This is a genomic window from Fischerella sp. JS2, from assembly GCF_032393985.1.
In the GTDB taxonomy this organism is placed as follows: domain Bacteria; phylum Cyanobacteriota; class Cyanobacteriia; order Cyanobacteriales; family Nostocaceae; genus Fischerella.
Genome location: NZ_CP135918.1, coordinates 5709486 through 5767156, shown reverse-complemented (window position 1 = coordinate 5767156; position 57671 = coordinate 5709486). Strand labels below are relative to the sequence as shown.

The following is a 57671-nucleotide window of genomic DNA, read 5'->3' as shown; positions in this document are numbered from 1 at the left end:
CCGGTTTCTGCTGAGATGATTGCACTTAAGCCAGGGCTTAGAAAAAGCTCATTAATGGAGACTTTACCATCTTGATCGGTATCTAAGGTATCAAAAAGAGATTGAAGTTCTTGTTCGGTTGCCATAATTTTTCTATCTGAATTAATTTTTTCAATTTAATATCTCAAAATCTTGACAAAGACGCAAGAACGGTTAAGAAAAACTTAATCACTTATTCCTACCGCGACTCAGTAGGAAGCGTGACTTCTATCAGGCTTTACACCGATATAACCCCCCTGTTTGCAGCCACTACCTAACGCGATCGCACCTTATCGAAGCCCCTACCACAAAGACAACTGCCCTGGCAAAACATTTGACTTTCCGCCTTGATGGTAACAAAGGTGACACGCACTGCAAAGCGCAATCAGGTTTTCCGCACAATTATTAGATGGATTTCTGTCCCAATGATGGGTTTGTAGTGTGCGTTTCATTCTTTCGGAGCGCGTCAGTTTAGAAGTATCTTCACCAGGGTCAATGCACTTTAACCCGCATTTTTGACAGTGCCAAAGAGCCTCTTTTTTAACTGCTAGAGCAAGGTCTGACCAATTTTTAGGATAAAGCCGACGGTTAAACTTCATCTTACTGTTAAAGTTTTATTGTTTGTGGGGAGATCGCAATTAAACTGGTGCGCTCTGTCTGTTGTATGGGCTTATACTACTTACTCGTAATCATTCTCTAGAGAATGGAGCATTAAGTTAATGATCAAGTTTATCAAAAAGGCTATTCGAGATATATCTTCGGGGCGTAACCTCGAATATTACGTCACGTTAGTTTTTATTCTCATCATTTTTGCTTTAGATATATTTAATCTTGCTTCACCCGACATTTTGACTAATATTACATTAGCTGTTTTAGCCTTAGTTGTTTCTACCAGCCTGAGCACACGAGAAAGTCTTGAAGAGTTATCGTCCAAGCTGATCAAGCCCCAAAGCGCAGATGATTTTTTCTGGAGAGTCGCGTTCAATCGAGCCTGATTTGTCACAAGCAAAATATATCGGCTTTGCAGGTGCTGTCCTAAGTCGAACCCTTCGTGATTATTCAGCGATTTTAGAGGAGCGATTGAGGGTTGGTGCAAAGGTACGAATAATTCTTATGGATCCTAATAGCACAGCACCAGATCAAGCCGTACTTCGCAGCAAGGGAATTAGTAGTCGTCAATTCTATATTGATTCATTACGTCCCACACTGGAAAGAGTTGGGATATTAGCAAATTCTTCTGTTCAAATCGAATTAGGATTACTTCCATATAAACCTGCATTCGGAATAGTAGTGATTGATCCTGATGAACCATATGGACGAATAATTGTAGAAATGTATCCACATCATTCAGATTCATTCGCTCTTACTTTTGAGTTACAACCGAATCGAGATTCTCACTGGTATAAGTATTTTCGAGAGCAATTTGATACCTTGTGGAATGGTTGTAATCAAAGGCACTTTTCAGGGAAAGAGATATATAAATTAGTGGAGGAGGTTCGAGGTATTTCTGGAAGTCCTTAACGCAGCCATTCCACCTTGCTGCCGTTGTACATGAATCAACCCAGAGGCGATCGCACCCCCATTACTCATCCTCATCTGGTAAATACAAAGAGCTACTATCAGTTGGTCGGGCGTGGAGATACATTTCAGTAATCGCCACCGAACTATGACCCAGTGTTTTCTGTAATAGGTGTATCGGCGTACCCCGGTCGAGACTATGCGATGCATGAGAGTGCCGCAGCCAATGGGGACTAACATTTCCTTCTAACCCTGCCCTTTTGGCTGCATTTTTTACTATATGAAAAACCATACTCCGGCACAGATGCCCACCTTTACCCGAAACAAACACCGGGTCATCTTTACGTGAGTTGCCTTTTAACTCTTGAATCTCTCGCCAAATACCCGCACCCACTAGCACAGTTCTAGTTTTATCACCCCTACCAAACACTGTGATTTTTCCGCCATCGCCACGCGCCTTGAGGTCACGCCACTTTAAGGCACACAATTCCGATACCCGCAACCCTGCAAAATAAAGTAAACGGATAATCGCGCGATCGCATTTGTTAGTGGTGTTATTAATTACTAGCTGTACTTCCGATTCAGTTAAAATTCGCTCTGCCAATCGATTTTTTGCTGTTGGGGACTTAACTAGTATTCCCAAAATGAGATGACACCTAACTCATTGGCAAATGAGAAAAGGCTTTTGATGGCTCCCACAGCTACTCGCTTGGAGTTATTACTTCCCCCAAGGGTAATTGACCACATTTGAATGTCCATGAGGGTGCATTCACTTAAAGCTTTGTTGCCAATGTGGCGAAAAAACCTCTCGGTATAGCGACGATACCCGTCAACGGTGTTGGCACTTTTGCCATGTAGCCACAAATCAACGAGTTCGGAGTTAGTGAGTGTCGTTGGAGTATTCAACATTGGAGGAATTTATGCGAATTTATTTTATCCTCACAAAGATGATTTACAGAAACTGAGTCTGCTATCAGAAATAGAGTCAGATATTCTTTGGTCGATGGCTTGGACTTCCAATAAACAGAGTCATAGTATAAATCTGAATACAGTAAAGATATTGGGAGAGTCAGTTCCAATCCAAACCATAAGTACACGAAGGGTGAAACTTTGTCCCATTTGTTTGCGCTCTGCATTTTATTGTCGGTCAATTTGGGATTTATCTTTGATCACAACTTGTCCATTACATTACTGTTTATTAATTGATTATTGTCCCCAATGTAGTAAAGATATTAAATGGTCGAGACCAAGAATCGCGATATGTAAGTGTGGATTTGACTCGGAATTAGCAATTAAATTAATAGATGTGACTTTAAGCCGTGGTTATCAACCAGGCATAGTCATTGTAGATGCTGGATATGGTAATAACACATCCTTGTTACTAAAATTAGAAAATCGCCAACTAAAGTATTTAGGAGGGTTAGCTAAAAATCGCAAAGTTATTCTCAATGTGCAAGATAATATTCAACAAGCAATTAGGCTAGATGAATTAGCACAATGCCTGCCCCAAGAGGCTTTTACAGAAACTAAACTCAAATTATATAAACCCAAAACATTATGGGTGGCAACTAAAGAAGTAGAGATAACAGGACTAAGTGGAAAGTGAAATATTGCTATCGTCATGAACGCTGCGACTTTCACAGATGCCACTGATATTGACTATTTCATCACCAATGTTTCAGCATCAATTGTCACACCACAATGGATAGTTGATACATATTCTCAAAGGAATTGGGTAGAAGTTTTTTACCGGGAAGCTAAAGGATGGTTAGGGCTTAAAGAATATCAAGCTCGGGATAAAAGGAGTTTGCTACGCCATTTTATTTTGGTTTTCTGTGCCTATACTTTTATTCTTTGGCATCAGTTAACTGGAGGATTAAGACGACGGTGGGCTAACAAACCTTTAAACACTTTTACTGTAGACGCGCCTTCTTCGGCTTCTCGAAGAGTAGCTTTAGAAGCGTTCAGAACAGCCATGTCTTTTCGATTTATTGATTGGTTGAACTTAAATCGTGACGTGTTTGCTGCTTACAAAGCTAGTTTGGGTTACGTTTGGGCTTGATTTTTGTCTAAGTCCCGTTAGAAAAGTATGCAACGGCTGCGGGACTAAACAGAGCCATCTCTCCTTATAGACTGCGACATTTCCTGCTAACGTGGCTAAAAAAGCAAGGAATTGATGATGCACTGATTCAACCTTACTCTGGACATTCGTCCCGGCAATCACTGGAAGTTTACTCACGATTGTCCATAGGAGAAGCCCAAAAAGAATACGACTCTGTGATCGGAAAGTTCCCTGTGTAATATTTATGTACTATTTTGATGCTCTGCTTCTAAACTAAACTGTTTAGTTTGCCCCTGGCCGCAGCTTCCGTAACACTACCCCTAATATTAGATGTTTGATGGGCGAATAAACCTTGTTCGCCTAATACTCTTGCTAGTTTTACCTCAAATTCTCAAACCTTTTAGTACCATCTTCTTCTATATATAGGACACGGTTTAACATATCGCGTCCATTTTCTAATTCAGTAAAAATTGCATTTACAGCTTCTTTGACAATAGTTATTTGCTCATTTCTAGATAAATCTCCCTGGCAAATGAATACAATACCAGCATAGATTTCTGTAGCACGATCAAACTTTTCAAAATCCCGAACATTTGCTGTTACAAGAATACGCTCCTCATTAAAAGCATATTCTAAAACTTGATAATCTTTTGCACCAAGTAAAGAAAGATCTCTAACAGCAATTGCATCAATAAAAAGCTCGTTACACAAGTAACGTGCAAGGCTGGTGAAAGATCCTCATCAAGCGCGGAATTTAATTCTTTTTAGGTCGTCCAACACTTGGGTAAGCTTTTACGTAAACTTGAGCAAATTTTATATCTTCTTCAGTCAAATAAGGGTAGTCTTCACGAATAATGTCTAGGGACTCTCCTCTATCAAGCATTGAACCAATATGACGAACCGTAAGCCGAGAATTAGGAAACACCGTTTCTCCGCCCATTATGTTCGGATCAGAAACTAAATTTTCTTTCCACGCTTGAAAACGTTTGATAAATTCTAAAACCTCCTGGACTATAGGCTCAACTTCTATTTTGACAAATTTTGCTATTTCAATTATTGGTAATTTTTGCTCAAAAGCTTTAACTAAGCTTTGATAAAGAAACGAACGATAATCAACAGGAATAAAGTTTATCTCTTTAATTAAACGTAAATAAACCAATGCTGCAAAATTCAGTCTGGGAGGATTATATTCAGGAAGAATTCTATATTATACTTCTTTATAAATCTTCTTGGCTGGTAATTCTACAAATGCCGCAGCTTCAGTAGGGATAAAAGTTTCTATATACATATGCATTACCTCCAAGTTTTAAACATTACAATAACCAAGAATAAACTATAGACACTTTGTTAATTGGGAAACTATTTTTGACATAGATGTTGATAAAATTAATAAACTATTTAAAACTATTCTCTCTATAGGGAATGTTTTAGCATTGATTCAAAAATGTTGACAACAGTTTATTGTATTATCTTTGGTAAAAGGTAAAACTTTCTCGGTTCTTTATGTCTAGACAGGTATATAAGGGAGAGCCTTTAAAAAAAATCCCAGCCTTGCTGCCAAGGCTGGGATTTTTTCTTGGCAAGTGCCTAAGCAAGTACAGACACATTTGATAGCAATACTGATATCACTAATTTGAATCCTTACCTCTCATAAATAAAACTAGAACACCCTAACTCCGAAACATAGATAATGGTGTTCTTTATTAGAAACTCTCTGTTCATTTACCGTTAGATCACGTACATAGATCGTCAGCCTTAACACTTTCAAATCATTGAATCTCTGTGCATTGCCCTATTAAAGTGTCAAATTTTTGACAATAACTCCCCAACTCCCATTGACTTTTCCATATCCCGTGAAAGGTCAGAGTTGATACAGGCGAATTTCTACACTCACTTCTGTACCTGGTACATCCCCTAAAATGTGATGCAGTCTTTGAATAATCTTACGTTCACGGGCAGCTTTGCGTAGTGCTACGGCTAAGGGTTTGGGGAGTTTGAAGTTGATTGATTCGCGCTCAGTTCGAGTCATCTCTACACTTATGTATATACTATGTGAAGTTATAAACGCTACCCCATTGCCACTGGGTCGAAATTAATTATTGAGAATCTATCCCTGGGTTATTGACAAGAAATAGTTGTCGCGCACCAAAATGGTAAGGACGCGATGGTTATCGGTAGCTTAATTCCAGGCAAAAAATATGTAGAAATTAGTAGATACTGATGTATACATAGAGTGAGAATGCTGTTTTTTCCGCTCTATTTACTATTGCAATGTCCCTATGGCTACTAGTACCTCTTTCTTAGAACAAACCTACAAACTAACCATAGGGGACAGTTTCACCACACTCTCATTAGATCCAGATGTTATCGACCAGTTATTAAAAGATACCCGTAGCGCTGGAACGCGCCGTGCCTACGAGAAAGATTTGAAAGATTTTTTTGTCTACTCAACCGGACAGCAACTCAATAGAGATTTAGTGTTAGAGTTTTTGCACCTGGAACAGCGTCATGCAGTCGCGGTTGTTCTCAAGTTTAAATCTTACCTGATGAACGAACGCAAGCTAGCCGAGAATACTATCAACCGGAAGTTAGCAGCTATAAAATCAATGGTAGCTATGTGTTGTAGCTTGCAAACATAATCACTTCGGCTCACAAACAAGCCGATTTTCTGCTCAAATTAAATGCAACGTCGAATACAGTTCGGCTCAGATTAACTGCAACTATGCTCAAATTAATCTGCAACCAGCTTGCAATCAAGAGTTTTAGCTCACATTAATTGCAACAAAGCCGATAGTAATTAGTGCTGATACTTCAAATCGGTAGTCCTGCTGCTAGCATTTGGTCTTGCAACTCACGAGGGCGTAGTGGGTCAAGCTGCCACGAAACATCTGCTGAATCTCGGCAAGTTTAGCATTGAATTGTTCAGCCAAGCTTTTGACGTTATAACCGTGTCGGGTTAGGGAAAGAAGATGAAAAACCGTTTGGTAAAAATGATTGAGAAAATTCTTTTACGCAAACGCGCAGTAATTGAGTCTGTTAACGACCATCTCAAAAATATGTGTCAAATTGAACACCCTCGACCTCGCAGTGTGTTTAACTTTTTGGTCAATCTGATGGCTGGTTTGGCTGCTTACACCTATTTGCCCAATTAACCGTCGATTGACATTTATCCAAAAGATTTGCCTGCCCTGCCTCCTGCCATTTTTTAGTTCGTCGAACTCACGTTCTGTTTACTTGTCTCCATTACCAACCTCATGAGGCTTTACCACACGATAAAACTTTTTTGAGGCACTAGCTTCTGCCTGGAGATAAGTAGTACTGAAAAATGGGGGAAGGGTTAAAGGGGAAGAGGAAAAGGACTTTTCTAATTTCCTCATAAAGGATAATTTAGCAATTTGCCTCTTGACTACAATGTAATATGCTTGTAGTATAAAACTTCCAGAGCTAAAGGCTCATGCTCTTGGACAGTGTGCATCATGGCTAACTTTAGAGATATTCTCAATTACTTTCGTCCTTACTGGGGGCTGAGTATTTTCAGTATTGCAGCTACCAGTGTTTACGAAATTATCGATTTGGTCGTACCGTATGCGATCGGGCAGATTTTGAATGTGTTGTCTCATCAACCGTTAGATCAGCCACTGGTAGTAGCGATCGCCACAGTTGCAAACAGTATCAATTACCCAGTCAATCAACTTCTATCTTTAGGTGTATTGCTGGGTTTAATTTTTCTTGTCACCGTGGTGAGAGCGCCGATCCAACCTTGGTTAACTAATTGGTTTCATTGGGGTATTGCCTTAAAAGCGCGTCGAGATCAACATCAAAAAGCAATTGAAAAGATTCTCACCTTACCCCTAGAATTTTATGACGAAAATAACCCCGGACGCATTGCCGGACGAGTAGCTAGAGGTGTCGCCAACCACACTTGGACTTATCCCGAAATCGCTGGACAGATGATTCCCAAGCTATTTCGGGTGTTGGGAATATTTGTATTTATCTGGTTTGTGGAGTGGCGAATAGCAATTTTGTATTTAATTTCCTTTGTGGTTATTCTTGGTTTTACTTTGAGAAAGTTAAAGCGCCTAGTTTGGCATGATAACCGCTTGGATAAATACTCTGAGGGAACAGAAAGTCGAACTTCTGAAATTATCAGTAATATTAAAACAGTAAAAGCATTTGCGGCAGAAGCAAAAGAACTAGAACGACAAAAAGTCCGTTTAGAACGTGAACTAACTGTAGTGGATTATCGTATCCACAAAGGTTACGTGAAGCTGAATACCTGGCAAAGAACTGTGATTCAGTTTTGCGTATTCACAATCTTAGGTTGGACGCTAGTAGAAACTGTAGCTGGTAAAATTTCTCTTGGTCACTTTATCATGACACTAACTCTTTCCAGCATGGCCTATGCAGAGTTGGAACCAATTAGCGTATTGGCAGAGATTTTCGCCCGTCGCTACAGTTCTATGGTGCGGTTTCACGAGTTTCTACAAGAACCATCAGGAGTTGATGCGGTTGGTCTTTTGGAGAAACGGCAACCAGATTCTACTTATCAATTTACAGGAAAAGTTGAGTTTTCCCACGTTAGTTTTGGTTACGAACCTCAGCGTCCTGTTTTGCAGGACATCAATCTCTTGATTGAACCATATCAAACATTAGCATTGGTGGGCAGATCAGGTTCGGGTAAATCTACTTTGGTTAAATTACTATTGCGCTATTTTGAACCGAATGAAGGTCAAATTCTGATTGATGGTCAAAATATTCGCACTCTGGATGTGGGAAATTATCGCCGGAGACTGGCAATAGTTCACCAAGAAGTAGATGTATTTAACGGAACTGTCTTGGATAATCTCAAGTATGGTAGACCAGATGTCACCCTTGAGCAAGTCGAGGAAGCTTGTAGAATCGCCAGACTTGATGAAGTCATCCAGCATCTGCCCCAAGGTTATTACACTGTGGTAGGAGAAAGAGGTGTAAGGTTATCTGGTGGACAAAGACAGCGCCTGGGAATTGCCAGGGCGTTACTAGTAGAACCAGATGTACTGATTTTTGACGAAGCGACTTCTAGCTTAGATTATGAGTCGGAACGTTCGATTCAATTGGCAATGCGATCGCTCCAAGGAACTCGTACTACAATTGTGATTGCTCACCGCCTGAGTACAGTCCGAGAAGCAGATCAGATTGTGGTTTTAGATCAAGGCAAAATCATAGAAGTAGGTAATCATGAAGAACTTCTGCGTCACGGTGGTATTTACCATCGCTTACACGCACTCCAAGAGACTGGTGAATTACTGAGTTAATAATGGGTGGTTAGTGGGTACAGACGCGAGGAACATCGCGTCTGTACATTAGTGGTTAGTGGTTTTAATACTCCCCACACTCCTCATACTCCTCATACTCCACCCTTACCTTAAGCCGCTACGCGTCTACACACTCCCCACCCCATCTTTCTCTTGACAAATGACCAATGACAAATGACCAAATTAATTATTTTTGAAAAAAAGCTTGGAAATTCTAAAAGCTTGTGCTAATATTTTTAATCGTGGGTCTCACGGGTCGGTGTCCGAGTGGTTAATGGAGACGGACTGTAAATCCGTTGGCTAGCGCCTACGCTGGTTCAAATCCAGCCCGGCCCACCTTTAAAAAAATTAAAAGTGTAAAATTAAATATTTGGTTTTACGTTTTTAAATTACATAAATTTTGCCCGTGTAGCTCAGTGGTAGAGCACACCCTTGGTAAGGGTGAGGTCACGAGTTCAATCCTCGTCACGGGCTTTTTAAATTAATAAAAAATTAGAGTGCCTGCATTACTTATGAAATAAGGTTTTTGGTACTTTTTTGTATCTGCATAAGCCCTAAATTGTGTTAAAAAATAATGCTTACTCTGGCAATTTTGGATTCAATTTAGGTGAATACATTATTTTCGTATCCAAATATCACGAATAAAATACAAAAATGTCCGAAAGGTTCTGTAGCCATTAGTGTGAATCGGGGAAGATTAAGATTAGGACTTCCTAGACAACTTTATGAAGGAAATCAGAAATACTTAGTACTTGGGCTTGCTGACACTCCCGAAAATCGACAGATTGCAGAACAAAAAGCACATGAGATAGAACAAGATATTAGAACTGGATGCTTTGATGAGATACTGGCCAAATACAAACCTCAAAGACATTCATCTATAGTTAAACCAGAGGAACCATACACAGTACTGACAATATCCCAATTGTGGGATAGGTATATTGACTGCAAACGTCAAACGTTAAAACCTAGAAGCTTAGATAAACTATCTGTCCTGGAAAAACATATTAAACGCTGTCCTTATCAATCATTAGACGAAAGTATCAAAATTCGTATTTCGCTGTTACAACAAACTACCAATTCGCAAGCTAAAGATGTATTGATGTATCTTTCAGCTGCTTGTAAATGGGGTATGAAATATGGTTTAGTTGCTTTTAATCCTTTTGAAGGCATGTATAAAGAACTTCCCAAGCATAAATGGCAAGAGAATTCATAACCGAATGCGTTCAGCGAAGCAGAAAAAGAAAAGATTATTCAAGCTTTTAAAAATCACAAACCAGCAAAAGGTATTGGCTATAGCCATTATGCACCATTTATAGAGTTTTTATTTTTAACAGGATGCAGACCATCAGAAGCAATTGGTTTGCAATGGAAGCATATTACATCAGATTGTTCTAGGATTTCTTTTGAAAGTGCATTAGTTCAGGTAGGAAATGGTGAAAGAGTGAGAGTTAATGGTTCTAAAATTGAAGAAGGCAGCTATGCAGGATGCAGAGGGCACAAGGAGCGATGTTCCTGGGGATTCATACCCACCAGCAATTCGTATCCGCTAAACTTCGTTTTAGCGGGGATCTTAAACCCAAAAGCTCGGACGGCAATAGGGCTCTCAACCGACAACTCAACATAGATGCCTCCTGCCCTGGTGCCCTCTGCCTTCCTCGCGCAGCGAGATAATAAAAAGCGAGTTTTTAACTGTAACCAACGACTACAGCAATTACTATTAGAAATTAAGCCTGAAAATCCTGAACCAGAGTCATTAGTTTTTCTCTCTCCAGAAGCACTGTCAATTCATTACAGAAATTTTTCTCGTCGCGCTTGGGATAGAATTGTCGATCCGATAGCAGGACGTAAAACAACTCCTTACTCTTGCCGTGATACTTTTATATCTGAGCAAATCGCTAAGGGTGTTCCTACTGCTGTAGTTGCCAAGTGGTGTGATAATTCTGTGGAGATGATTGAAAAAAAGTATCTGGATTCTGATTTTTTAGAGCAAATTAAACCATTATAGCTAATCATTGAGTGGAACTATAGGCAATACCAGTAGCACTATATCCATCTTCTCGCTTCATTACAGTATCTTGAGTGCGAAGTTCGATTTCTGTAGCACCATTAGAATTAAATCGGGCGTAATAATCGAAATTTCCTTTACCTAGATAGCTTGTCCAATTATCACCAGCGCCTCTCTTGGGAGCCATCTGTGTGGGAATATTATAAACACTCAAACTAGGGTTCTGTTTATTGTAGAGATCCATCAATAGTTGTCCATTGCGACGGAAGACTCTGACGGTTTGAGTATCGGTTTGAAATGCTAGCAAGGTTTCTTCGTTTGCTTCAGAATGATTTGGCTGAGTCTTGGCAAGAATTTGTCCTGTCTCTTGAATCCCACTACCACGAGAATTCACCAGCTTGAGAGTGCATCTACCATCAGAAAAAAATCTCACAGTAGTTATAGTTTCACCCTTTGATTGATATGAGACACTACCATCAATATTGCTTACCCGCGTAGCTGGGGAATTATGCAAGTTTCCTGTGCTTGGAGGTCGACTCTCAAAAGTCATGTAGGGCTGCCCTTTCTGCCACTGTATGTATGCAGTATGGCGCTGTCCATCACAGGTAATATCACTTTGTCCAGTGGTGACTTTCTGTCCTTTTTCCTCCACTGTCACGCTTCCACTTGTGCTTTTGACAAGTAGAGAACATTTGCCATTAGAGAAAAATGTTACTGTCGTTGTCGTTTTTCCTCCTGAGATGTAAGAAATACTGCCATCTTTATTACTTACCCGTGTAGCTGGTGCATTATTTAAGTGTTTTTTGCCTGGAGGTTTACTCTCAAAATTTATCAGGGGTTGTCCTTGTTGCCAGCTAATATCTGCAATATTTAATTGTCCTTCGCAGGTGATATTTTGTCCCACAGCCTGAGACAACTTTTCATCTATGTGAGTGACAGAATTGAGGGCAATGGTTGCATTAGATTTTATTTTTGACCAAGCAAGCGATACGTCAGTACCTAATAGCACTAAAGTGACTAATGTTGTTGTGAATATGCGTATCATAATTCAGTGGATTCAAGCACAGAGAGTCAATCACTGCCTCATAGATTTGTCAAGCTATTTTGGCAGATTCCGAAATTCAAGAATTCGGAATTAGAAATTGAAATTACTGCTTTTTCTAGAAATTTTTGACCTCGGGATGCTAATTTAATTAATTAGCGATCGCAGCTTGCACCTTGGATAACAAAACTGTTATTGGAAATGAAATAATTTTCCAATAGGTATATATTAGTGTGAAAAAACTCACTAGTTTTGTAAATTCAGCTTGGCAAAACTCATGTTATAATTTAATGACATAGAAGCTAATAACTGACTATTTTAGTATCTTTGAAAAGGCAAAAAACTTCTTGATTTGACTTATCATTGGCTTCTCTGTTAAGAAGATTCAGTTCTTATTAGAAGAACATTATCATATGTTATTAAGTTTTTATTAAAACGTTTTAATTTAATTAGCTTATATTTATAGCAAATCAAGAAATTATTTCTTATACTATAGCAGTCTTAGTTATATTAATTCTCCAAAACAAAGCTATACATGGACAGCAGAAGAGCAGGGGAAGAATAAGCTGTAGTCAGGATTTAGAGAAATGGTATTAATTAAGCAGCATGAACATATAATAATCTGAACACAAATGAACATCGATACACACCGATAAACTATCTGGTGCATCTGTGTGCATCGGTGTTCGTCATTTCCATATAAACTGATAGCGCGATCGCACTACATGTCCTCTAACTTTTCACCCCGAATTGAATAATCTAACAACTCCATCGGATGTATAATCGCAACATCCTTTGCTTGCAACTTCAAATGTTTCTGAATCTGCAAACTACAACCCGGATTTGGTGAAGCAATCAAATCAGCACCAGTATTTAACAAATTCCGTACTTTTTGCTTACCCAACTCTTCAGCCACTTCCGGTTGCAGCATATTGTAAACCCCCGCACTACCACAACATATCGCTGCATCCACAGGTTCTTTCAACTTCACCCCTGGAATTTGCTGCAATAACTGACGTGGTTGCACACTAATCTTTTGTCCATGCAACAAGTGACAGGCATCCTGATAAACCAAACTCAATGGTTTACTAGCTAACGGTGACAACTTTGCACTCAACCCAACTGTTGCTAAAAACTCTTGTGCATCCCTTACCTTCGCTGCAAACTGCTTCGCCTTCTCTCGATATTCTGGATCATCCTGCAAAATATGCCCATATTCTTTCAAAGTATGACCACAACCAGCAGCATTGATAATCACATAATCTACAGCGCTACCTTCAAAACTATCAATCATCTGCCTAGCCAAAGCCCTAGCTTGTTCAGTTTGTCCTTGGTGTTCCGGAAGCGCCGCACAACAACCTTGAGACTTGGGAATTACCACCTCACAACCATTCGCTGTCAACACCCGCACCGTTGCTTCATTCACAGGCGAGAAAAATAACCGTTGTACACACCCCAAAATCACCCCGACTCGATAGCGCTTCTCACCCCGTGCCGGAATCACATCTGGTAAATTATCCTGAAAAGACTTCAGCGTCACCTCCGGTAAAAGCGACTCCATTGCCGCCAGCCGAGGTGATATATTCTTCAATAACCCAGTCGCCCGAAAAAACTTAGAAAAACCCAACCTCTGATAAACTAACAACGGTACTAACAAAATCCGTAAAATATCAGGATTAGGAAACAAAGAAAATATTAACTGCCTAACCAACCGATCCGCCAAACTACGCGAATAATTCCTCTCAACCTGGTGACGAGTCGCCGAAATCAACTTGTCATACTGCACCCCCGAAGGACAAGTTGTCACACACGCCAAACAACCCAAACAAGAATCAAAATGTTCAACACTCGCCGTATTCAAAGCAATCTCACCCTCATTAATCGCATCCATTAAATAGATGCGTCCCCTCGGAGAATCCATCTCCTTACCAATCACCCGATAACTCGGACAAGTCGAAAGACAAAACCCACAATGCACACAAGAATCAATTAACTTCGGATCAGGCGGATTCTTCTCATCAAAACCCTGCAAATTCTTCAAACTCGCCGTCTTCCCCTCAAAACCTTCCGAAACCTGCATACTTCTCCCCTCTCTTTATACCCGATAAGGCAAACAGTCTTATATTGGGGTAGTTCCAAACTGATAACTGATAACTGTTAACTGATAACTGTTAAATCCCACCCACAAAGCGACCAGGACTTAAAATACCCTTCTCATCAAACTGCAACTTAATCCGTCGCATTATCTCCCCAGCATTGCCAGTGTAACCCCACACATCCAGCCTTTGCTTCAGCGCTACTGGCGCAGTCAAAATTGTCAGAAACCCTCTATGATTTTCACAGAGCGATCGCATCTCTACCAATCCCTTCTCACTCTCAAACCGCAACACCCCCAAACCACTACCAACGTGAATCAAACCCTTTTGCGATCGTGTTAAAACTTCAACCGCCGCAGTAGGTAACACTCCTATTTTGCAAATAATTGTCGACTCCCCGCCAGCAAAATGGATAGATTCTCGCAATCTTTCCCATAAATCAGCTTCATCAGCCCCTGCATAAATCGCCTGTTGTAAACCCAAATTTTGCCCTACTTCCACCAATCGGTTTGACTGTTCCTTCACACTCTCAGCAATACTTTGGAACCTCACACTCAACCCTATCCCCTTCCCCAAACCCAACTCAGACACCAGTTGCGTTGAAATCAAATCAGCCTGAGTAGGCGTCAACGCCGAATTACGCAAAATCGCAGTCGCTTGACGCACATCCTCCGCCTTACCCGTCAGTACCACTGTTGCAGAAATTTCCGGGATTGGGTATACACGAAACGTAACTTGACTAATCACGCTTAATGTGCCGTAGGAACCTGTAAACAACTTCATCAAGTCGTATCCAGCAACATTTTTGACGACTCGTCCCCCAGCTTTGGCGACTTGACCATCAGCACGAACAAAAGTAATCCCTAGTAATTGATCACGCACACTCCCATAACGCTGTCTCAAGGAACCCGTATCAGCAGTTGCAACAATTCCACCCAAAGTCGCTGATGGTGTGACGGGATCAAGGGCAAGAAATTGGTTTGCTTTAGCTAAAATTGCTTGCAGATCACAGAACCTCATTCCTGCTGCTGCTGTCACCGTTAAATCACCAATAGCATGGTCGATAAGTTTGTTGAGGTGTTCTGTGCTAACTACAACATCAACCTCCTTAACTAACCCACCCCAACTAAGCTTGCTACCGCTACCACAAGTAAGAACACGCCATTTGTTGGAGTTGGCCTCCCTAATCACCTGTGCTAGTTGTTCGGTAGTCTCCGGATAGACGATACAACTAGGAGGAGTTGGAGAAGCGATCGCCTGCAATATAAATTGTTGTTGAGGTGGTGCTAAATTTTCCCAAGGATAGAAAGCATTTTCACCAACGATAGATGCAAGACTAGAAGTACGGATACGCAAGGGGACTTGTTCGCTAGGCATTAGCTTTTATCAATGTTTGTCTCCATGATTTACTGTACCTTATGAAGATAGCGATCGGGGATCAGGGATCGGGAAGCAAACCCATAATTCATCTGTGGTCATCTGTGTTCATCTGTGTTCATCTGTGTACTATTTTTCTATACCCTCTTACAAGCGAAAAGCCCATAAAATTCTAGTACAACATAGCATTTTTCCGAACTAAATACACAGTATATTGAATGGTGTAAAGGGATGCAGGGTCAAAGTCATGAGAAGAATGAATGTTGAACAATTGCTGAGAAGATATGATACAGGAGAGAGAGATTTTACCGGAGTTGAAATTGTTGAATTTAGACTAAGACATTTGACTGAAATCAATTTAAGTGGTTCTGATTTTAGATATGCCAATTTGCAAAAATTAGTTCGTTATACCGAAGGTATTAAGTTGAATCTGAGTTGTGCAAATTTACGTGGCTTGAATTTGGAATATGCTCATTTTGAACATGCTAACTTGCAAAAAGCTGATTTGAGTTATACGGATATGTGGTGTGCTGCTCTTCATTCTGCTGATTTAACTGGGGCTGATTTGAGTGGTGCAAAGTTGCATGAAGCTGTTTTTTATAATGTTAATTTGAGTCGAGCAAATTTAAGTGGCGCTCATTTGCTGGATACTCATTTTGATTATGCAAATCTGACTGAAGCTAATTTTAAATATGCCCGCAAAGTAAATTTTGGTAATGCTTATTTACAAGATACTATTATGCCGGATGGTAATATTATCAATGTTTCCAGGCAAGTTTGAGGAAGTTGGATTGTAGCAAATTTTGGGTTTAGGTTATCGAACACAGATGAACACGGATGAACACGGATGGGTGATTGGTGGGTTGATGGGTTTGTGTGTTGGTGTTGGTTTGTGGATATGCCAAATTTTGGGTTTAGGTTATCGAACACAGATGCACACGGATGAACACGGATTGTTTATTCGTGGGTATTGATGGGTTTTTATGTTGGTATTGGTTAGTAGTTAATGAGTTAATTTTTGATTATTTTCCACTAACCACTAACTACTAACTACTAACCATTAACTGTTACACATTTACCATCTCTCTTGTTTTTTCTGATGTGTAATTACCTAGAGGTTCTTTTCCTGTAATTAATCTTGCTCTACGATTACGAGTGAAGTAGTTCCAACCCCACTGAATCATTACTATTAGTTTGTTGTCAAATTCAATTAAGAAGTAAATATGAACTAATAACCAAAATAGCCAAGCTACAAATCCTGTAAATTTGATAAATCCTAAATCTACAACAGCTGAGTTTTGCCCAATTACTGCTAAGCTGCCTCTGTCAAGATAATAAAATCGTGGCAATGATGTTTGTCCTTGAAGTTTTTGTTTGATGAGTGAAGCGACGTATTCTCCTTGTTGCATTGCTACGGGTGCAACGCCAGGTAAGGGTTTACCGTTTTGATGAGCAAAATGAGCTAAGTCACCAATGACAAAAATATTCGCATAGCCTTTAATACTCAAATCTGGTTCAACTATAACTCGCCCGGCGCGATCGCATTCTATTCCTGTTCTTTGCGCTATGACTTGACCTAGTGGTGAAGCTTTGACACCTGCTGCCCATAATACTGTTTTGGCAGCAATTTGCGATATTTCTTCACCTTGTTTAATGGTGACAAAATCATTTTCGATGTTTGTCACTAATGTTTTTGTCTGTACTGTTACACCCAATTTCTGAAGGGATGTTTCTGCTTGTGCTGATAATTCTGGGGCAAATGGTGGCAATATCCGATCTAAACCTTCAAGTAAAATAACTTGGGCTTCGGTTGTGTCGATGTTGCGGAAGTCTTCTTTCATTGTGTGATACGCTAATTCTGCGATCGCACCTGCTAATTCCACACCTGTAGGGCCGCCACCAACAATGACAAATGTTAACCAAGCACGGCGTAGTTGCGGATCGGTTTCTTTTTCCGCAGCTTCAAATGCCATAAATATACGATGACGCATTTCTATTGCATCTTCTACTGTTTTTAAACCAGGGGCAAATAATTCCCATTCATCCTTACCAAAATAAGAATGTTTCGCACCTGTAGCCACAATTAATGTATCGTAAGGTATGGCTTCATCACCCATCAAAACTTTTTGTGCTTGGGGATCGATATCACTCACTTCTCCCAATAGCACTTTGGTATTTTTACTCTTGCTTAGTACTGAACGCAGAGGCGAGGAAATATCAGCAGGTGATATCGCACCTGTCGCAACCTGATACAAAAGCGGTTGAAACAGGTGAAAATTGCGTCTATCGATGAGAGTAATATTTATATTGGCATTATTCAGTGATTTCGCGGCGTAAAGTCCGCCAAAACCGCCGCCGATAATCACTACCTGATGGGGTGGTTGAGTCTCTGTCGTGTTCGCCATAAGATTTACTTCCTTTTGTTGATAGTACTGCCACTATTCTTAACAAATTTTTACAAATTTGTTCACTTGATTCTGTTTTTTAATTACATATTAAGATTTGTAAAAGTAATTAATCATACAAACACAAAGTAGTCAAAACAATATTGTAATTTTTTCTTTAGATCGAGATCAGTGCAAAATTACTCAGAAAAAATGGCTTTAGTGATGACTAAACTCTATTTTTACAGGTATTTCATAAAGTTATGAAACACCTGTAAAAACTCAGTAACTAAGTGATTATCTGCAAAATTTTTAGAATTTACATTTCCGTCAAAAGTGCATAACCTGGTTTTATGCAACCCAAATAAACAAACAGAAGAGAAGCTAAGTTGTAATAACTTAGCTTTGACTTTATTTATGAGATAGAATTTCACCCATTAGAGTCAATGGATAATTTCTAAATCATAGAGATATATCATTTACCATGAGTTTTTTTATGCAGATTCATCGTGATAAATTTCAAGGCTTTCATCAAAGTCCAGATTGTCAACTTTATGGTAAAAAACTTCATACAAGCAATCAGGGACAAGAATATTTATTGATTGCTCCTCTTGAGCTTGTGAAGGTACAACAAACATTTATTAGAACTTTCCAAATTCCTAACAATCAAGTCCCCGTTCTAACTACTGGTGGTGGGAATGTCGGTGTTATTCGTGAATTCGACTGGTCATTCATTAATTCTAATGGCAAACCTGTTGTATATATTCAACCTCATAAGGATGTTGATCTCAATCAAATATCTGATGTTACACAAGATAAAGATTCTCAGCCAAATGTTCGTGTAGGCGAATCTGTCATATTAGAATTTGATAATTCACAGATTAAAGGAACTGTTAAAACAGCCAAGCCAGAGAAACAAGCTTTTATAGATTTTTCTTCTAGTGTTGAAGTTTTTCAAGTAAACTTTGACCAGAATTTATATCCTTCTCATCACGGTTCACGAGTAATTATTAGTAGTAGTAATAAATCACTTGGGATGGTGATTGCTACTCAAAATCAAGGTGATGGAACATCTCTTGCTTATGTATTTCCTGCTCATCTGATTTAAAAATTTCAAAATATAAGCTTTTGATCTAAGTTTCCACGCAGCAAAACGTTATATGAGTGATCTGCTGGTGCGTTAGGCTGAAGCCATAACGCACCCTACTTAAAATTAAAGTCCCAAAATATCAAAGGTGTGAGTTGAGCTTTTATGTTACGTCGTTTTGTTTTTGTAATTCTCTCTTTGTTCCTAAACATTGTAGTAACTCAATTTGTACAAGCACAGGAACAAAATTCACAAACTCAAACTAATCAACAAACTCAAGAACAAAATTTACAAACTCCAACTAATAATCAAACTAATAATCAAAAACCAGGACTTGAACCTGAACCAGACTTACTTCCAAGAGCTATCAGACTGTCAATTGTGAACGGCGTAATTGAGTATTTACAAAATAGTAAACAAGTTACTATCGGATTGGAATGGTTTTTACTACCTGCTGATGAATTTTTGCTGGAATCAGCAAGAGAATACTATGAAAAAGACGAACCAGTAACCTGTTCAATTCGTAATGAGGATCTTGGTAAATCAAATAAGTGGGTTGAGAATCTGTCTGCAAAATGTCAGCAACGTTTGCGTGAAGCATTAATGGTGTCAGATCTAAAAACTTTAAATTCTGATCCAAATTCTCAGACAACATTCCAAAAATATTGGAATCCAGAAGAAAATGGAGATGGTGTCCAGCTAGTTAGACAAGGAGCAGTCACAGCATCGGAGTATTTTGGTCTGCTGCGAGATAATGTCCAAATTACAAATTTCTTGAAGAGTAACGGTATTTCTTATTCTTTTGATGTGAGTGGAGCAACACCCCAAGGACAATTTCCTCGCATTAGCGATCAAAATATTACTTGGGATATGAAAATTTATAGGTTTGCTGTTGCACGTCTCCAGAATCAACCTATATATATTTATCGTTTTGTTGCCAAAGCTGTTATAGAACCATTTAAACTCACCTTTGCAAAAGCGGAAAAGACAACGGCTGATTTGAATGTTGCTATTAGTTTTAAGAAAGGGGAAGAAACAGTAGGATTAAGTAATCGAAAGCTGGTTGCTTCACCCATTCCCATAGAAATACAAATAGAAAAAGGTCAGCAAGCGAATTTAAAAAAATTAGAAGATGCTAAAGCTTTTACACAATTAAATACTGCTTTGAGTTTTTTCGGAAGTCCTGATTTAAGTCAAGTAGTGAGTAATAATTTTTTGGGAGGGACTAATAATACTAGCATTATTACGGGTGGCTTGATTAACGATAAAGTAGCGCAACCAATTATTGGAGTTAATCTAGATCTAATAGATTTAGGTAGTTCTAAAGCAGGTGGTTTATTCGGAATCGGATTAACTGATAATAATTCTCTTTATGTTGGGCCTAGTTTTCAGTATTCTATTATTACCTTGTCGGCTGGGGCGAGAATTTTTGACAAAAAAGACTCTACGAGAGTAGAGCCAGCTGGGGTCATCTCGTTTGATTTATCTCAAGTAATAGGTGGTAAACAACAAGTTAAAAGGATTGAGCTTGATAGAAGTAAAGTTGGTGGAGACTGGGGAAAAGCCAGTGAAGAAATTGTTAAGGATTTAGTACTTGTTGACTGAAGAGTCAAGCAAAATCCCAAAATTCAGCAATCTTTAGCACTAGTTAAAGAAAAAGATTGTGCAGGTAATGAGATTCAACCCAATGAATATGCTGAACTTTTACTTAACATTACTACAGGGGAAAAATCAAGCTTGAAGTTCATACCTCAAGGTATATACAAATATCAAGGATTAGATCAATTACCTACTATATATACATTAAAAGATGATAGTGTTCCCGTAAACAAAAATGCTGAGATTAATTTTTGTCCTATTGGAGAAACCCAAACAGTAAAAAGGATTCGCTTGAGTGTAGAAATGGTTAATCAATAAACTTTCAATTAAATCACTAGTATTTTGAATTTCACTTGCTTTGCTGTAAGCTGAAGTTGATTTTTGTCATTTTCCTGCCGCATTAAATCTCATGACCGCAGTGGAGAAATAACCATGTTAACGCGTCAGCCGGAAAAAAACGGACCGACCATATCAGCAATCGGTCTTGGATGTATGGGTATGTCAGATTTTTATGGACCCGCCGACCGAGAGGAAAGCATCGCTACAATTCATACTGCTCTTGATGCAGGTATAACATTACTGGATACTGGGGATTTTTATGGAATGGGTCATAACGAACTGTTACTGCATGAAGCGCTGACAGGACGAAGACGGGAAAATGTCTTTATTGCAGTCAAATTTGGAGCGCTGCGATCGCCTGATGGCAATTTTATCGGTTTTGATGGTCGTCCTCAAGCAGTAAAGACCGCACTTGCTTATACATTGCAACGTCTGGGAACAGATTATATAGACCTTTATCAACCAGCCCGCGTTGATCCAGCAGTACCAATTGAAGATACAATTGGAGCGATCGCTGACATGGTGCAAGCTGGTTATGTTCGGTATATCGGCTTGTCTGAAGCAGGTGTAGACACACTGCGACGCGCCCATGCGACTCATCCGCTTACCTGGCTGCAAATCGAATACTCACTTCTCAGTCGTGGGATTGAAAATGAAATTCTCCCAACTGTACGTGAATTGGGAATTGGTGTCACAGCTTACGGTGTACTATCGCGGGGATTGTTGAGTGGTCATTGGTCGAAAGACCGTTCCCAAACAGCGCAGGACTTCCGCAGTCATTTACCGCGTTTTTCGGGAGAGAATTTAGATCGGAATTTATCACTAGTTGAAGCACTCCGTAGTATTGCCCAAGAACAGAATGCTACTGTTGCACAAGTGGCGATCGCTTGGGTTTTGTCAAGAGGTAATGATATCATTCCTCTGATCGGAGCGCGGCGTCGCAATCGGTTAGAAGAAGCGCTTGGTGCTATAAATCTACACCTTACAAATGATGAACTTGCCAGTATTGAAGCAGCAATCCCACCTGATGCTGTAGCAGGCGATCGCTATGATCCAGGTCAGATGTTAATGTTAGATAGCGAAAAGAGTTGAAAAGGGATCGGGGATTGGGAAGAGATTTTTTGATTCGTAAATTAGGTTCATAACTCTTAAATCAGGTTTTTGATTTATAAATATGCTTTATGACCCGTAAATCTGCTTTTTGCCTTACCAAATTTTGGGCTTTTCACCTTAGTATCTTAGTGGTTCAAAAGTCGATTTTTTAAGCACTAAGACACCAAGACACCAAGACACCAAATTAACTCCCTATTCCTACTCTGCTACGCTGAGGTTAGAAACTTCTGCATGACGTTAATTATGACTGCTTTAACTTTACAATTACCTCCTAATCTCAAATTTACAGATGAGGAATTTGAGCAGATTGTTGCTATCAATAAAGAGTTGCGTTTAGAATTAACAGCTGAAGGAGAATTGGTAATTATGCCACCCACTGGGGGAGAAACAGGGAACCGTAATTTTGATTTGTTAGGTCAACTATGGTTTTGGAACAGTCAAAAAAATTTAGGAAAAGCCTTTGATTCTTCCACTGGTTTTAAACTTCCCAATGGTGCAACTCGTTCTCCTGATGCTTCTTGGGTGAAAATGGAAAGGTGGGATGCTCTGACACCAGAGCAAAGAAAAAAATTTCTCCCCTTGTGTCCTGACTTTGCGGTGGAATTGGTTACAGAAACCGATGATGTGGAAGACACTCAAGCCAAAATGCAGGAATATTTAGCTTCGGGATTATTACTTGGTTGGTTAATTAATCCCAAAGAGAAACAAGTAATAATTTATCGTCCTAATCAAGCACCGGAAGTTTTACAATCTCCTACAAGTTTATCTGGTGAAGATGTTCTCTCTGGTTTTATTTTAGATTTACAGCTGATTTTTGCATAATTTAATTTACTTAATTCTTTCCCCCCGATTTCTACAACAAGTCTATTTAATTACTCTACAAACTGCACTACACCCCACTGTCCATTTGTCAACCAATCAGAATCAAATTTTGATACTTTTTCAATTACTTCTGGTTGTAAACCTACTGCTACTTCTGATTTGAGGGTGCGTAATGCCACAACTGGCACTGGTAAATAACATATAATACTTGCAATATTAGTAGTAAAATCCCAGTGTCTATCTCCTAATAATCTACGATAATTGGCATCACCTTTAATCAGCAATAAATCTGCATCAGCTAACTCTTGTTTGAGTGATTCGGGTATTTCCCAAAAAGCTAGAGGCGATGTCCAAAAATAATCATCACCCAGAATTAACTTTCCTGACGCAATATAAGCTTGTAATCTTTCTGCGACATTTACCACTTGTTGATGGTGAGATACTGCTAAAAAGTCGACCGTATCATACACATCTTTAATCATGGCATCAGATACAAAAGTAGGGTGAGGTTTTAAGTGCAACCTAATTTGCTTAATGACACCACTACCTAATAAAAAATCTACCAAACACAAATCACAAATTAACTCAAAACCAGCATTATCAACTACAAAATCAACTTGTTGGCATCTACTGCTAATTAATAATTCTGTAACTAAAATAGCATCATCTACTAAGATATGATCTTTTTGATTTTCAACATCAAAATTACTGCGATCGCTTTCAAATGCTGACCATAAACTTAAATCTACACGATTGCCCCAAAGTGCAAAATGTAAAAGTGTAATCAAAATATTTTGATTTATTTTCCCATCTTTTTGGCTGTCCTTCAACCATTGGTTTACTTGATAGCACAAAGCAATAATCGCATCTAAGGATGTATTTAATCCTTGAGATTTTTGTAAATGGAACGGATCTACACCTTGCCATTCACTAGATTGAAAATAATTAGTAATATTGAGAATTAATCTGTAAAAATAAGTTTCAGCAAAAAACCAAGGGATATCTATCCAACGCTGACCTTTGTAGGGTTCTAAATATTTTTTCCAATCTCCTACATCAGTTCCAGTATCATCTCTGAAAGCTAATAAATATCCTGATGGCAACTGATTAGCTAAGTTTTCTAAACTTTCATTAATATTGAGTGAGAAATTGTTTTCCGCGATGACTCGACGAGCAATAGCAGGCATCCTTTGAGTTACAGTAAACTCAGTAAAGGTGCCAATTTCTGAGCCTACAAGTGATGCTGGCAGTGGTAACTTGGGAATTTGCGATTTCATCACTAAAAATTTCTCTTTCCCTCACGTTTTTAGTATTTTATCTTTTTGTTGGTAGCCGTCATAAACTGGGTACATCAAAATGAATAAAACAAAGACCTCACGGCTTCCCCTCTTTGCGAGTTCACCAGAGGGGTGTCCTCTCTTGACGGGGTGAGGTTACTTTCAAGCTAGATCCCCATGAGCAATGATAACCACAATGAGGGCATGAAAATTTGACTCCTCCTACACCCCTACACCCTTGTACCCTTACACCCATTTATTAAGACAGATGGCTGAAAACATTTTATTCAAAAAAGTTAGAAAAACCCTAAAAGAGGCTGATGCTAGCTTTGTCCGTATCCTTTGGTGTGATAACGCCAATATAATTCGTGCTAAAGCTGTGCATGTGGAGATGCTACCCCATTACTTTGAGCATGGTGTGGGTATATCCGTAGGACAACAGGGTGTTCCAGTCATGTATGATGCTGTTGTTCGCAAAACTGGTTTGGGGCCAGTAGGTGAAGTTTCCTTAGTTCCCGATTGGTCTAGCTTAACTGCTTTATCCTATTCTCCGGCTCATTTTCGTGTCATGGGAAACATGAAATTAAACAATGAAGCCTGGAATTTGTGTCCGCGCCATTTTTTAGTGCGGATGGTAGAAGCCGCAAAAAGTCAAGGATTAGAAGTACAGGCTGCCTTTGAAAATGAGTTTTACCTGCTGCAACAATTAGGCGATCGCATTGTACCCGCAGACTCTACACTTTTTGCCTCTACCCAGGCAATGGATATTAATTACGAAGTTATTGATGATATTGCTGAAGCTTTGATTTGCCAAGGCATTCCTGTAGAACAATATTATCCAGAGTCTGGCCCTGGTCAACAGGAAATATCCATACGATATACTGAAGCATTGCGTGCTGCTGATTGGCAAATTGCCTATAGAGAGACGGTAAGAGCCATAGCTAGGCGTCACAATCTGAAAGCTTCTTTTTTACCAAAAATCTTTCCTGAGTCAGCGGGTAGTGGTTGTCATATTCATCTGAGTCTATGGCGAAATGAGCAAAATTTGTTACCTGATGCCCAAGGTGTTTGTGGTTTATCTGAAGTGGCAAGAGCTTTCATTGCTGGCATTCTGAAGCATTTATCAGCACTGATGGCATTGACGACACCTTGTGTTAATTCTTACCGCCGAATTCGTCCTCATGCTTGGAGTGGTGCTTTTCGTTGTTGGGGATTAGACAACCGTGAGGCAGCAGTGAGAGTACCCAGTACAACTGGATTCGGCATTCCCACACATTTTGAAGTCAAAACAGTAGATGCATCAGCAAATCCTTACTTGGCTTTAGGTGCGGTGATTGCAGCCGGATTAGACGGGGTGCAACATAATTTGGAACTAGGACAACCAGTAGCTATAGATCCTGGATACCTGACACCAGATGATCGCAAACTCCAAAAAATCGACCCTTTACCCACAAATTTAGGCGAAGCGATCGCTCACCTCAACCAAGATAACGTGCTTTTAAATGCTTTAAATCCCCAGTTGTCAACAGCTTTTATTGCTGTGCGTCAAGCCGAATGGGAAGCAATGAAAGATTGGGATTTAGAACAAGAAGTAAAAGTTCTATTAGAAAGATATTAACAAAAGTGGTTGATTGTTGGTTGTTGGTGGTTAGTGGGTAGAGACGCGAGGAACATCGCGTCTGTACATTAGTAGTTAATGGCTTACTACTCCCCACACCCCACACTCCCCATCTCCCCATCTCCCCATCTCCCCATCTCCCCATCTCCCCATCTCCCCATCTCCCCATCTCCCCATCTCCCCATCTCCCCATCTCCCCATCTCCCCATCTCCCCATCTCCCCATCTCCCCATCTCCCCATCTCCCCATCTCCCTAACACTAAGCTGAAGCTTTAACTTGACCAAAACGACGATCGCGTTTTTGATAACTTAATAAAGCTTGGTGAAAGGCTGTACGGTCAAAATCAGGCCAGAAACTATCAGTAAAATACATCTCTGTATACGCAAGTTGCCACAACAAAAAGTTACTTAACCGCATCTCTCCACTAGTGCGAATCAATAAATCTGGTTCAGGAGTATCTTTTGTGTAGAGGTGTTGTGCTACTAAACTTTCATTTATTTGTTGGGGGTTGAGTTCTCCTTGCTGCACAAGTACCGCCAGTTCACGACATGCTTTGATAATTTCGTTACGACTTCCGTAATTGACTGCAACGGTAAAGTGGATGGCTTGGTTGTGTAGTGTCTGTGCCACTGAACGCTGCATTTCTGTTTGTAGGGACTTCGGTAAAACTGATAAATCTCCAATAAACGAGATTCGCACTCCTTCGCGATGCATTTGTGTTAACTCGCGGCGCAGTAAACGTTCAAACAAATGCAGCAAAAAATCCACTTCTTCAGTGGGACGTCGCCAATTTTCTGTAGAGAAAGCATAAGCTGTCAATGCTTTGATTCCCCAATCCTTACAGCATCGTAATAGTTCTTTGAGTGTTTTTGCTCCTTGGCGATGTCCAGCAATACGTGGTAAACCACGACGGGTTGCCCATCGCCCGTTTCCATCCATAATGACGGCTACATGTTGGGGTAAGTTTTGGGGGTCTAAATCTGGGGGTAATTTGGCAGAAAGTTGAAATGTCATGGGTTTGAGAATTAATTTGAGTTGAAGCGAGGGTAAAAATTATTTTTTATAAATCGAACACTGATACACACAGATGGACACCGATGGATCATGGGTAGGCGTTTTTGTCATCCACCCACCAACAACCAACTATTAACTACTAACCACTAACTACTAACTCTCCAAACAAACTTTGCAAATACTCTGGTGTCAGGCTACTATGCCAAACCCACAGACGCTGCATTGTATAGGTGAAGGTAAATATGAGAGTTGCTTTATTATTTAAAGACCAAGCGTCCCATTTCAGTGTCGCCATCATCCGCTTTAAGGTACGCAAAAGGTTATTACGCATGTAATTCTGATGGCGCGTCTTCATCAATGTCCGTCCTATCCGCAGCAACCCAGTATCAGGATATGCCCAAACGCCAAATCCCCAGAATTTTGTCATGTGGTTAATTTCGTCTAGTACCAATTCTTCTAAAACATCTTGGAGTGTACCTGTGGTGTGCGCCATCAACCAGAGATAAAGACAAGTCGCGCCGTATTCTGTAGCTACGCGGTGTAATCCATGACGATACAAGTCTTCATGGGGGTCATTAGTGGGAAGATAACCTCTGACGGTGCGGAGGGTAGGCGTGATTTTTTCGCCTGTTAATTGCTGGTAGATTTTGAGTAAGGCAGGGGTATGTTGACGTTCTTCTTTTTCCCACAAACCCAATTCTGTTAACTCTCCGATTTCATCCACTGTTCCACCTACAAACCGCGCCATTTGTGGGTGTAAATTTTGCAAATACTGGCGGCTTGTTTGTGTATAGCCCCGGATGGGTGCTTCTGTATCTAACGCACCTACAAGCACAGACAAAAATACCTCTGGGTTTATACTGATGATTTGGTTATAATTAATTGCTTGCCAGTCAATAGGTTCCCAAGGACGCGGCTGGGGATTTTGAAATTGCAACGGTAAATCTTGCAGGCGATCGCATAACTTCTCGCCCGTCAAATAGCGATCTACAAGAGATTTAATCCGGCGTTGAGTCTGAAAGTAATGAGGCTGAGTATATAACTGACCTGCTAAATCTTCCATAAGTGGGCTGGTGGTAATAAGCATATTTTTTTACTTACGATTTTTACTTGTTGCCCAATTTAAGCGACCTAACAGGGGTTTGTCTGTAGGGGAAAGTAGGGAATTTTACAAATTACCTCAATTAACAGAGTCGGGTAAAAAGTAGGACGAGGAATATGTATTAAATTAATTCTGCTTCTTCAAATATTTGTCTGACAGTTAATTCTAAACCAGGAAACAAGTCATCTACAATCAACATAGAAGTTGTATAAACTTGGCTTGATTCAGAAGTTAGCAAAAGTAGGGAAAAAAGTCGGATTTACAGAAACTTATCAGAAAATTCCAGGTCTGGAACTGTAGACTAAAATTTCAGTGAACAGTAAACAGTTATCAGAAAACAGACTCATACCCAAATTTAGAAAGCTGATAACTAACAACTGATAACTGATAACTGATAAACAATGGACGCTGAAGCAGTATTAGCATGGTTAGATACCACAATTCCTGCTCAGACCGGAGAACGGTTGAGCGAACTCCAAAAAGTTATTCTTCAGCAAGTTTGGCAGGGTCGAAAATACCTAGAAATCGCTAATTACTACGGTTGTACAGAAGGACACGCCAAGGATGTAGGTTCCCAGTTATGGAAGTTGCTGTCTTTCGCATTGCAGCAGAAGATTACCAAAAGTAATTGTCGCTCTACTTTAGAACGGATTGTTAGAAAAACAAGTGCGATCGCTAATTTACTTGACTATCCACGAGTTACTCATCACTCTAGCATCAATCCAGAAAATGCCAATTTTCTCGGCCGCACAGCAGCCATTGCTGACCTGAATAGTTTAGTAGATCAAGGTATGAAAGTTATTGTGATCCAGGGTGAAGGAGGAGTAGGTAAGACAACTCTGGCTCAGCAATATCTGCAAACTCAAGGTTTTGAGTTGGTATTAGAATTGTTGATGGCGAAAGAGACTCAAAATATCACGGCAGTAGAACACGTAGTTGAAGAGTGGTTAAAACAGGATTTTCAGGAAGAACCGGGGGTGGAATTTGGGGTGACGCTAGGACGATTAAAGCGACAACTCCATAACAGTAGAATCGGGGTTTTGATTGATAATCTTGAACCTGCGCTTGATGGACAAGGACAATTGATTGCTTCCCACCGCAACTATGTAGAGTTATTGCGGATTTTAACAGATGCCAGGGTACAATCTGTCACCTTGATAACTAGTCGCGATCGCCTTTGCGAACCAGGAATAAATGTAGAACATTATCGTTTACCTGGTTTAGATCAAACAGCATGGCAGCAATTTTTTAGTAACCGGGGATTAGCAATCGACTTACCCACCCTAGAAACTATGCATCGTGCCTATGGGGGGAATGCCAAAGCAATGGGTATTCTCTGCGGTTCGATTCAAGAAGATTTTGACGGTGACATGGCTGTTTATTGGCAAGAGAATCACGCTGATCCTCTGTCTACAACAGACTTAAAAAATTTGGTGGTGAGTCAAATAAATCGTTTGCAAGTCCTCGATCCCCAAGCTTACCAGTTACTTTGTCGTCTAGGATGTTATCGTTACCAAGATATACCCCAAATCCCTACGCAGGGATTATTGAGTTTATTGTGGGACGTTCCGTCTTCACAACATCGGCAAGTGATCGCTTCGTTGCGGAATCGCTGTTTGGTAGAGTGTCATCAAGGGCAATATTGGTTGCATCCAGTGATTCGTGCAGATGCGATCGCACGTTTACGCCAGAGTGAAGAATGGGAAATTACCAACCACAAAGCCGCTGAATTTTGGACAGCGAGTGTCAAACAAATTGCCACATTTAAAGATGCGTTGCAAGCCCTAGAAGCTTATTATCATAATCTGGAAATTAACAAGTTTGAATTAGCAGGCAAAGTTATTCTTAATAGCAGAAATAATCAATGGGGACAGTTTTTACCCCTTGGTAGTACCCTATATCGTATGGGTTGGGTGCAACCTTTAATTGCTGCTATTAATCAGGTAATTTACAATGTTAATTCTGACCAAAATTTCAGCGAATTATACAATATTTTAGGTGATTTATACTGGATTACAGGAAAAATATATCTAGCTATTACATGTCAAGAAAAAACGATTCATTTAGCAAGTCGATTACTTCAATTTCTAGCTGATAGCTTAGAAAATAAACATCAAATTTACTATTTGAAGATGCTAGAGGTAGATTCCCTTTTAAGCATAGGTCTTTATCAAATTGATTTGTGGGAATTAGAAGCATCTGCCCAGTTATTTCGACAAGTTATCGATTTAGCTCACAACACTACTCATCATCGCTGGGCAGAAAAAGCAACCGTGTGTTTATCTCTAGTCTATTCCTATTTAGGTCGATATGAAGCATCTTATAGATTAGCAGATGCAATTTATCACTCTATCACTACAGAAAGTCTTCTAAAACAAACAGGTAGATTTGCCTATTTTATTCAAATCCTCGGTCAAACCTACGTGAATTTAGGAGATTTTACCAAAGCCAAAGAATTATTCACTATCGCCTTGAATTGTGCAGAAGAAAGCCATTACATGCAAGTAAAAGCCAAAACTCTCAATGGTTTAGCAGAAATCCATCGACAGCAAACAAAATATGAATTAGCTCTTACTCAACATTTAGCAGCTATTGACCTTTTAGAGAAAATTGGTGCGAAGTGTGATTTAGCGATCGCTTATTTGCAATTGGCTTTAACTACTCAAAGTATCGGCAATCTACATGAAAGTAAAGTGAATTTTGACAAAGCTATTCAGCTTTTTACTGAAATGAATGCACCAAAACAAATCGAGAAAATCACAGTTTATAGTAAGCACTTTAGCGCTTGAAGATTTCATGACTTGAGTCCTGATTCGCTGATTGGGTAAACTGCTTTACCAAGAACCACGCCTTCAACCAGGCATCACACACCGTTGACACAATGGTTTTAGCTGTCAGAACTAATATATTGATACCACCATTAAACTGCTACTAATCTTTATACACGATCAAATTTATTCTATCTATAATGGGTTGCGATCACTGCCGATGTGTCGCTCTCAAGAAACACATTTGCTAAAATAATTCAAGATAAGTTCAGTAATCATGTAGTAAATTTACACGATATTTTTCAATTAGATATCAGTGTTTTTAACGAGTATGATTATTTAACTATTAGTTGTCTAACTTGGCATCTTTATGAACCTCACAGAGAACTAGTGAGGTTACTGGACTAGCAATAGATGAAGATAGTGAAACCTAATTAACGGCAGAACGAGTAAAAGTGTGAGTAAATAAATTAAATAAATATTTTTGCTTATAAAGGTGTTTTGTAGCTAAATCCCTCTTAGAATACAAAATGTTTATCTGTACAAAAGTTTAAATTTTGAGTAAGAAAAACCAGAATTTAGAATTTCAGACTTAGAATAATATTAAATACTAAATTTATGAGTTGATTTATTGAGATATATAAATTAACTCAAAATTAATCATTCCGAAGATAGAATTATTAGCTTATACCAATTCAAAAATGTTTAAGGACAGATAACCTCACCCGCCTAACGGCGTCCTAAGCGACCTCGTTTAGGGTTGGGAAGGGGTCTGATACGATTGGTGTGTTGCATTCTTTTTCCAAATTGGTATTATCTAATTCAATCGAAGAGTTGAGGAGAAAAATATATTTTCTTTATACTCTTACTTCAAATTAGAGGAAAGAATACACAAAAATCTTGAGCATGGATTCATAACTCTCAATTAAATTATTCAGCCAAATTTTTTAAATACGCATTTGTATTACTAAAAAATAAAGATTCAAAACTCTGAATATGAAATCTAAATAGGTATTTATGTCTAAGTTCTGTAATGTTCTTTGGTTAAATGCTAGTCCAAGTTTGAAGGGTTTAGACAAACCATTACTTCAATACCTATCTAAATATGTTGTAGTGGCACGATGGGAATACATTCAAACCAAAGATGAAGCTTGTTCTCTAGATGCAGCAGTAGCACTGCTATACGATTTTTTAAAATCGCATGATCGCCCGGTGCATTTAGCTGGTCATGGTATGAATGGGGCGATCGCTTTATTATTTGCCCGTCGCTATCCGCAAAAAGTGCGATCACTATCGTTGTTGGCTGTTGCATCTCAAAGCGCCAACACTTGGCAAGCACACTATTATCAGCAACGTCTGTTGTTTCCTCTTAGTCGTGAGCAAGTTTTAGTAAACAGTGTGCGGACTTTGTTTGGTCATCAATCTCCCGCAAATACCAAAAAGCTACTAACTGCCCTGATTAGAGATTTAGACGAATCTCCTACACCCCATTCTCTGTTTCGATTAATTCACTTACCTGAAGGTGGGGTTTCTATACCAATGCTCGTATGTGGTAGTAAGAACGATCCAGTTGTCAGCCTACCAGAGTTGCAAGACTGGCAGAACTGGTTGAAGCCAGAAGATATACTCTGGGAATGTCCTCAAGGATATCATTTCTTTCACTACTTCTATCCGCAACAGGTAGGCGAGCAAATGTTGAGTTTTTGGCAACGCTTCACCCAGAATCCAGAGACTACTCAAAATTCCGAACTCAGCCTGTCTGTGGAATAGAGACAAGGGAAGGAGGACAAGGAGGAAAAACCAGACAAGGGAGACAAAGGGAATTAGTTACTATATTATTCTCCCCACACTCCCCACACTCCACCCTTACCTTAAGCCGCTACGCGTCTACACACTCCTCACACTCCCCACACTCCCCAATCCCCCCAGCCTAAACATTAAAAGATGCCAAGCAAATACGCGATCGCCAAATCAGACTGTCAGGATCGAAAAAGCAAGCAGTAATATGTAATTTGCTTTAGTTTCTCCTTTGTTCAACTTCCCAGAATAGGAGGTAAATCTTGGCTAAGTTAAAAGTTGGTATCAACGGGTTTGGTAGAATTGGGCGTCTAGTATTTCGTGCTGGCATTACTAACCCCAACATAGAGTTTGTAGGCATTAACGACCTTGTACCACCAGATAATCTTGCTTACCTGTTGAAGTATGACTCTACCCACGGGATGTATAGGGGTAACGTTGAGGCAAAGGATAATGGCATCGTTGTTGATGGGCATTTTGTTCCTTGCGTATCGATTCGGAATCCAGCAGAATTGCCCTGGGGTAAATTAGGTGCAGATTATGTAGTTGAATCTACAGGATTGTTTACCAATTATGAAGGGGCAGCAAACCACCTGCAAGCCGGAGCCAAGCGGGTGATCATTTCTGCCCCTACTAAAGATCCAGACCGAGTCAAAACCCTATTAATGGGTGTCAACCATCATTTGTTTGATCCAGCGAAAGATACTGTTGTATCCAATGCCAGTTGTACTACTAACTGTCTGGCTCCCATCGCTAAGGTGATCAATGATAATTTTGGTCTGACAGAAGGATTAATGACTACAGTCCACGCCATGACTGCTACTCAACCCACAGTCGATGGCCCTTCCAAAAAAGACTGGCGTGGTGGTCGTGGTGCTGCACAAAATATTATTCCCTCTTCTACCGGAGCAGCAAAAGCTGTGGCGTTAGTTTTGCCTGAGTTAAAAGGCAAATTGACTGGTATGGCATTCCGGGTTCCCACTCCTGATGTTTCTGTGGTTGATTTAACCTTCAAAACAGCTAAAGCTACTAGTTATCAGGAAATCTGTGCGGCAATGAAAGCAGCAGCGACAGGCGAACTCAAGGGTGTATTAGGCTACACAGACGAGGAAGTAGTTTCCACAGATTTCCAGGGAGATAGCCACTCAAGTATCTTTGATGCTGGTGCTGGTATTGAACTGAATCCCAACTTTTTCAAGGTTGTGGCATGGTACGACAACGAATGGGGCTACTCCAATCGAGTCATTGACCTGATGTTAGCTATGGCACAAAAAGAAGGCATTTTGCAAGGTCTTGCAGTAGCGGTTTAACAGTTATCAGTTATCAGTTATCAAAGCAATTTGTTAACTATTTACTGTTAACTGTAGCCTGCGGCAAGCCGCTACGCGTCTACACTGATTTCTCATCACTATCAAAAATTGCCAAGGATTAAAATCCTTGGCTGATAGCACAAGTTATCTAAAAAATGAGTCTACTAAAGTAGACTTAAAGAATCCTCCCTCCCGGTTTTACCTATGGTGTACACCAAGTCTTACCACACAGAATTTATCCTGCCTCGGAATAAATTCTGGAATGGGATATTAGGCAGATGGAGGATTATATACTTACACAAAATTACATATATTTAAATAATTATTAAATTATATAAAAACTCTTTTTTAAATTTAAAAACTTATTTAATCTTCAGTGCCAATACTGAAAAAAAGCTGAAGAATTTGTGATTTAAATATTCAGTTATTTAAGCACAACAAGGGTCAAAAATTGTCCAAATAATTATGGTTACTAGGGTTGTCAATATTCCATTATTAGGAAAAATGCAAAATGATTTAAAAAAACTGCATACAATCGCACAATCAACCTTGGCAGAACTTGCCTAGAATAGGTCTGGAGGGAATTCAATCAGGGCTTTTGCGAAATTCTTTCGGTGTAATTGGTAATAAGTAATGAAATATATTAATTTTCAATTACCGATTACTCATCACCAATAATTCAGCTATCAAGACCACTACAACCTAGTTATATAAGTCCTGAAAAACAAAATTCAAGAGGTAAACCATGTCAAAGAATTTACTAGAACAATTGCGAGCAATGACCGTTGTGGTCGCAGATACTGGAGACATTCAAGCAATTGAAAAATTCAAGCCCCAAGATGCGACTACTAACCCTTCCTTGATTACAGCGGCAGCACAAATGCCAGAATATCAAGAAATTGTTGATCAAACTTTACTGCAAGCAAAAAAAGACCTTGGTTCTGGTGCATCTCAAGCTCAAGTAGTTTCTTTGGCATTTGACCGTTTAGCGGTGTCCTTTGGATTGAAGATTTTGCAAATCATCCCTGGACGAGTATCCACAGAAGTGGATGCACGCTTATCTTACGACACAGAAGCTACTGTTACTAAAGCACGAGAGTTGATTGCTCAATACGAAGCAGCCGGAGTTTCTCGCCAACGCATTCTGATTAAAATTGCTTCCACTTGGGAAGGTATTCGTGCTGCTGAAATTTTGGAAAAGGAAGGAATTCACTGCAATCTCACCTTATTGTTTGGGGTTCACCAAGCGATCGCCTGTGCAGAAGCTGGTGTAACTCTCATTTCTCCCTTCGTGGGACGAATTCTCGACTGGTACAAAAAAGAAACCGGACGGGATAGTTACCCCTCAGCAGAAGATCCAGGGGTATTATCTGTGACAAAAATCTACAACTACTACAAGAAATTTGGTTACAAAACCGAAGTTATGGGAGCTAGTTTCCGTAATCTCGGCGAAATTACTGAATTGGCAGGTTGTGATTTGCTGACCATTTCTCCCGCGCTACTGGGTGAGTTACAGGCAACAATTGGAGAACTGCCTCGTAAACTCGATGCTAGCAAAGCATCAGGGATGGCAATTGAAAAAATTTCTATGGACAAAGCCACCTTTGACAAGATGCACACTGCTGATCGTATGGCATCAGAAAAATTAGATGAAGGTATCAAAGGTTTCACCAAAGCATTAGAAACCTTAGAGCAACTTCTTGCACAAAGACTGGCTAAGCTAGAAGCTGAGACACAAATTCCTGTATAACAGGCTCCTTTAAAGAAAGGTTACAGTGTTTGTAGTGAATGCTTTAGCACTCAATTAAGCGCTAATCTGCTTACTATTAAATATAGACTCAGTATTATTTGTACCCGATTTCTACAAAGAAATCGGGTTTCTCATTTCCATAAACTTCTGTGGGAATTTTGAACTTATAGAAAAATCCAGTTTGATTTATGAACTTATTCATGAAAAGCGGGAACTATTAACATAAAGTATACCTAGCTTCACAAAAATCAAATATGAGGGTGATCTATTAATCAGCAGATTATTAAAGAAAAACAAGCTAGTAGTGAGAGAAAGAACTGAACATAATCATCCCTGACCATCATCGTTTCATTGTGTTAGTTTTTCTTTGCCTACGGGAACTATAACAAATGTAGCCAGATACGCAAGCGATCGCACTTACTTATAATTTTTTCCACAATAGCTACATGCAACTACATGCAACCACCATAAACGCATGACTTATCCAGCTTCTAAGCAGAAAATTTCTCAGTCTGATACCAACAGAGATGAACAAAACTCTCTGCATTTATCTAGCTGGTCATTTCACCCTCAAAATCAAGTTAATCAGATAATCAATCGTTTTAGCATCAGTACCAAAATATATTTTAGTTACGCGATCGCACTTGGTATTATGGTTTTGGGAACTACTGTAGGGGTTGTTTCAGGTGATTATTACCTGCATCGTGCCGATCAGCAAAGAAAAATCATTCGTCAAGAGCGTCAGCAATTAAGTAAACTCCAAAATACTCTTTTTAACTTACAGTTATTCCCAAAAATTTCTGCCAATTTCCAAACTCCACAAAGTTTTCAGAAAGCGGAATTAGCAGCAACTAAACAAATTACTGTAGCAAGACAATTACTCAAACAAATTAATTCATCTGCTGCAAATTCAGCCATCAAAGAACTAAAACCGCTACTAACCAAGCATCACAGCACCTGGAAAAATTTCCCCTCTAGCTTGGAATTAACCTTACATCAGATTGAATCACTGACTTTCAATTCTAATAAGCTTAAAAAAGCCAATCAATTGCTAGCAGAGTTTGCAGCGAGTGAGAATAGCAATCAAATGTTACAATTCCAAGATGAATTAGCAACTGTGATTGTAGTAGCTGAAACACAAGAAGAACAAGCAGAGATTGCTTTACTGCAAGCTCAAAGGCTACAAATACCAATTATTATTGCCAGTATAGGATTGAGTCTTAGCATGACTCTGCTTTTAATAGTTTACACCCGTCAGGCGATCGCTCGTTCAGTTCAAACAATTACGGATATTGTCGAAAAAGCGATCGCAGAATCTAACTTTGACTTACAAGCACCTGTAACTACAACTGATGAGTTAGGAAAATTAGCAATTAGTTTGAATCAACTGATTGGCTATATCAAAACCCTTTTAGAAGAACAAAAAGAAACCAAACTTGCTGCTGATGCTGCTAATCATGCCAAGAGTCAATTTTTGACCCACATGAGTCACGAGCTTCGTACACCATTAAATGGTATTTTAGGTTACGCAGAAATCCTTCAACGTTCTCAGAATATAACTAAAAGAGAACAACGTGGCATTGAAATTATTCATAAGTGTGGTTCTCATTTATTAACATTAATTAATGACATTCTTGATATTTCCCAAATAGAAACAAATAGAATGCAGCTTTATCCATCCGATTTTCATCTGCCTTCTTTTCTACAAGGGATAGTAGAAATCTGCCGCATACAAGCAGAACAAAAAGATATTCAATTTATTTACCAACCTCCAGAAAATTTACCAGCAGGCATTACTACTGATAAAAAACGATTACGGCAAGTCTTAATTAACTTAGTTAGTAATGCGATTAAATTTACAGAAGCAGGCAGTGTAAAATTACAGGTAAAAGTTAGAAAAAGCCAGGAAAAAACATCTTACATATACATATATTTTGCTGTAGAAGATACAGGCATAGGTATCAGTAAACAACAGTTAAACAAAATATTTTTGCCCTTTGAGCAACTAGGAGATTACAAAATTCCAAATGAAGGTAGAGGATTAGGATTAACTATTAGCCAGAAAATCGTAGAAATCATGGGTAGTAGCATATCCGTCAAAAGTGAGTTAGGCAAAGGTAGTATCTTTGAATTTGAAATAGAATGTCCAACTGCTGACGATTGGACAGAAAGTAGTATTATTACTAGCACTGGGAAAATTATTGGCTATTCTGGTAGTAGAAAAACAATTTTAATTGTCGATGATCGTTGGGAAAATCGCTCATTAATTGTTAATCTTTTACAAACTCTTGGGTTCACTGTTATAGAAGCGAGTAATGGACAAGAAGGGTTAGAAAAAGCTAATCAATATCAGCCAGACTTAATTATTTCCGATACAACAATGCCTATCATGGATGGCAGAGAAATGCTATCACAACTACGACAGTCAGAAACAATGCAAAATACTATAGTCATTATTTCTTCTGCCAGTATATTTGATAGTGAACGCCACAAAAGTTTAGCAGCAGGCGCAAATGACTTTTTAGTTAAACCAGTAAAAGTAAAAGAGCTTTACCGTATGCTTTCAAAATATCTTCAATTAAATTGGATTTATGAACAAGTAGAAAATAAGCAGCAAGACTATTCCGAAAAATCTTCTAGATTACAAACAATGGCGATACCACCAAAGACAGAATTAATTAAGTTATTGGAGTATGTGAAGAAAGGACAAATTAAAGGAATTAAACAAGAATTAGATAAGTTAGCAGCAATGGATGAGCGATATCAGGAATTTGTCAAAAAGTTAGACTCATTAGTTCAGTGTTTTAATATCCAACAAATTCGTCATTTTTTGAAAAAGAATATCACATAATTTTGTACATCTATTTTTTATTAAAAATGATAAAATATACTAACACTAAAAAACAATTATTTTTTGATCAAGAAACAGAAAAAAACACTAATACTACGGCAACTATTTTAGTAATAGATGATAGTCCTACAAATCTGGAAGTTCTATATACAACTTTAAGTGGTGCTGGCTACGAAGTATTAGTGGAAATGGATGGTATCAGTGGGATTGAACAGACAAAAAACAATCCACCTGATTTAATATTATTAGATATTATGATGCCAAAATTAGATGGGTTTGAAACTTGTCGTAGATTGCAAGCAGATCTATCTACAAAAGATATTCCTATTATTTTTATTACCGCTCTTTCAGATATAGAAGAAAAAGTTAAAGGCTTAAGTTTAGGAGCAGTTGATTATATAACTAAGCCATTTCAGCAAAATGAAGTGTTGGCAAGAGTTCAATTACATTTAAAATTGCGACGATTAAATATAGAATTAGACCAGCAAAAGCAACAATTAGAAAAACGTGTAGAAGAACGAACATACGAACTTTTTCAGGCTTTAGAACAACTTAAAAAAACTCAGTTACAATTAATTCAAGCAGAAAAAATCTCCTCTTTAGGACAGGTAGTTGCTGGTATTTCCCATGAAGTTAATAATCCTATAGGTTTGATTTCTACCAATTTATATTACGCTAAATCTTATGTAGAAGAATTGATTAATTTAGTGAAACTTTACCAAATTAATTTTCCCTACCCAGGCAGTGATATTGAAGATAAAATAGAGCGAATGGATCTAGACCATGTTCTCGAAGACTTACCAAAACTGATATCTTCAATGAAGTTAGGAACTGATAACATACGTGGCATTATGCAGTCCCTAAGAAATTTTTCACGCGCTGATGGAGAGCGAAAAAAGCTTGTTGATATTCACCAAGGGCTTGAGACAACTTTACTCATTCTACAGTACCGCTTGAAAGCTAAGTCAAAACGTCCTGCCATTCAAGTAGTCAAAGAATATGGTAATTTACCCAAAATTGAATGTTATTCAGGACAAATTAATCAAGTATTTATGAATATATTGGTAAATTCTATTGATTCTCTAGATAATTCATTTGTTATAAGTCATTGGACATTAAAGGATAAAAAAACAAGGGTAAATCCTCAAATTCGGATTTCCACTAACATTGACAAAGAGGCAGTAAAAATTACTATCACTAATAATGGTAAGGGTATGTCAGATATATTACAAAGCCAAATATTTCAACCTTTTTTTTCAACCCAACCTAAAATTCACGAAAATAAATTAGGACTAGCAATTAGTAACCAAATTATTACTGAAAATCATTGTGGTAAATTACAATGTGTTTCATCACCAGAACAAGGAACTGAATTTATAATTCAAATTCCTGTTTAATTAAGTTAAAATCCGATGAGGCGATCGCACGAGTTCAAAAACAGGCTATGAGCGCAGCCTCCTAAGAATCTGTACTAGCTACTGTATATCTTACGAACGAACAAGTTGCTACCCTACACCCGTAATTCTAGGTGAACAACGTGTAGAAGCATCAGTGACTTTGCAAATTCCTTATTAAGTAGCTATGAACACCAACATTGAAGTTGTTTTCAGCTTTGACACCACTGGAAGTATGTATCCTTGCCTCACACAGGTAAGACGAAAAATCAAAGAAACAGTCACACGCCTAATGGGCGAAATTCCTCAGATGAAAATTGGTATTATCGCTCATGGAGATTATTGTGATCAAGGTTCGACCTATGTCATCAAAAAATTTGATATTTCCAGTGATATAGATGCAATTTGTGAATTTGTCCAAAACGTCGAACCAACAGGTGGCGGTGATGCACCAGAATGTTATGAACTAGTATTACATGAAGCACAATTTTTATCTTGGTCTGATACGGCTTCCAAATCCCTAGTGTTAATCGGTGATGATGTCCCCCATCCACCAGCACACAATCCTCAAAAATTAAATTGGCGTCAAGAAGTTGATACCTTAGCCGACAAGGGAATCATGGTATATGGAGTGCAAGCCCTTAATCGTTCTCACGCCACTCTTTTTTATCAAGAACTTGCAGAAAAATCTGGTGGTTTTCATGTCAACCTAGACCAGTTTTCCTATATTACTGATTTATTCTTGGCGGTTTGCTATCAGCAATCTTCTAATGAAAAATTGCAAGCTTACGAACAAGAAGTAATCGATCAAGGACGTATGAGTCGGGGATTAAATCAAATATTTAATTCCATGATGAAGCGGGAGGGAAAATCCTATTATGAAGCTGCTGATTTAAGGGCGGTTCCGCCAGGACGTTTCCAGGTATTAGAAGTTGATAAAGATATCTCAATCAAAGTGTTTGTGGGAGAAAATAACCTTAACTTTAAAGTCGGACGGGGTTTTTATGAATTTACTAAAACCGAAACTATCCAAGGTCATAAAGAAATTATCTTGATGGATAGAACAACAGGTGATTTATTTGAAGGGGAAGCAGCCCGAGAAATGTTAGGGCTACCTGTGGGTGCAACGGTTCGCATCAAACCCAGTAACCTGGAAAAATACGTTGTTTTTGTCCAAAGCACTTCTGCAAATCGCAAGTTGATTAGGGGAACCCGTTTCCTCTATGAAGTAGAGGACTGGGTTCGTTAAATTTGATTAATCTATATAGCTAGTTGAGAGAAGGGTGAAGGGGGAAGGGAGAAGTATGAAGGATGAAGGATGAAGGGGGAAGTATGAAGGGTGAAGTGTTAGTATTTATCCTTCTGCCCTGGTGCCTTCTGCCCTGGTGCCTTCTGCCCTGGTGCCTTTTGCCCTCTGCCTTGCCCTTTTACCATTTCTCGACTTTTGCAACAAGTCTATCGTTTGGGCAAAAAAGGAGATATCTTTGGTGGAACCGATAAAAGCAGAAGTAAAACAACGAGTTCAGGAATTGCGACAGCTACTACAACAGGCTAGTTATGCCTACTACGTCCTTGATTCTCCGATCATGGAGGATGCAGTTTATGACCAGTTGTATCGAGAATTGCAAAGCCTGGAAACCCAGTATCCAGAATTGGTAACACCAGATAGCCCAACTCAGCGTGTGGGTGAAAAACCTGCTACCCAGTTTACTTCGGTTCGCCACAACATCCCACTGTATAGTTTAGAAAATGCGTTTAATATTGATGAGTTACAGGCTTGGGATCAACGCTGGCGGCGACAAGTACCTCCACAAACAGCAGCAGACTATGTCTGTGAATTAAAGATAGATGGTAATGCTTTGGCTTTGACTTATGAAAATGGTGTTCTTGTCAGGGGTGCAACTAGGGGTGATGGAGTGGTGGGTGAAGATATCACTCAAAATGTGCGAACAATTCGTGCAATTCCCTTGCGGTTAAATTTAGCAGGATTGAAAAATTTTGAACGGGTAGAAGTGCGGGGTGAGGCCTTCTTACCCTTAGATGTATTTAAACAAATCAATGAAGAAAGGCAAAAAGCAGGCGAGTCATTATTTGCCAATCCTCGTAACGCCGCCGCCGGTACACTCAGACAGCTAGACTCTCGCATTGTGGCGCAAAGAAGATTAGATTTTTTTGCCTACACGCTACAAATTCCTGGTAGGGACGATGCGAGTATTGCTAGTAGTCAATGGGAAGCTTTGGCATTATTGCAAAAAATGGGTTTTCGCGTTAATTCCAATCAACGGCTGTGTACTTCATTAGCAGAAGTTGCAGAATATTATCAACACTGGGATACAGAACGGCTGAATTTACCCTATATGACTGATGGGGTGGTGGTAAAAATCAATTCCTTTAAGCTGCAAGAACAGCTAGGGTTTACACAAAAGTTTCCCCGTTGGGCGATCGCACTCAAGTACGCCGCCGAAGAAGCACCCACCCGTGTAGAAAATATTGCCGTGAATGTAGGCAGAACAGGCGCGCTCACTCCCTTGGCAGAGATGCGTCCCGTACAATTAGCAGGTACAACTGTATCTCGTGCTACACTACATAACGCTGATCGCATTGCCCAATTAGACATCCGCATTGGTGACACTGTAATAGTCCGCAAAGCTGGGGAAATCATTCCCGAAGTCGTGCGCGTCCTCAAAGAACTCCGTCCCCCAGACACAGAACCCTTTGTTATGCCCAGCCATTGCCCAGTATGCAGTCAAAGCGTAGTGCGGGAAATGGGAGAAGCCGTGACTCGCTGCGTCAATACTTCTTGTCCTGCTATTCTCAAAGGAGCAATTGAACACTGGGTAAGCCGTGATGCCCTAGATATTCGCGGTATCGGCGAAAAGCTGGTACATCAACTTGTCGATAAAGGATTAGTACATTCTGTTGCCGATTTATACGAGTTGAAAAGCGACAAATTATTTGAATTAGAAAGAATGGGGAAAAAATCGGCAGAGAAAATAGTAGATGCGATCGCTAACTCCAAAAACCAACCTTGGTCAAGAGTATTATATGGTTTAGGTATCCGTCATGTTGGTAATGTCACAGCCCAATTGTTAACAGAAAAATTCCAGAGTGTTGAACAGTTAGCAGAAGCATCACGTGCCAAAATCGAAGGAGTTTATGGTATTGGTGCAGAAATTGCCGATAGCATCTATCAATGGTTTCGCATCAGCGCCAATCAAACATTAATTCAACGCTTGCAAGCAGCAGGTTTACAATTTGCCACCACAGCAGACACCGCAGTTACAGGTGATAGTGACAATCAAAAACTTGCAGGTAAAACTTTTGTAATTACTGGCACTTTACCCACTTTGAAACGCGATGAAGCCAAGGTATTAATTCAAAAAGCAGGTGGTAAAGTTACTGATTCAATTAGTAAAAAAACAGACTATTTAATTGTGGGAGAAGACGCAGGCTCAAAATTGGCAAAAGCCGAAGCACTAGGGATTACTCAATTGAGTGAAGCACAATTATTGGAAATTTTGTAACCCACCTTCCACATCCAGAACTTTTTGGATATTAAAGGGAAGGTTTAGCCGATCAATTTTGACTTTCATAGTGATACATATGAATATTGTACAGATGCGTCATGGCGCGTCTCTACACGCTAATTTTGATAGGTTTGTAGTGAGGACTTTAGTCCTCATTTAAGCTTTTCACCACCAAGACACTAAGAAAAATACATCACTTTAACTTACACTATCAAAGGGCTAGGATTTTAAACGCAGAGGGCGCGGAGGTAAGCGCAGAAGAACGCAAAGTTGTGTTACTTGTGTGGTCGCAGCAAACGTTAAAGCGATCACGTCTACGAGCTTTTTTCTAAGAATCCATTTTTTTATCTGTAGCGATGATATGCAAATCAGTGTTTTTTAGCAATCGCAGTAATTTATGGGTGAGAGAACCTTTGAGGAGAATTTGCCAACGTGATCGCTGACTTGCACCAATGACGATTTGGGTAATACGATATTGCTCAGCTACTTTTGCGATCGCTGCTGCGACATCACTATTAGGAACACGAATAAAATTGCCTGCAAATTCTTTACATAGCTTCTCACACATATCTATGTGCAAGCTTTCTTCTTTAGTAAGGAAGTGGTCAGGATCAGCAACAAATACAGCAAACAGAGGAGCGTGCATGTAATTAGCTATCCTCGCGCCCCGACGTAATAGTTGCAACGAATTAGTATAAGTGGAAATACATACTAATACCCGCTCTTGAATATTACAGAATTGACCTTGCGGATTCACACCGTTTGCCAAGCCTGCACTCATTTCTCTGGCTTCTTCAACGTTGTCAGCTATTTCTCGCAGTGCTAGTTCTCGTAAAGCAATTAAGTTGCGACGTTGAAAAAAGTTATCAAGTGCTTGTTGGATTTTTTGCGGGGCGTAGATTTTCCCCTCTATCAACCTTTCTTGTAGTGTTTCTGGGGTAATATCTACTACTATAACTTCATCAGCTTCATCCAAAACTCTGTCAGGTACACGCTCGCGTACCACTACGCCAGTAATTCTTGCTACCAAGTCATTGAGGCTCTCCAGATGTTGAATATTCATCGTGGAGTAAACATCAATGCCATTTTGCAAAATAATTTCTACGTCTTGGTAGCGCTTTTCGCGGGGTGAACCAGGGACATTAGTATGAGCGAGTTCATCGATTAATACTAGTTGAGGCGATCGCGTCAAGATAGCGTCAGTGTCCATTTCCGTCAACGTTAAACTACCCCGTGGAATTTGTTTGCGGGGTAGTATTTCCAATCCCTCAGCCATCTGGGCTGTTTCTTTGCGTCCATGGGTTTCCAACAACCCAATCACAACATCAATCCCTTCTTCTTTGAGTGCGTGACCTTCTTCTAGCATCCGGTAAGTTTTGCCAACACCAGGAGCCATACCGATAAAAATTTTGTGTTTACCACGACGGGCTGGGTACATGGGAGGTGGGGAGATGGGGAGATGGGGAGTGTGTAGACGCGTAGCGGCTTAAGGTAAGGGTAGAGTGTGTAGACACGCAAGTGGCTTCCCGTAGGGTGGAGTGGAGGAATTACTACTAACCACTAACCACTAACCACTAACCACCAACAATATTATTGATTTTGCCTACGGTTAATTTCTTGTAGGTCGAGGGCATAATTTAATTTCAAAATATTAACTCCAGGCTCGCCAAAGATACCTAAAAATCTACCCTCTGTATACTGTTTGATAAATGGCACTATCTCTTCTCGAGTAATATTACGCGCACGAGCCACCCTTTCTAGCTGTTCTTGTGCTGTTCTCACAGAAATATGTGGATCTAAACCAGAACCGGAAGTGTAGATGATGTCAGCGAAGGGTTGAATGCTTTCATCACTAAGTTCACTAGACTTCTCAACTACACGGTTAAGCAAGTCTGGACTACTAGGAGCAAGATTGCTTCCACCTGATACACCAGTCGGTCTACCTAATTTTCCTTGGCTATACCTAACAGCGCTAGGGCGACCTTGAAAATACCTTTCAGAACGGAACTGTTGACCAATTAAAGCTGAGCCAATTGCTCTGCCTTGGATATTTTGCATAATACTACCGTCTGCTTTTTCTTTAAAAAAAGCTTGACCGACTCCCAAAACAGCAACCGGGTAAATAATTGCTGTCACCAACCACAGTAATATAGTTATGCGAATGGCTCTGGTAAATTCTCGAATAATAAACATAATTGGTAATTGGTAATTGGTGAGACTACTTGCCGTCTTGGCTTATGCCGAGATGGCAAAGTAGCGAACCCGAAGGGTAATTAATTGGTCTGAGAACTGATAATTGATAACAGTTAAAAACGTTCTGGTTGAAAAATAACAAAGAATAAGTAAACTACTAGTGCCAATGTTATAAAACCTAAAATACCAATTGCCCAAGCTGAACGACGTTCCAAAACACCGTCAGCAGCTGCATAAACAACGGGAGCAATCACCAAATTTATACATAAACCAATAAAAATCACCAGTGGTAACTTTTGCCTACGCCATTGTGACCACATAAAATAAATTGGCTCTACTAAATTTGCTGACAAAAACTTCTTAAATACATTAACTTCTCTATTTATATTCATTTTATTTTGTCACCTCTAATTAAACTATATTGTTTCCCCCTACCTTGGAATAACTCAACATATGAGTCCAAAAACTCTGTGTTACTCTGCGCTTACCTTTGCTACCTGGTGCGTTAAATAAAATATATTCTTTCCCCTTCCTACGCCAATCCTATAGCCGTAATCATCAAATCAATTAACTTAATCGCAATAAAAGGTGCAATCACACCGCCCAACCCATAAATCCAAATATTGCGTTGTAATAACTGATTAGCAGTCAAAGGTCGAAACTTTACACCCTTGAGTGCTAAAGGAATTAAAACAGGAATAATCAATGCATTGTAAATTAGCGCTGACAGCACAGCAGAATTAGTGCTGGTTAGCTTCATGATGTTCAAGCCTTGTAAGTTGGCAGCAGCAAATAATACTGGAATAATTGCAAAATACTTAGCAATATCATTGGCGATCGAAAATGTTGTTAATGCTCCTCTGGTAATCAACAATTGCTTACCAATGCTAACTATATCAATGAGTTTGGTCGGGTCAGAGTCTAAATCCACCATGTTTGCTGCTTCTTTGGCGGCTTGAGTACCCGTATTCATTGCTACACCAACATTCGCCTGTGCCAAGGCTGGTGCATCATTTGTACCGTCTCCGGTCATTGCTACTAGTTTGCCTTTTTCCTGTTCTCGTTGAATTACAGAGATTTTGTCTTCTGGGGTAGCTTCGGCAATAAAATCATCAACTCCAGCTTCTTTAGCAATCACAGAAGCGGTAATGTGGTTGTCTCCTGTCAACATGACGGTGCGTACTCCCATACGCCGCAACTGATCAAAGCGATCGCGTATTCCTGGTTTAACTATATCTTTGAGATAAATCACACCATAAATTTCCCCATCTAGGCACACTGCTAGTGGTGTCCCTCCTTGCTGGGAAACCATTTCGTAGGCAGCATCTAAATCTGGTGTCTGTTGTCCATTACGTGTACGTACAAATCCTTTGATTGCATTTACCGCACCTTTACGCGCCTCTTGGCCGTTGGGTAAATTTGTACCACTCATGCGAGTTCTAGCGGAAAATTCTACCGCTTCGGCTTTTTCCGGATCAAAATCAATTCTGGTTCCCAATCTTTCTGCCAGTCTAAATATAGATTTCCCCTCTGGAGTTTCATCAAATATACTTGCTACCAAAGCCACATAAGCAATTTCTTCCATTGAGTGACTGTTGATAGGAATAAATCCTTCTGCCAGACGGTTGCCTAAGGTGATTGTGCCTGTTTTGTCAAGAACCAAGGTGTTAACATCACCACAAGCTTCCACCGCTCTACCAGAGGTGGCGATCACGTTAAACTGGGCTACCCTATCCATACCCGCAATCCCGATCGCACTCAGTAATCCGCCGATGGTGGTGGGGATCAATGCTACCAACAGCGCTACTAAAACTGCCACACTGACTTGAATTTGCACATATTGAGCGATGAACGGCAAAGTTGCCACTACAAACAAAAACACTAAGCTGAGAACTGCCAATAATACTGTTAATGCAATTTCATTAGGTGTTTTGCTGCGTTCTGCCCCTTCTACCAAAGCAATCATCCGGTCTATAAAACCCTTGCCTGGATCAGCAGTAATGCGGATAATCAGTTCATCGGAGATAATGCGCGTCCCACCAGTGACCGAACTAGCAACATCAGAACCTGGTTCTTTTAATACCGGGGCAGATTCGCCAGTAATTGCTGATTCATCGACACTGGCAGTACCCATAACTACTTCACCGTCGGCGGGAATAGTATCACCAGCAACAACATAGACAGTATCGCCCTTTTGCAAGCTGGTGGAAGGAACTTCTGTAATTGCGCCATCGGGAAATAGTTTTTTGGCAATAGTTTCTGACTTGGTTGAGCGCAAAGCATCCGCTTGGGCTTTACCTCTACCTTCAGCAACTGACTCGGCAAAATTAGCAAACCAAACGGTGAAGAATAAAATCACCGTGATCATGCCGTTGAATAAGCGTGGGTTTTCCTCGGTGACTGGCCCAAACAAATTAGGTTCAATTGTCACCGCTAGGGTAATTAGTGTCCCAACCCAGACTAAAAACATGACTGGGTTTTTAACTGCTTGTTTAGGATTGAGCTTCACAAAAGCATCTTTGATGGCTCGCAGATAAATACCTCTAGTATTAATCCGCGACTTTTTACGAGCATGACGGCGGTCATTGGGACGAGAACGTGAGGGTTTGGGAGATTTGGGGGTAGTAGCAGCTGGATTCATGGATATGGGGAGGTGGGGAGTGTGAGGAGTGTGTAGACGCGTAGCGGCTTAAGGTAAGGGTGGAGTGTGGGGAGTGTGGGGAGTGTGGGGAGTGTGGGAGTGTGGGGAGTGTGGGGAGTGTGGGGAGTGTGGGGAGTGTGGGGAGTGTAGGGAGTGTGGGGAGAATAATATAGTACTAATTCCCCTTGTCCTCCAAGTCGTCCCCCTTGTCTCCCTAGTCCTCCTTGTCTTCTACCTGCCAGAGGCAATTTTAAATCCTTCGGCAATGGGGCCTAAAGCTAAAACTGGGAAGAAAGTCAGTACTCCTAAAATTAAAATTACTCCGGCGGTGACACTGGTAAATAGCAGAGTATCGGTTCTCAGAGTACCTGGTGTTGCTGGTACTGTTTGTTTGCGAGTCATGCTATCGGCTAATAGCAGCATGGCAACAATGGGAACATAGCGCCCCAACAGCAAGCTAACAACGGTACTGAGATTCCACCAGAGGCTGTTATCTGCTAAACCTTCAAAGCCAGATCCATTATTGGCACTGGCTGAAGTATACTCATAAACTACTTGGGAAATACCGTGAAAACCAGGATTGTTAATCCCAGCTAATGTTTCTGGAAAGTATAAGGTAATAGCACTCGGAATTAAAACCGCGATTGGGTGAATTAATAACACTAGGCTAGCGAGGACAATTTCTCGCTTCTCAATTTTTCGCCCCAAAAGTTCCGGTGTGCGTCCCACCATTAAACCTGTTAAAAATACAGTCAGAATTAAATAAATAAATAAATAGGCTGTTCCTGTTCCCTGACCACCCCAAATGATTTGTAAGAACATATTTAGGAGAGTGGTAAAGCCTCCTGTAGGCATAAGGGAATCATGCATTCCATTGACAGCACCAGTCATGGTACTTGTCGTTGCGATCGCCCAAAAGGCAGTGAGCATTGAACCAAAACGGACTTCTTTTCCTTCTAAATTTGGTATTTCATATCCTAAGATAGCGTTAACTAGGGTATTGCCTTGATACTCGCTAGTAGCTGTTACACCTATCAAAATTACAAAGATCGCAAACACCATCCAGAACAGCAACCAAGCTTGTTTGGTGTTGTTAGCAAATAGTCCATAGGTATAAATCAATGCTGCTGGAATCGACAGCATAGCGAGCATCTCTATTAAATTAGAAGCACCATTGGGATTTTCAAATGGGTGAGCAGAGTTAGCAGCAAAAAAACCACCACCGTTTTCCCCCAGTTGTTTGATCATTTCAAAAGATGCAACTGGGCCTCTAGCTATATACTGACTGGCTCCTTCGAGGGTGGTGACAACTTGAGTTGGAAGTAATGTTTGCGGTGTGCCTAAGATTATTAAAGCGATCGCACCAAGCAAAGATATTGGTAACAGTATTCGTGTAATACCACGAACTAAATCTACGTAAAAGTTACCCAGTGGTCTACCTGTCAACCCACGAATAAAGGCAATACCCACTGCCAACCCAGTTGCAGCAGAAGTAAACATTAAAAAGCCTAAAGCTGCTGTTTGGCTAAAGTAACTTAAAGTGATTTCCGGAATGTAGTGCTGCTGGTCAGTATTTGTCAGAAATGAAATTGTTGTGTGTAGTGCTAGATCCCAGCTAAGTGCTTTCAAGTTCATGGGATTCAACGGTAAAGTTCCCTGAAACTTTAAAATCAAGTAAACAGCAACGCCCATAAGGAAATTGCTGAAAAGCACCGCCCGCACGTACTGTCCACCTGTCATGTCTTGTTTGCTACGTACGCCCCCTAGTATATAAATAATTCGCTCAACCGGGTTCAATACCGGGTCAAACACAGTTGTTTCACCCAAGAAGACACGAAATATGTATCTTCCGAAAAAGTGAGTGATTACTATTAAAATACAAAGCGTTAACCCTATTTGCAAAAAATCCTGTGTCATGTATTTACGCTGAATTATAGTTGGTCTAGCTTTACTACTAGAAAGCTAATGATTATGAATAACACCTAATTACTTAATAGTGAGTGATATCTTATTTCAACTCAAATTCTCTTTTTGGATGACTTTTTGTAACTATTACTATGTTCCTGCTTTTTTCGTAAATGACTAATTTAATAAAAATTAAAATTTTACATATTTTGGCATTTTGAATTTATAATGTTAGTTTTTGTATTAACAATTCTCTTTTAGTAATATCGACTACTGTAAAATAAATATATTTACTCTAAGGTATTATACTCGATAAGTTATATCTACAAGTATAAAGTAATACATTAAAACTTTGAGAATTATATTTTTGACATAATTACTTATATATAGAAATCCTATTTTAATTTCAGGAAATTGAAAGTTACAGAGCCTTCACTGATCAAATCAGTCAGGAATCTAGCGTTTTTTTAATTTCAAGCACATATGCACAAATATAGCGATCACCACCTATGTGAGAATATTGAGAGAGTATTTATAAAGTAAATCTTAACTTTGTAACGCTTGTCTTCAAAGTTAAGCGATCGCATTGAGCCTTGGTGAGTTTGCTAGAAGGAAAATTATACCCATTTTGGATTTTATAGAACAAATCCACCAAAGCAATTCCCAATCCGTCTTGAAAAGCTTTAAACGGAGATTTCCGGCGGCAAACTTTTCCCAAAATCTGAAATTCAAAATGGTATGAGATGATTCCTCCACAATCCGACAGACGAAACAGGACAGATAAATTACTGAAACTTCCATACAACTGTCTTAGCTTCATCTATCAACCGCAAAACATTTTCCTTCTATTTAGCGGTTTAGCAGGGGGAATTCTATTATCGTTTTTGAGCGGTTGCAGTCAAAAGCCAAATAGCGTAACTCTCTCCACTGGTACTGTCGGTAGTTACTACCATCGCTTAGGTGAACAAATTAACTACTCTACCAACACAACAGTCGGACTTTCTGTGCGGAATATTGCTTCTCAAGGTTCCCAGGAAAACCTACAACGATTGTTAAATCACCAAGTCGATTTTGCGATCGCGCAATTGGATGTTGCCAACGAAGCCATGCGGCAAGGAAAAGTCAAAGCAGTGGCGATTTTGGCCAAAGAATATGTCCACATTATTGTGCAGAAAAATTCTGGAATCAATACATTCGATGACTTACAAGGAAAGCGAGTTGCTGTTGGTACTCCTGGTAGTGGAATTCTCTTTACAGCTAGGCAGTTAATCCAAGCAGACAAACTCAAGGTTCAAGAGGATACTTCTAGTTTTGACGAAGCATTCCAGAAACTGAAATCTCGACAAGTTGACGCAATGATCTATGTGGGAAGTTTGGGTGCAAATGAAAACCTGAGGCAAATATTTGTGAAAAACTCTAATCTGAGTTTACTTCCTATACGAACTGCACTCATAAACAACTTAACAGTATTAGATCCCAGTTCCTACGAAAGTGCAACCCTACCCCTTGGCACTTACGCCTCGCGTCCACCAATTCCTAATCGAAAATTACCAACTCTCTCAACAGCAACCGTTTTAGTCACTCGCCCTAACATGAATCGGCAAACGGTAGGGCTAGTTACTTGGTCAATTCTTTCCACCGCTCGTACTTATGCCCAATTCTATCCAGAAATCCAAAGCTCAAAAGCCGAAGAATTGATGCGAAAAGAGCTTTTCTATATTCATCCAGCAGCAGAAGCAGTGTTTGATCAGGGTGATCCTCGGGCTGTAATCATTCGTTATTGGGAAAACAACAACGACTTGCAGGCTGGAGTTTTCATTTTGGTAACAACAAGCGTCCTGGGGTTACTGTTACGACAATGGCACAGACAAAAGTCCAAGAAAATTATGACGACAACCAACAACCGAATTAGTGAACTTAAGTCACTTTTACCAGATTATCCCCAGCAAGCATTGGAGAGTATCGAAGACTTAAGCCAAGAGAATCGCCTGACATTTATTGAGGGTTTAGTGTCAACAGAAGTCTACGAACAACTCCGTCATAAAACACAAACTTTTGCCGATCAGTGTCGTACTCTCATAGAACAACAACGCAAAAAGTTAGTCATGGACACCCTTCTATTATTAGATGAATGGCAGGCAAGCTTGCAAACCGATCCAGAAGCAGCATTACAAAAACTCAAGCAAATTAAGCAACAATATCGAGAGATGCTGTTGTCGGATCAAGTTGACATTGAAGCTTATATAGAACTGATGAATTTAACTTTAATTTCGCTGATGACTTTAGCACCAAAGTCTTCTCCGGCTAATTCTGATTCTGAAAATAAAAAGCAAAATATCTCAAATTAACCCTCTTTTGTTACCTTCGGCAGAGAATAATCTTAAACCTTGTTTTTTACTTATATTTGCAACAAGAGGATTTAAATGACAAAATTGGAACGCGATCGCACGTTGGCATGATTATGTTTAAAGTTCAAGGTATAACCAGTATTTTTCTCTCCTGGTAGTAACAAAAGAGGGTTATTCTCCTCTACGGCAGAGAGTTTAAACCAATCTAAGTTAACCACCTCTACTGAGAACTTTTGTTACTCCTAATAGTGTCTTTTCTCTTTTCACCGTATTCTCTCTGTTTAATTGTCATTTTTATCACTCTGTTACTTTTATTTACTTAAGGCGTTGCAGATGGAGTAGGGTTAATCGACAGCTGTCGTCCCTATTGAAGATTGCTTCCTTGCACATACACCGTCGAAACAGGCTTCATCCTCTTGCGTTCCACTTTGATGTCGCTAAATCCAGCCATTTCCAGATAGCTTGCGAACCTTTCTCCTGCTTCAGTCGCATCATCTTCTGTAGTGCCAGGGATTCTGGGCTGATGAACAAGGGCTATGATTCCTCCCGCGCGCAACTGGTCTGTTAGCCGTCTGAGCGTGTCCGTCTTGTTATTCCAGAACTGAAAGTTATTAACAGCCAGAATCTTGTCAAATGGGCCGTCGAAGGAGGGCAATTGCGATACCGAAGTGAGAACCAATCGCACTCTTCCAGCCGCAATGGCGCGTTGATTTCTTTTCGAGGCTTGCCTGAACATCACTTCAGAATGATCGATACCCCAAATAACACCGTCAGTCACAATTTCACTCATCTTTTGGATTGCTACTCCAGGCCCGAAACCGATTTCCAAGACGCAGTCAGAGGGTTGCAGGTTAAGCAGGGAAATTGCCCACTCATTGCGTTCAAGATTTGATGGCCTATGTGCCATGATGAAGCCAGTGATATTCCCCCAAAATCCTGTGGGATGGGCAAATTGTGCTACAACTTTCTCTATAAGGCTCATGAGAGATCCTCCCTGACGCTCTTGTTGGCAGAACACGGACATACAAGGCAAGGCGGGCTAACGGCACAGCCCAGTGGCTACAACCAAAATATAACTTACCCAGTCAGAAAACTAGGAGGGGTAGATGCTAAACGAAATAATAGGGTTCCGGTGTTGATATTGTCTCGTGAACCACTTTGGTAGACCTTGCGAGCATTTCTTAAATGTCCTCGACGAGATATGCACTCCAATCGTTGATCTCAAGAAACTTTTGCCGATTTTGCCGTTGTAAACCTTGGCGCATTGCCAAGATAATTTTGAGAGATTGCTCTAAATATGTAATGGCATCAGTAGGTCGATTTGTTTCACGATACAAGACACCAATATTACCTAAAGTGATCGCTTCGCCTGAGCGATCGCCAGCTGCGCGTCTTAGGGGCAGAGATTGGTTGTAGTACTTGAGTGCTTCTTGCTTTTGTCCTAAAGCATCGTAGACTCCACTCAACAAGGGACACATCTTGATTCGTAGCCCAGAAGTTTCTAAGACAAAACCAAATTTCTAAAATGCCGTCTTGAAAATAGCGGGGATTCGGGATCAGGGATTTAGGATTAACTTAACAGCAAACCCATGATCCATCTGTGTGCATCTGTGTTCGTTCTTTCATTCCCTCATTGTGGGCTTTTCCGATGCTATGGTGACACACAAGTCGAAAAATAAAATCGACCTTGGCGAGTCTTTGAAACAGATAAACGAGTATTTGAATCCCGTCGGCGAGTCTTTGAAACAGATAAACGAGTATTTGAATCCCGTCGACGAGTCTTTGAAATAGTAAATTTTTAGTAGGAGGGTGTTTGTATTAGATAGCGCATTAGTCCAACAAATTATGAGGTGGGATATGACAGTATTGCGCGAGTCGCCTTAGTATCAGGAAATTGTGCGTAAGCTTATACCAAGTTGTGTTTAAAAACCTCACCCCCTGCCCCTAATCCCCAACGCCAGGTGCTTTATGCCGGGGGACCCGTCCACCGCACTGGCTCCTCCCTTGGGGGAGTGGGGACCCCGAGTTCCCCTCTCCTTGGTAAGGAGAGGGGTGCCTAAGGCGGGGTGAGGTAATATCTATGAATGCAACTCGGTATTACATCATATTTATCGGATCTATATCTATTGTTAAACTCACATACGCCGGACAAAGTTGACGCACTTGTTCCCAATCTGGTAACTGTGGCAATGCATCAGGGGCAAACTTTAACAGTATCTGCCAGCGATAACGATTTGCGACTCGTAAAATATTAGCTGGTGCTGGCCCCAATATATCTAAACCTTCTTGTTGTGGTAATGCAGCCGCTATTACTTGGGCAGCATTTTGGACTTCCATTGGATCAAGACTACTGAGACGTAATAAAATTAACCTGCCATAGGGGGGATAATTCAGTGCTTGCCGTTGCTCTAATTCTGTAGCGGTGAAAGATTCGTAGTCATGTTTTTGTACTGCTTCTATAACTGGATGCTCTGGTGTATAAGTTTGCACAATTACCCTACCTGGTTCTTCACCTCTACCAGCTCGTCCAGCCACCTGTGCTAAGGTTTGAAAAGCCCGTTCGCTAGCCCGATAATCAGATAAATATAGTAATCCATCGGCGGCGACAACTCCTACAAGCGTCACCTGTGGTAAATCTAATCCTTTGGTGAGCATTTGTGTACCGATTAATAAATCTGCTTCGCCGTTGGCAAATTGGGTGAGTAGGGTACGATGGGCGCCTTTGGTGCGGGTAGTATCGCTATCAAAACGAATAAAACGTAAATCTGGAAATTGCTTAGTTAATTCCTGGGCGACTCTTTGTGTGCCACTACCAAAGAATTTTAAGTAAGGAGAACTACATTCAGGGCAGTTTCTGGGATGCGATCGCGCATAATTACAGTAATGACAGCGCAAAATTTGTGGCCCTTCTGCCTCAGTCTGGTGATACGCCAGCGATACATCACAATGGGGACATTCCAACACATATCCACAATTGCGGCAAGACACAAAAGTGCTGTGTCCCCGGCGATGGATAAATAAAATTCCTTGCTGATTCTGTTGTTTTAATTGCTGCAACGCATCTTGTAAGGATCTACTAAATATCGAACGGTTTCCCTGTTGTAATTCTTGCCGCATATCCACTATTTCCACTGTTGGTAAAGGGCGGGAGTGGATGCGTTCGGGGAGGGAGAGGTAGTTGCTGGGGTAGTGGGGTGGTGGGGTGGTGTGGGGAGTGTGGGGAGTGTGGGGAGTGTGAGGAGTGTGAGGAGAATTTACTCCTTCTTGTCTGCCGTGTCCCCCATGTCTGGCTTGTCCTCCTTGTCCCCATCCCCGATCCCTCACCCTCACCCAACTTTCCAAAGATGGCGTTGCGGAACCCAAAACTAAGGGACAATTTTCTAATTCTGCCCGCCATTGGGCGACGGTGCGGGCATGGTAGGTGGGAATGGGAGAATCTTGTTTAAAACTGTTGTCGTGTTCTTCATCTAATATGATTAAACCCAAGTTGGGCAAGGGAGCAAAAACAGCACTCCGTGTCCCGATGACTATTTGGGGTTCACCTGTAAGCATTTGTCGCCAGGTGTCGTAACGTTCGCCAGCCGAGAGGGCACTGTGATAAACATTAATTTTGTTACCAAACCTAGCACGGAAACGATCAGTTAGCTGGGGTGTTAAGCCAATTTCTGGTACTAAGACGAGGGCGGACTTTCCTTGGGCGAGTAAAGGGGCGATCGCTTGCAAATAAACTTCTGTTTTTCCGGAACCAGTCACTCCATGCAAGAGAAGAGTTGCATACCCTTTTACTTCTTTGATGGTAGACAATGCCTGAAATTGAGCTGCATTTAAAGATTTTGGTTGATCTGCTGCGACTGTGGGGCCGTTTTCACTGCGTAATATTTCTCTTTGTTGAATGACAATATAACCTTGGTCTTCTAATTTTTTTAAAGTAGTGGTGGTTGTATTACAAATTTGTAAAAAATCATTGAGCCATAATTCTCCGCCATAACGCCTCAACACTTCTAGTATTTCTCGTTGGCGCTTGCTGAGGTCGATCGGCGGTACACTTACTGTCAGTGTTACTATGGGTTTGGTCTGGGGTCGAGAGTATCTAGGCAATTCTATGTAGGTTTCTACCCAACCACGTTGGATTAACTGCTTTTTGGCTCTATCAAACCCTTTGATCTGGCGTCTGAGGAATTTAAAGCTATAATCGCCATCAGCCTGAGATTGAAGAATTTTGATGATTTCACGGGCTGGGAAACTGAGAAATTCATTCGCGCCATTGGGAATATTTTCCCTTTTGAGCCGCAAACGAGACTGCGATCGCCCCAACAAACCTGGTGGTAGGGCAGTGCGTATCACTTGCATAAAGGGAGTGTAATAGTATTGGGAAACTCTTTCTAGCAATTGCCAGTAGCTTTCTCGAAAAAATTTTGAGTGGATTACATCTTCCACATCTCTGATTTTTTCAGGCGCAAGATTAGCTGGTGGTTGTGCTAACAAACGAATAGCTATCCCCCCTACCTGTTGTTTGCCAAAAGGCACACTTAAAATATCTCCTGGTTTTACTTCTAACCCTGCTGGTAATCGATAGGTATAGAGTTTTTCTTCTTTTTCTTCTTCTTGTTGTTCTGTTGTACCTTCTTTTGCAATTCCTGGACAGTCTACTAGCACTTCAACCCATTGATTTTTATTTATTCTGGTATCATAAGATTCCCCTGATTGGGCTACGACCAAAGGAGGTAAACTTACATCATTTATATACATGGTTCCTCAATTTATAGATATATATTTATCTGTTCTGTTTGCTGAAAATTTTCCTTGTTCATGAGGTTAACTGTCTGTCTAAATGTCAATGAAAATGTAATTCGCAATACTGTCATCAGACATAATACTTGATAAGTTTCCTCTTATGTAATTCCAGCTAGGGAATTAATTGTATCTATATACGGTAATCGGTATTGAAAACAGACCAGACAAAATTAATCTCTTCCATCTTTTTAAGTTGATTTTTCTCTGTATGGTGAATACGCAAGAGAGCTTTTCTCCCTATTGATAGATATTAAATACTCTCAGTATATGAGATGCTTCTAACTAGGCAATGGGTCGCCGTGCCTTTTGCTGAGCAAAGTTACCAAACATGCAACAGACTTATTGATGAGATTTTAAAGATGTTTAAACAATAACCAGCCATAAAAGATTAGATAAATTAGAAATATATATGAAAATTTAATAATTAACTAATCATTACGAGTAAGTTTTATATTTGTTAAGTTTGAGCAATTTTGATTTAGGTTATTTGACATAGTTTGTAAACAAGAAAAAAAATGAGGAACACATGGATATTCGAAGTAGCAACGAGAGCGTTGATGTGAACTGCAAAAATATATCTAAGAATGTATCTAGTTGTAACCAATAGCAAAAATAAATAGTG

General features: G+C 40.0%; 47 protein-coding genes, 2 tRNA genes and 3 pseudogenes (1 of these 52 only partly in view). 27 read left to right on the top strand and 25 right to left on the bottom strand.

The features are described 5' to 3' along the window. Positions 1-125, bottom strand: partial view of an EF-hand domain-containing protein gene (locus RS893_RS24575; RefSeq protein WP_315788287.1) — the 5' portion only. It extends 106 nt beyond the left edge of the window; the window shows 125 of its 231 coding nt (coding positions 1-125); it begins with the start codon at positions 123-125; its stop codon lies beyond the left edge, outside the window. An 850-nt stretch (positions 126-975) separates the two neighbouring features. Here RS893_RS24575 and RS893_RS24570 point away from each other — a divergent pair. Beyond that, positions 976-1539 carry a hypothetical protein gene (locus tag RS893_RS24570; RefSeq protein WP_315788286.1) on the top strand — a complete coding sequence of 188 codons (564 nt, stop codon included), beginning with the start codon at positions 976-978 and terminating at the stop codon, positions 1537-1539. A 61-nt stretch (positions 1540-1600) separates the two neighbouring features. Here the strand turns inward: RS893_RS24570 and RS893_RS24565 are convergent, their stop codons facing one another. Both RS893_RS24565 and RS893_RS24560 read right to left on the bottom strand, forming a co-directional pair. Beyond that, on the bottom strand, positions 1601-2140 hold the full coding sequence (locus RS893_RS24565) for a tyrosine-type recombinase/integrase (protein ID WP_315788285.1): 540 nt from the start codon (positions 2138-2140) through the stop codon (positions 1601-1603). A 26-nt stretch (positions 2141-2166) separates the two neighbouring features. Further along, the gene (locus RS893_RS24560) at positions 2167-2445 is read right to left on the bottom strand and encodes a hypothetical protein (RefSeq protein WP_315788284.1); all 279 of its coding nucleotides are present in this window, start codon (positions 2443-2445) and stop codon (positions 2167-2169) included. Between RS893_RS24560 and RS893_RS30390 the strand changes: the two are divergent. From RS893_RS30390 to RS893_RS24550, 3 genes and pseudogenes are all read left to right on the top strand, one after another. Further along, positions 2372-2725: pseudogene (locus tag RS893_RS30390) on the top strand (TniQ family protein); the annotation flags it as partial. The gene RS893_RS24560 and the pseudogene RS893_RS30390 overlap by 74 nt on opposite strands. A 93-nt stretch (positions 2726-2818) precedes the next feature. Further along, positions 2819-3598, top strand: a pseudogene (locus tag RS893_RS24555) (transposase); the annotation flags it as partial. Between the two features lie 56 nt (positions 3599-3654). Continuing rightward, the gene (locus tag RS893_RS24550; protein ID WP_315792089.1) at positions 3655-3837 is read left to right on the top strand and encodes a tyrosine-type recombinase/integrase; all 183 of its coding nucleotides are present in this window, start codon (positions 3655-3657) and stop codon (positions 3835-3837) included. A 139-nt stretch (positions 3838-3976) separates the two neighbouring features. Here the strand turns inward: RS893_RS24550 and RS893_RS24545 are convergent, their stop codons facing one another. The 3 genes from RS893_RS24545 to RS893_RS24535 form a co-directional block, all read right to left on the bottom strand. Then, entirely contained in the window at positions 3977-4309 is a 333-nt protein-coding gene (locus tag RS893_RS24545) for a DUF5615 family PIN-like protein (RefSeq protein ID WP_315788283.1), read from the bottom strand. A gap of 43 nt (positions 4310-4352) precedes the next feature. Then, positions 4353-4757, bottom strand: a complete 405-nt coding sequence (locus tag RS893_RS24540) for a DUF433 domain-containing protein (protein ID WP_315788282.1) — start codon at positions 4755-4757, stop codon at positions 4353-4355. A 702-nt stretch (positions 4758-5459) separates the two neighbouring features. After that, entirely contained in the window at positions 5460-5627 is a 168-nt protein-coding gene (locus tag RS893_RS24535; protein WP_315788281.1) for a hypothetical protein, read from the bottom strand. A gap of 250 nt (positions 5628-5877) precedes the next feature. On the opposite strand from RS893_RS24535, the gene RS893_RS24530 reads away from it, so the two are divergent. The 7 genes and pseudogenes from RS893_RS24530 (at position 5878) to RS893_RS24500 (ending at position 10900) form a co-directional block, all read left to right on the top strand. Next, complete coding sequence (locus RS893_RS24530; protein ID WP_315788280.1) at positions 5878-6237, top strand: site-specific integrase; 360 nt, start codon at positions 5878-5880, stop codon at positions 6235-6237. 330 nt (positions 6238-6567) lie between these two features. Next, positions 6568-6750 (top strand): annotated as a pseudogene (locus tag RS893_RS24525) (transposase); the annotation flags it as partial. Positions 6751-7074: 324 nt separating this feature from the next. Further along, positions 7075-8892: an ABC transporter ATP-binding protein gene (locus RS893_RS24520; protein ID WP_315788279.1), complete on the top strand. Its 1818-nt coding sequence runs from the start codon at positions 7075-7077 to the stop codon at positions 8890-8892. Positions 8893-9145: 253 nt separating this feature from the next. After that, positions 9146-9228, top strand: a tRNA-Tyr gene (locus tag RS893_RS24515). A 66-nt stretch (positions 9229-9294) separates the two neighbouring features. After that, positions 9295-9366: transfer RNA gene (locus RS893_RS24510), tRNA-Thr, on the top strand. Positions 9367-9499: 133 nt separating this feature from the next. Then, positions 9500-10108, top strand: a complete 609-nt coding sequence (locus RS893_RS24505) for an Arm DNA-binding domain-containing protein (RefSeq protein WP_315788278.1) — start codon at positions 9500-9502, stop codon at positions 10106-10108. A gap of 411 nt (positions 10109-10519) precedes the next feature. Continuing rightward, positions 10520-10900 (top strand): hypothetical protein, encoded by a 381-nt coding sequence (locus RS893_RS24500; protein WP_315788277.1) that lies wholly within the window; start codon positions 10520-10522, stop codon positions 10898-10900. A gap of 4 nt (positions 10901-10904) precedes the next feature. Here RS893_RS24500 and RS893_RS24495 read toward each other — a convergent pair whose 3' ends face one another. The 3 genes from RS893_RS24495 to RS893_RS24485 form a co-directional block, all read right to left on the bottom strand. Further along, positions 10905-11945 (bottom strand): hypothetical protein, encoded by a 1041-nt coding sequence (locus RS893_RS24495; RefSeq protein ID WP_315788276.1) that lies wholly within the window; start codon positions 11943-11945, stop codon positions 10905-10907. A 718-nt stretch (positions 11946-12663) separates the two neighbouring features. Next, complete coding sequence (locus tag RS893_RS24490; protein ID WP_315788275.1) at positions 12664-14022, bottom strand: (Fe-S)-binding protein; 1359 nt, start codon at positions 14020-14022, stop codon at positions 12664-12666. A gap of 91 nt (positions 14023-14113) precedes the next feature. Further along, positions 14114-15415: an FAD-binding oxidoreductase gene (locus RS893_RS24485; protein ID WP_315788274.1), complete on the bottom strand. Its 1302-nt coding sequence runs from the start codon at positions 15413-15415 to the stop codon at positions 14114-14116. A gap of 256 nt (positions 15416-15671) precedes the next feature. On the opposite strand from RS893_RS24485, the gene RS893_RS24480 reads away from it, so the two are divergent. Then, on the top strand, positions 15672-16196 hold the full coding sequence (locus RS893_RS24480) for a pentapeptide repeat-containing protein (protein WP_315788273.1): 525 nt from the start codon (positions 15672-15674) through the stop codon (positions 16194-16196). Positions 16197-16242: 46 nt separating this feature from the next. Next, a complete protein-coding gene (locus RS893_RS24475) occupies positions 16243-16389 on the top strand; it encodes a hypothetical protein (protein WP_315788272.1) in 147 nt (48 codons plus the stop codon). A 93-nt stretch (positions 16390-16482) separates the two neighbouring features. Here RS893_RS24475 and RS893_RS24470 read toward each other — a convergent pair whose 3' ends face one another. Then, positions 16483-17820: an NAD(P)/FAD-dependent oxidoreductase gene (locus tag RS893_RS24470; RefSeq protein WP_315788271.1), complete on the bottom strand. Its 1338-nt coding sequence runs from the start codon at positions 17818-17820 to the stop codon at positions 16483-16485. Between the two features lie 475 nt (positions 17821-18295). Between RS893_RS24470 and RS893_RS24465 the strand changes: the two genes are divergently transcribed. The 4 genes from RS893_RS24465 to RS893_RS24450 all read left to right on the top strand — a co-directional run bounded on the left by RS893_RS24465 (position 18296) and on the right by RS893_RS24450 (position 22759). After that, on the top strand, positions 18296-18907 hold the full coding sequence (locus RS893_RS24465; protein WP_315788270.1) for a hypothetical protein: 612 nt from the start codon (positions 18296-18298) through the stop codon (positions 18905-18907). 144 nt (positions 18908-19051) lie between these two features. Next, positions 19052-20491, top strand: coding sequence for a hypothetical protein (locus RS893_RS24460; protein ID WP_315788269.1), 1440 nt, complete (start codon positions 19052-19054; stop codon positions 20489-20491). 426 nt (positions 20492-20917) lie between these two features. Further along, positions 20918-21916 (top strand): aldo/keto reductase, encoded by a 999-nt coding sequence (locus RS893_RS24455; protein ID WP_315788268.1) that lies wholly within the window; start codon positions 20918-20920, stop codon positions 21914-21916. A gap of 264 nt (positions 21917-22180) precedes the next feature. Continuing rightward, positions 22181-22759 (top strand): Uma2 family endonuclease, encoded by a 579-nt coding sequence (locus RS893_RS24450; RefSeq protein ID WP_315788267.1) that lies wholly within the window; start codon positions 22181-22183, stop codon positions 22757-22759. Positions 22760-22809: 50 nt separating this feature from the next. Here the strand turns inward: RS893_RS24450 and RS893_RS24445 are convergent, their stop codons facing one another. Further along, entirely contained in the window at positions 22810-24036 is a 1227-nt protein-coding gene (locus RS893_RS24445; RefSeq protein ID WP_315788266.1) for a damage-control phosphatase ARMT1 family protein, read from the bottom strand. 268 nt (positions 24037-24304) lie between these two features. Between RS893_RS24445 and RS893_RS24440 the strand changes: the two genes are divergently transcribed. Beyond that, on the top strand, positions 24305-25654 hold the full coding sequence (locus RS893_RS24440; protein ID WP_315788265.1) for a glutamine synthetase: 1350 nt from the start codon (positions 24305-24307) through the stop codon (positions 25652-25654). Between the two features lie 86 nt (positions 25655-25740). Here the strand turns inward: RS893_RS24440 and RS893_RS24435 are convergent, their stop codons facing one another. The 3 genes from RS893_RS24435 to RS893_RS24425 all read right to left on the bottom strand — a co-directional run bounded on the left by RS893_RS24435 (position 25741) and on the right by RS893_RS24425 (position 27756). Beyond that, positions 25741-25914, bottom strand: coding sequence for a hypothetical protein (locus RS893_RS24435; RefSeq protein ID WP_315788264.1), 174 nt, complete (start codon positions 25912-25914; stop codon positions 25741-25743). Beyond that, on the bottom strand, positions 25914-26669 hold the full coding sequence (locus tag RS893_RS24430; RefSeq protein ID WP_315788263.1) for an isoprenyl transferase: 756 nt from the start codon (positions 26667-26669) through the stop codon (positions 25914-25916). Before RS893_RS24430 ends, RS893_RS24435 begins: the two co-directional genes overlap by 1 nt. A gap of 139 nt (positions 26670-26808) precedes the next feature. Further along, on the bottom strand, positions 26809-27756 hold the full coding sequence (locus RS893_RS24425) for a ferritin-like domain-containing protein (protein WP_315788262.1): 948 nt from the start codon (positions 27754-27756) through the stop codon (positions 26809-26811). Between the two features lie 416 nt (positions 27757-28172). Here RS893_RS24425 and RS893_RS24420 point away from each other — a divergent pair, with 416 nt between their 5' ends. The 8 genes from RS893_RS24420 (at position 28173) to ligA (ending at position 43165) form a co-directional block, all read left to right on the top strand. Then, a complete protein-coding gene (locus RS893_RS24420; protein ID WP_315788261.1) occupies positions 28173-30560 on the top strand; it encodes an NB-ARC domain-containing protein in 2388 nt (795 codons plus the stop codon). A 996-nt stretch (positions 30561-31556) separates the two neighbouring features. Beyond that, positions 31557-32309: an alpha/beta hydrolase gene (locus RS893_RS24415; protein WP_315788260.1), complete on the top strand. Its 753-nt coding sequence runs from the start codon at positions 31557-31559 to the stop codon at positions 32307-32309. A gap of 290 nt (positions 32310-32599) precedes the next feature. Continuing rightward, positions 32600-33646 carry a type I glyceraldehyde-3-phosphate dehydrogenase gene (gene gap, locus RS893_RS24410; RefSeq protein WP_315788259.1) on the top strand — a complete coding sequence of 349 codons (1047 nt, stop codon included), beginning with the start codon at positions 32600-32602 and terminating at the stop codon, positions 33644-33646. Between the two features lie 745 nt (positions 33647-34391). Then, on the top strand, positions 34392-35396 hold the full coding sequence (locus tag RS893_RS24405) for a transaldolase (protein WP_315788258.1): 1005 nt from the start codon (positions 34392-34394) through the stop codon (positions 35394-35396). A 475-nt stretch (positions 35397-35871) separates the two neighbouring features. Next, a complete protein-coding gene (locus tag RS893_RS24400; protein ID WP_315788257.1) occupies positions 35872-38247 on the top strand; it encodes an ATP-binding protein in 2376 nt (791 codons plus the stop codon). A gap of 26 nt (positions 38248-38273) precedes the next feature. Beyond that, on the top strand, positions 38274-39644 hold the full coding sequence (locus RS893_RS24395) for a hybrid sensor histidine kinase/response regulator (protein WP_315788256.1): 1371 nt from the start codon (positions 38274-38276) through the stop codon (positions 39642-39644). A 184-nt stretch (positions 39645-39828) separates the two neighbouring features. Continuing rightward, positions 39829-40890 (top strand): VWA domain-containing protein, encoded by a 1062-nt coding sequence (locus RS893_RS24390; RefSeq protein ID WP_315788255.1) that lies wholly within the window; start codon positions 39829-39831, stop codon positions 40888-40890. Positions 40891-41128: 238 nt separating this feature from the next. Further along, on the top strand, positions 41129-43165 hold the full coding sequence (gene ligA, locus RS893_RS24385; protein ID WP_315788254.1) for an NAD-dependent DNA ligase LigA: 2037 nt from the start codon (positions 41129-41131) through the stop codon (positions 43163-43165). A gap of 331 nt (positions 43166-43496) precedes the next feature. On the opposite strand, the gene RS893_RS24380 is transcribed toward ligA, so the two are convergent. The 7 genes from RS893_RS24380 to RS893_RS24350 all read right to left on the bottom strand — a co-directional run bounded on the left by RS893_RS24380 (position 43497) and on the right by RS893_RS24350 (position 50727). Further along, on the bottom strand, positions 43497-44606 hold the full coding sequence (locus tag RS893_RS24380) for a universal stress protein (RefSeq protein ID WP_315788253.1): 1110 nt from the start codon (positions 44604-44606) through the stop codon (positions 43497-43499). A gap of 152 nt (positions 44607-44758) precedes the next feature. Further along, a complete protein-coding gene (gene kdpC, locus RS893_RS24375) occupies positions 44759-45361 on the bottom strand; it encodes a K(+)-transporting ATPase subunit C (protein WP_315788252.1) in 603 nt (200 codons plus the stop codon). 113 nt (positions 45362-45474) lie between these two features. Then, positions 45475-45753 carry a K(+)-transporting ATPase subunit F gene (gene kdpF, locus RS893_RS24370; protein ID WP_315788251.1) on the bottom strand — a complete coding sequence of 93 codons (279 nt, stop codon included), beginning with the start codon at positions 45751-45753 and terminating at the stop codon, positions 45475-45477. A 140-nt stretch (positions 45754-45893) separates the two neighbouring features. Beyond that, a complete protein-coding gene (kdpB, locus tag RS893_RS24365) occupies positions 45894-48002 on the bottom strand; it encodes a potassium-transporting ATPase subunit KdpB (RefSeq protein WP_315788250.1) in 2109 nt (702 codons plus the stop codon). Next, positions 47999-48250, bottom strand: a complete 252-nt coding sequence (locus RS893_RS24360; RefSeq protein ID WP_315788249.1) for a hypothetical protein — start codon at positions 48248-48250, stop codon at positions 47999-48001. The genes kdpB and RS893_RS24360 overlap by 4 nt, the downstream gene beginning before the upstream one ends. Next, complete coding sequence (gene kdpA / locus RS893_RS24355; RefSeq protein WP_315788248.1) at positions 48234-49919, bottom strand: potassium-transporting ATPase subunit KdpA; 1686 nt, start codon at positions 49917-49919, stop codon at positions 48234-48236. The genes RS893_RS24360 and kdpA overlap by 17 nt, the downstream gene beginning before the upstream one ends. A 520-nt stretch (positions 49920-50439) precedes the next feature. Continuing rightward, entirely contained in the window at positions 50440-50727 is a 288-nt protein-coding gene (locus tag RS893_RS24350) for a hypothetical protein (RefSeq protein WP_315788247.1), read from the bottom strand. A gap of 64 nt (positions 50728-50791) precedes the next feature. Between RS893_RS24350 and RS893_RS24345 the strand changes: the two genes are divergently transcribed. Beyond that, positions 50792-52255, top strand: a complete 1464-nt coding sequence (locus RS893_RS24345; protein ID WP_315788246.1) for a TAXI family TRAP transporter solute-binding subunit — start codon at positions 50792-50794, stop codon at positions 52253-52255. A gap of 71 nt (positions 52256-52326) precedes the next feature. Here RS893_RS24345 and RS893_RS24340 read toward each other — a convergent pair whose 3' ends face one another. From RS893_RS24340 to priA, 4 genes are all read right to left on the bottom strand, one after another. Continuing rightward, positions 52327-52473 carry a hypothetical protein gene (locus tag RS893_RS24340; RefSeq protein ID WP_315788245.1) on the bottom strand — a complete coding sequence of 49 codons (147 nt, stop codon included), beginning with the start codon at positions 52471-52473 and terminating at the stop codon, positions 52327-52329. Positions 52474-52619: 146 nt separating this feature from the next. Then, the gene (locus RS893_RS24335; RefSeq protein WP_315788244.1) at positions 52620-53237 is read right to left on the bottom strand and encodes a class I SAM-dependent methyltransferase; all 618 of its coding nucleotides are present in this window, start codon (positions 53235-53237) and stop codon (positions 52620-52622) included. 199 nt (positions 53238-53436) lie between these two features. Then, on the bottom strand, positions 53437-53733 hold the full coding sequence (locus tag RS893_RS24330; protein ID WP_315788243.1) for a tetratricopeptide repeat protein: 297 nt from the start codon (positions 53731-53733) through the stop codon (positions 53437-53439). Positions 53734-54352: 619 nt separating this feature from the next. Next, positions 54353-57004, bottom strand: a complete 2652-nt coding sequence (priA, locus tag RS893_RS24325) for a primosomal protein N' (RefSeq protein WP_315788242.1) — start codon at positions 57002-57004, stop codon at positions 54353-54355. Positions 57005-57671: the final 667 nt, after the last annotated feature.

What these genes read in the sequence shown, in the direction of transcription:
- RS893_RS24490 (WP_315788275.1), bottom strand. Translation starts at nt 14,022, where the DNA reads ATGCAGGTTTCGGAAGGTTTTGAGGGGAAGACGGCGAGTTTGAAGAAT.
- RS893_RS24400 (WP_315788257.1), top strand. Translation starts at nt 35,872, where the DNA reads ATGACTTATCCAGCTTCTAAGCAGAAAATTTCTCAGTCTGATACCAAC.
- RS893_RS24475 (WP_315788272.1), top strand. Translation starts at nt 16,243, where the DNA reads ATGAACACGGATGAACACGGATGGGTGATTGGTGGGTTGATGGGTTTG.
- RS893_RS24405 (WP_315788258.1), top strand. Translation starts at nt 34,392, where the DNA reads ATGTCAAAGAATTTACTAGAACAATTGCGAGCAATGACCGTTGTGGTC.
- RS893_RS24330 (WP_315788243.1), bottom strand. Translation starts at nt 53,733, where the DNA reads ATGTGTCCCTTGTTGAGTGGAGTCTACGATGCTTTAGGACAAAAGCAA.
- RS893_RS24570 (WP_315788286.1), top strand. Translation starts at nt 976, where the DNA reads ATGATTTTTTCTGGAGAGTCGCGTTCAATCGAGCCTGATTTGTCACAA.
- RS893_RS24450 (WP_315788267.1), top strand. Translation starts at nt 22,181, where the DNA reads ATGACTGCTTTAACTTTACAATTACCTCCTAATCTCAAATTTACAGAT.
- kdpB (WP_315788250.1), bottom strand. Translation starts at nt 48,002, where the DNA reads ATGAATCCAGCTGCTACTACCCCCAAATCTCCCAAACCCTCACGTTCT.
- RS893_RS24535 (WP_315788281.1), bottom strand. Translation starts at nt 5,627, where the DNA reads ATGACTCGAACTGAGCGCGAATCAATCAACTTCAAACTCCCCAAACCC.
- RS893_RS24465 (WP_315788270.1), top strand. Translation starts at nt 18,296, where the DNA reads ATGCAGATTCATCGTGATAAATTTCAAGGCTTTCATCAAAGTCCAGAT.
- RS893_RS24480 (WP_315788273.1), top strand. Translation starts at nt 15,672, where the DNA reads ATGAATGTTGAACAATTGCTGAGAAGATATGATACAGGAGAGAGAGAT.
- kdpF (WP_315788251.1), bottom strand. Translation starts at nt 45,753, where the DNA reads ATGAATATAAATAGAGAAGTTAATGTATTTAAGAAGTTTTTGTCAGCA.
- RS893_RS24395 (WP_315788256.1), top strand. Translation starts at nt 38,274, where the DNA reads ATGATAAAATATACTAACACTAAAAAACAATTATTTTTTGATCAAGAA.
- RS893_RS24470 (WP_315788271.1), bottom strand. Translation starts at nt 17,820, where the DNA reads ATGGCGAACACGACAGAGACTCAACCACCCCATCAGGTAGTGATTATC.
- RS893_RS24420 (WP_315788261.1), top strand. Translation starts at nt 28,173, where the DNA reads ATGGACGCTGAAGCAGTATTAGCATGGTTAGATACCACAATTCCTGCT.
- RS893_RS24495 (WP_315788276.1), bottom strand. Translation starts at nt 11,945, where the DNA reads ATGATACGCATATTCACAACAACATTAGTCACTTTAGTGCTATTAGGT.
- RS893_RS24500 (WP_315788277.1), top strand. Translation starts at nt 10,520, where the DNA reads ATGCCTCCTGCCCTGGTGCCCTCTGCCTTCCTCGCGCAGCGAGATAAT.
- RS893_RS24455 (WP_315788268.1), top strand. Translation starts at nt 20,918, where the DNA reads ATGTTAACGCGTCAGCCGGAAAAAAACGGACCGACCATATCAGCAATC.
- priA (WP_315788242.1), bottom strand. Translation starts at nt 57,004, where the DNA reads ATGTATATAAATGATGTAAGTTTACCTCCTTTGGTCGTAGCCCAATCA.
- RS893_RS24485 (WP_315788274.1), bottom strand. Translation starts at nt 15,415, where the DNA reads ATGCCTAGCGAACAAGTCCCCTTGCGTATCCGTACTTCTAGTCTTGCA.
- RS893_RS24445 (WP_315788266.1), bottom strand. Translation starts at nt 24,036, where the DNA reads ATGAAATCGCAAATTCCCAAGTTACCACTGCCAGCATCACTTGTAGGC.
- RS893_RS24380 (WP_315788253.1), bottom strand. Translation starts at nt 44,606, where the DNA reads ATGTACCCAGCCCGTCGTGGTAAACACAAAATTTTTATCGGTATGGCT.
- RS893_RS24440 (WP_315788265.1), top strand. Translation starts at nt 24,305, where the DNA reads ATGGCTGAAAACATTTTATTCAAAAAAGTTAGAAAAACCCTAAAAGAG.
- RS893_RS24390 (WP_315788255.1), top strand. Translation starts at nt 39,829, where the DNA reads ATGAACACCAACATTGAAGTTGTTTTCAGCTTTGACACCACTGGAAGT.
- RS893_RS24560 (WP_315788284.1), bottom strand. Translation starts at nt 2,445, where the DNA reads ATGTTGAATACTCCAACGACACTCACTAACTCCGAACTCGTTGATTTG.
- kdpA (WP_315788248.1), bottom strand. Translation starts at nt 49,919, where the DNA reads ATGACACAGGATTTTTTGCAAATAGGGTTAACGCTTTGTATTTTAATA.
- RS893_RS24415 (WP_315788260.1), top strand. Translation starts at nt 31,557, where the DNA reads ATGTCTAAGTTCTGTAATGTTCTTTGGTTAAATGCTAGTCCAAGTTTG.
- RS893_RS24460 (WP_315788269.1), top strand. Translation starts at nt 19,052, where the DNA reads ATGTTACGTCGTTTTGTTTTTGTAATTCTCTCTTTGTTCCTAAACATT.
- RS893_RS24530 (WP_315788280.1), top strand. Translation starts at nt 5,878, where the DNA reads ATGGCTACTAGTACCTCTTTCTTAGAACAAACCTACAAACTAACCATA.
- RS893_RS24520 (WP_315788279.1), top strand. Translation starts at nt 7,075, where the DNA reads ATGGCTAACTTTAGAGATATTCTCAATTACTTTCGTCCTTACTGGGGG.
- kdpC (WP_315788252.1), bottom strand. Translation starts at nt 45,361, where the DNA reads ATGTTTATTATTCGAGAATTTACCAGAGCCATTCGCATAACTATATTA.
- RS893_RS24335 (WP_315788244.1), bottom strand. Translation starts at nt 53,237, where the DNA reads ATGAGCCTTATAGAGAAAGTTGTAGCACAATTTGCCCATCCCACAGGA.
- RS893_RS24430 (WP_315788263.1), bottom strand. Translation starts at nt 26,669, where the DNA reads ATGACATTTCAACTTTCTGCCAAATTACCCCCAGATTTAGACCCCCAA.
- RS893_RS24350 (WP_315788247.1), bottom strand. Translation starts at nt 50,727, where the DNA reads ATGAAGCTAAGACAGTTGTATGGAAGTTTCAGTAATTTATCTGTCCTG.
- RS893_RS24425 (WP_315788262.1), bottom strand. Translation starts at nt 27,756, where the DNA reads ATGCTTATTACCACCAGCCCACTTATGGAAGATTTAGCAGGTCAGTTA.